The organism is Pseudomonas sp. PS02303, from assembly GCF_029959925.1.
GTDB classification, from domain to species: Bacteria; Pseudomonadota; Gammaproteobacteria; order Pseudomonadales; family Pseudomonadaceae; genus Aquipseudomonas; species Aquipseudomonas mandelii.
Genome location: NZ_JASCOM010000021.1, coordinates 1 through 55,750, shown reverse-complemented (window position 1 = coordinate 55,750; position 55,750 = coordinate 1). Strand labels below are relative to the sequence as shown.

58 protein-coding genes and 2 tRNA genes (1 of these 60 cut by a window edge) are annotated in these 55,750 nt (G+C 58.3%); 38 read left to right on the top strand and 22 right to left on the bottom strand.

The annotated features are described in order from the left end of the window. The 4 genes from QMX98_RS08515 to QMX98_RS08500 all read right to left on the bottom strand — a co-directional run. Positions 1–24 carry the 5' end (the start) of a DUF2164 domain-containing protein gene (locus QMX98_RS08515; protein WP_010464590.1) on the bottom strand. 234 nt of this gene lie to the left of the window's left edge, so only the first 24 of its 258 coding nucleotides appear in the window; the start codon lies at positions 22–24; its stop codon lies off the left edge, out of view. Next, complete coding sequence (gene hisH / locus QMX98_RS08510; protein ID WP_010464592.1) at positions 25–663, bottom strand: imidazole glycerol phosphate synthase subunit HisH; 639 nt, start codon at positions 661–663, stop codon at positions 25–27. Beyond that, positions 663–1,256: an imidazoleglycerol-phosphate dehydratase HisB gene (gene hisB / locus QMX98_RS08505; protein ID WP_003218037.1), complete on the bottom strand. Its 594-nt coding sequence runs from the start codon at positions 1,254–1,256 to the stop codon at positions 663–665. The genes hisH and hisB overlap by 1 nt, the downstream gene beginning before the upstream one ends. A 264-nt stretch (positions 1,257–1,520) precedes the next feature. Continuing rightward, positions 1,521–3,185, bottom strand: a complete 1,665-nt coding sequence (locus tag QMX98_RS08500) for an OFA family MFS transporter (RefSeq protein ID WP_010464600.1) — start codon at positions 3,183–3,185, stop codon at positions 1,521–1,523. 224 nt (positions 3,186–3,409) lie between these two features. On the opposite strand from QMX98_RS08500, the gene QMX98_RS08495 reads away from it, so the two are divergent. The 21 genes from QMX98_RS08495 to QMX98_RS08395 all read left to right on the top strand — a co-directional run bounded on the left by QMX98_RS08495 (position 3,410) and on the right by QMX98_RS08395 (position 24,209). Continuing rightward, entirely contained in the window at positions 3,410–3,814 is a 405-nt protein-coding gene (locus tag QMX98_RS08495) for an acetyl-CoA sensor PanZ family protein (protein WP_010464602.1), read from the top strand. 78 nt (positions 3,815–3,892) lie between these two features. Next, a complete protein-coding gene (locus tag QMX98_RS08490; RefSeq protein ID WP_282410558.1) occupies positions 3,893–6,124 on the top strand; it encodes an AsmA family protein in 2,232 nt (743 codons plus the stop codon). Further along, positions 6,121–7,188, top strand: a complete 1,068-nt coding sequence (mutY, locus tag QMX98_RS08485) for an A/G-specific adenine glycosylase (protein WP_077747586.1) — start codon at positions 6,121–6,123, stop codon at positions 7,186–7,188. Before QMX98_RS08490 ends, mutY begins: the two co-directional genes overlap by 4 nt. Next, positions 7,185–7,457 (top strand): oxidative damage protection protein, encoded by a 273-nt coding sequence (locus QMX98_RS08480; RefSeq protein ID WP_010464608.1) that lies wholly within the window; start codon positions 7,185–7,187, stop codon positions 7,455–7,457. Before mutY ends, QMX98_RS08480 begins: the two co-directional genes overlap by 4 nt. Before the next feature lie 103 nt (positions 7,458–7,560). Continuing rightward, positions 7,561–7,636, top strand: a tRNA-Phe gene (locus QMX98_RS08475). Positions 7,637–7,845: 209 nt separating this feature from the next. Further along, entirely contained in the window at positions 7,846–9,051 is a 1,206-nt protein-coding gene (locus QMX98_RS08470) for an integrase arm-type DNA-binding domain-containing protein (RefSeq protein WP_282410557.1), read from the top strand. Between the two features lie 182 nt (positions 9,052–9,233). Then, positions 9,234–10,106 (top strand): hypothetical protein, encoded by an 873-nt coding sequence (locus tag QMX98_RS08465; RefSeq protein ID WP_282410556.1) that lies wholly within the window; start codon positions 9,234–9,236, stop codon positions 10,104–10,106. 104 nt (positions 10,107–10,210) lie between these two features. Then, complete coding sequence (locus QMX98_RS08460; RefSeq protein WP_282410555.1) at positions 10,211–10,456, top strand: AlpA family phage regulatory protein; 246 nt, start codon at positions 10,211–10,213, stop codon at positions 10,454–10,456. 1 nt (position 10,457) lies between these two features. After that, the gene (locus QMX98_RS08455; RefSeq protein ID WP_282410554.1) at positions 10,458–10,760 is read left to right on the top strand and encodes a helix-turn-helix domain-containing protein; all 303 of its coding nucleotides are present in this window, start codon (positions 10,458–10,460) and stop codon (positions 10,758–10,760) included. Next, complete coding sequence (locus QMX98_RS08450) at positions 10,757–11,230, top strand: Rha family transcriptional regulator (protein WP_282410553.1); 474 nt, start codon at positions 10,757–10,759, stop codon at positions 11,228–11,230. The genes QMX98_RS08455 and QMX98_RS08450 overlap by 4 nt, the downstream gene beginning before the upstream one ends. A gap of 323 nt (positions 11,231–11,553) precedes the next feature. Continuing rightward, the gene (locus QMX98_RS08445) at positions 11,554–11,766 is read left to right on the top strand and encodes a hypothetical protein (protein WP_282410560.1); all 213 of its coding nucleotides are present in this window, start codon (positions 11,554–11,556) and stop codon (positions 11,764–11,766) included. 2 nt (positions 11,767–11,768) lie between these two features. Then, a complete protein-coding gene (locus QMX98_RS08440) occupies positions 11,769–12,059 on the top strand; it encodes a hypothetical protein (protein ID WP_282410552.1) in 291 nt (96 codons plus the stop codon). Further along, positions 12,052–12,279, top strand: a complete 228-nt coding sequence (locus tag QMX98_RS08435) for a hypothetical protein (protein WP_095192320.1) — start codon at positions 12,052–12,054, stop codon at positions 12,277–12,279. Before QMX98_RS08440 ends, QMX98_RS08435 begins: the two co-directional genes overlap by 8 nt. Further along, positions 12,276–13,154, top strand: a complete 879-nt coding sequence (locus tag QMX98_RS08430) for a toprim domain-containing protein (RefSeq protein ID WP_282410551.1) — start codon at positions 12,276–12,278, stop codon at positions 13,152–13,154. Before QMX98_RS08435 ends, QMX98_RS08430 begins: the two co-directional genes overlap by 4 nt. Continuing rightward, entirely contained in the window at positions 13,141–14,940 is a 1,800-nt protein-coding gene (locus QMX98_RS08425) for a DUF927 domain-containing protein (RefSeq protein ID WP_282410550.1), read from the top strand. The genes QMX98_RS08430 and QMX98_RS08425 overlap by 14 nt, the downstream gene beginning before the upstream one ends. Before the next feature lie 330 nt (positions 14,941–15,270). Further along, positions 15,271–15,576 carry a hypothetical protein gene (locus tag QMX98_RS08420; protein WP_282410549.1) on the top strand — a complete coding sequence of 102 codons (306 nt, stop codon included), beginning with the start codon at positions 15,271–15,273 and terminating at the stop codon, positions 15,574–15,576. Between the two features lie 264 nt (positions 15,577–15,840). Further along, entirely contained in the window at positions 15,841–19,899 is a 4,059-nt protein-coding gene (locus tag QMX98_RS08415) for a phage tail tape measure protein (RefSeq protein ID WP_282410548.1), read from the top strand. Continuing rightward, positions 19,896–20,195, top strand: coding sequence for a hypothetical protein (locus QMX98_RS08410; protein ID WP_282410547.1), 300 nt, complete (start codon positions 19,896–19,898; stop codon positions 20,193–20,195). The genes QMX98_RS08415 and QMX98_RS08410 overlap by 4 nt, the downstream gene beginning before the upstream one ends. Positions 20,196–21,341: 1,146 nt before the next feature. Then, positions 21,342–21,782, top strand: coding sequence for a hypothetical protein (locus QMX98_RS08405; protein ID WP_282410546.1), 441 nt, complete (start codon positions 21,342–21,344; stop codon positions 21,780–21,782). A gap of 518 nt (positions 21,783–22,300) precedes the next feature. Then, complete coding sequence (locus QMX98_RS08400; RefSeq protein ID WP_282410545.1) at positions 22,301–22,768, top strand: hypothetical protein; 468 nt, start codon at positions 22,301–22,303, stop codon at positions 22,766–22,768. A gap of 979 nt (positions 22,769–23,747) precedes the next feature. Then, positions 23,748–24,209, top strand: a complete 462-nt coding sequence (locus QMX98_RS08395) for a DUF4234 domain-containing protein (RefSeq protein ID WP_010464610.1) — start codon at positions 23,748–23,750, stop codon at positions 24,207–24,209. 37 nt (positions 24,210–24,246) lie between these two features. Here the strand turns inward: QMX98_RS08395 and QMX98_RS08390 are convergent, their stop codons facing one another. Further along, entirely contained in the window at positions 24,247–24,696 is a 450-nt protein-coding gene (locus QMX98_RS08390) for a hypothetical protein (RefSeq protein WP_010464612.1), read from the bottom strand. Between the two features lie 262 nt (positions 24,697–24,958). Here QMX98_RS08390 and QMX98_RS08385 point away from each other — a divergent pair, with 262 nt between their 5' ends. The 6 genes from QMX98_RS08385 to vapC all read left to right on the top strand — a co-directional run bounded on the left by QMX98_RS08385 (position 24,959) and on the right by vapC (position 28,785). Further along, the gene (locus QMX98_RS08385; protein ID WP_221108042.1) at positions 24,959–26,017 is read left to right on the top strand and encodes a PDDEXK nuclease domain-containing protein; all 1,059 of its coding nucleotides are present in this window, start codon (positions 24,959–24,961) and stop codon (positions 26,015–26,017) included. Positions 26,018–26,084: 67 nt separating this feature from the next. Next, positions 26,085–27,059 (top strand): alpha/beta fold hydrolase, encoded by a 975-nt coding sequence (locus QMX98_RS08380; protein WP_102593458.1) that lies wholly within the window; start codon positions 26,085–26,087, stop codon positions 27,057–27,059. A gap of 37 nt (positions 27,060–27,096) precedes the next feature. Then, complete coding sequence (locus QMX98_RS08375; RefSeq protein WP_010464618.1) at positions 27,097–27,513, top strand: hypothetical protein; 417 nt, start codon at positions 27,097–27,099, stop codon at positions 27,511–27,513. 5 nt (positions 27,514–27,518) lie between these two features. After that, positions 27,519–27,971 carry a hypothetical protein gene (locus QMX98_RS08370; protein WP_154911946.1) on the top strand — a complete coding sequence of 151 codons (453 nt, stop codon included), beginning with the start codon at positions 27,519–27,521 and terminating at the stop codon, positions 27,969–27,971. Positions 27,972–28,147: 176 nt separating this feature from the next. After that, positions 28,148–28,378 (top strand): type II toxin-antitoxin system VapB family antitoxin, encoded by a 231-nt coding sequence (gene vapB, locus QMX98_RS08365; RefSeq protein WP_083375253.1) that lies wholly within the window; start codon positions 28,148–28,150, stop codon positions 28,376–28,378. Continuing rightward, the gene (gene vapC, locus QMX98_RS08360) at positions 28,378–28,785 is read left to right on the top strand and encodes a tRNA(fMet)-specific endonuclease VapC (RefSeq protein WP_010464625.1); all 408 of its coding nucleotides are present in this window, start codon (positions 28,378–28,380) and stop codon (positions 28,783–28,785) included. Before vapB ends, vapC begins: the two co-directional genes overlap by 1 nt. A gap of 78 nt (positions 28,786–28,863) precedes the next feature. Here the strand turns inward: vapC and QMX98_RS08355 are convergent, their stop codons facing one another. Together QMX98_RS08355 and gabP are read right to left on the bottom strand one after the other, a co-directional pair. Beyond that, complete coding sequence (locus QMX98_RS08355; protein ID WP_010464627.1) at positions 28,864–29,190, bottom strand: hypothetical protein; 327 nt, start codon at positions 29,188–29,190, stop codon at positions 28,864–28,866. A gap of 345 nt (positions 29,191–29,535) precedes the next feature. Beyond that, entirely contained in the window at positions 29,536–30,927 is a 1,392-nt protein-coding gene (gene gabP, locus QMX98_RS08350) for a GABA permease (RefSeq protein WP_282410544.1), read from the bottom strand. A gap of 553 nt (positions 30,928–31,480) precedes the next feature. On the opposite strand from gabP, the gene QMX98_RS08345 reads away from it, so the two are divergent. The 8 genes from QMX98_RS08345 to QMX98_RS08310 all read left to right on the top strand — a co-directional run bounded on the left by QMX98_RS08345 (position 31,481) and on the right by QMX98_RS08310 (position 37,512). Continuing rightward, on the top strand, positions 31,481–32,254 hold the full coding sequence (locus QMX98_RS08345; protein ID WP_007897462.1) for an ABC transporter ATP-binding protein: 774 nt from the start codon (positions 31,481–31,483) through the stop codon (positions 32,252–32,254). Between the two features lie 13 nt (positions 32,255–32,267). After that, positions 32,268–33,014, top strand: a complete 747-nt coding sequence (locus QMX98_RS08340) for an ABC transporter substrate-binding protein (RefSeq protein WP_282410543.1) — start codon at positions 32,268–32,270, stop codon at positions 33,012–33,014. 78 nt (positions 33,015–33,092) lie between these two features. Then, positions 33,093–33,788, top strand: a complete 696-nt coding sequence (locus QMX98_RS08335) for an ABC transporter permease (RefSeq protein WP_010464638.1) — start codon at positions 33,093–33,095, stop codon at positions 33,786–33,788. Continuing rightward, positions 33,785–34,474, top strand: coding sequence for an ABC transporter permease (locus tag QMX98_RS08330; RefSeq protein WP_282410542.1), 690 nt, complete (start codon positions 33,785–33,787; stop codon positions 34,472–34,474). The genes QMX98_RS08335 and QMX98_RS08330 overlap by 4 nt, the downstream gene beginning before the upstream one ends. After that, positions 34,455–35,684, top strand: coding sequence for a methyltransferase (locus QMX98_RS08325; RefSeq protein WP_282410541.1), 1,230 nt, complete (start codon positions 34,455–34,457; stop codon positions 35,682–35,684). The genes QMX98_RS08330 and QMX98_RS08325 overlap by 20 nt, the downstream gene beginning before the upstream one ends. Positions 35,685–36,027: 343 nt before the next feature. Beyond that, on the top strand, positions 36,028–36,852 hold the full coding sequence (locus QMX98_RS08320; protein ID WP_169857522.1) for an FkbM family methyltransferase: 825 nt from the start codon (positions 36,028–36,030) through the stop codon (positions 36,850–36,852). 78 nt (positions 36,853–36,930) lie between these two features. Continuing rightward, positions 36,931–37,006 (top strand) — tRNA-Thr (locus QMX98_RS08315). Between the two features lie 299 nt (positions 37,007–37,305). Next, positions 37,306–37,512, top strand: a complete 207-nt coding sequence (locus tag QMX98_RS08310; RefSeq protein ID WP_042932964.1) for a hypothetical protein — start codon at positions 37,306–37,308, stop codon at positions 37,510–37,512. Between the two features lie 152 nt (positions 37,513–37,664). Here QMX98_RS08310 and QMX98_RS08305 read toward each other — a convergent pair whose 3' ends face one another. The 4 genes from QMX98_RS08305 to QMX98_RS08290 all read right to left on the bottom strand — a co-directional run bounded on the left by QMX98_RS08305 (position 37,665) and on the right by QMX98_RS08290 (position 40,202). Further along, on the bottom strand, positions 37,665–38,507 hold the full coding sequence (locus QMX98_RS08305) for an oxidoreductase (RefSeq protein ID WP_145309147.1): 843 nt from the start codon (positions 38,505–38,507) through the stop codon (positions 37,665–37,667). A gap of 66 nt (positions 38,508–38,573) precedes the next feature. Then, positions 38,574–39,284, bottom strand: coding sequence for an SDR family oxidoreductase (locus QMX98_RS08300; protein WP_282410540.1), 711 nt, complete (start codon positions 39,282–39,284; stop codon positions 38,574–38,576). Positions 39,285–39,327: 43 nt separating this feature from the next. Beyond that, complete coding sequence (locus tag QMX98_RS08295; RefSeq protein WP_154502626.1) at positions 39,328–39,984, bottom strand: DsbA family oxidoreductase; 657 nt, start codon at positions 39,982–39,984, stop codon at positions 39,328–39,330. Then, complete coding sequence (locus QMX98_RS08290; protein ID WP_010464654.1) at positions 39,981–40,202, bottom strand: 4-oxalocrotonate tautomerase family protein; 222 nt, start codon at positions 40,200–40,202, stop codon at positions 39,981–39,983. The genes QMX98_RS08295 and QMX98_RS08290 overlap by 4 nt, the downstream gene beginning before the upstream one ends. 739 nt (positions 40,203–40,941) lie before the next feature. Here QMX98_RS08290 and QMX98_RS08285 point away from each other — a divergent pair. After that, a complete protein-coding gene (locus QMX98_RS08285; RefSeq protein ID WP_077747527.1) occupies positions 40,942–41,235 on the top strand; it encodes a DUF3077 domain-containing protein in 294 nt (97 codons plus the stop codon). Between the two features lie 56 nt (positions 41,236–41,291). Here the strand turns inward: QMX98_RS08285 and QMX98_RS08280 are convergent, their stop codons facing one another. From QMX98_RS08280 to QMX98_RS08260, 5 genes are all read right to left on the bottom strand, one after another. Continuing rightward, the gene (locus tag QMX98_RS08280; RefSeq protein ID WP_282410539.1) at positions 41,292–42,905 is read right to left on the bottom strand and encodes a Fic family protein; all 1,614 of its coding nucleotides are present in this window, start codon (positions 42,903–42,905) and stop codon (positions 41,292–41,294) included. Positions 42,906–43,281: 376 nt separating this feature from the next. After that, positions 43,282–44,055, bottom strand: a complete 774-nt coding sequence (locus QMX98_RS08275) for a DeoR/GlpR family DNA-binding transcription regulator (protein WP_282410538.1) — start codon at positions 44,053–44,055, stop codon at positions 43,282–43,284. 55 nt (positions 44,056–44,110) lie between these two features. Continuing rightward, positions 44,111–45,112 carry a 4-hydroxythreonine-4-phosphate dehydrogenase PdxA gene (pdxA, locus tag QMX98_RS08270; protein WP_102593442.1) on the bottom strand — a complete coding sequence of 334 codons (1,002 nt, stop codon included), beginning with the start codon at positions 45,110–45,112 and terminating at the stop codon, positions 44,111–44,113. Between the two features lie 5 nt (positions 45,113–45,117). Continuing rightward, complete coding sequence (locus QMX98_RS08265; protein ID WP_282410537.1) at positions 45,118–46,398, bottom strand: four-carbon acid sugar kinase family protein; 1,281 nt, start codon at positions 46,396–46,398, stop codon at positions 45,118–45,120. Then, positions 46,395–47,408 (bottom strand): 2-keto-3-deoxygluconate permease, encoded by a 1,014-nt coding sequence (locus QMX98_RS08260; protein ID WP_077747522.1) that lies wholly within the window; start codon positions 47,406–47,408, stop codon positions 46,395–46,397. Before QMX98_RS08260 ends, QMX98_RS08265 begins: the two co-directional genes overlap by 4 nt. Before the next feature lie 476 nt (positions 47,409–47,884). Here QMX98_RS08260 and QMX98_RS08255 point away from each other — a divergent pair, with 476 nt between their 5' ends. Next, positions 47,885–48,811: a LysR family transcriptional regulator gene (locus tag QMX98_RS08255; protein ID WP_042932449.1), complete on the top strand. Its 927-nt coding sequence runs from the start codon at positions 47,885–47,887 to the stop codon at positions 48,809–48,811. Here QMX98_RS08255 and QMX98_RS08250 read toward each other — a convergent pair. From QMX98_RS08250 to QMX98_RS08225, 6 genes are all read right to left on the bottom strand, one after another. Next, positions 48,728–49,045, bottom strand: a complete 318-nt coding sequence (locus tag QMX98_RS08250) for an AzlD domain-containing protein (RefSeq protein WP_010464672.1) — start codon at positions 49,043–49,045, stop codon at positions 48,728–48,730. The genes QMX98_RS08255 and QMX98_RS08250 overlap by 84 nt on opposite strands. Then, complete coding sequence (locus QMX98_RS08245; RefSeq protein ID WP_010464674.1) at positions 49,024–49,740, bottom strand: AzlC family ABC transporter permease; 717 nt, start codon at positions 49,738–49,740, stop codon at positions 49,024–49,026. The genes QMX98_RS08250 and QMX98_RS08245 overlap by 22 nt, the downstream gene beginning before the upstream one ends. Further along, on the bottom strand, positions 49,737–50,150 hold the full coding sequence (locus QMX98_RS08240; protein WP_169857613.1) for a GNAT family N-acetyltransferase: 414 nt from the start codon (positions 50,148–50,150) through the stop codon (positions 49,737–49,739). Before QMX98_RS08240 ends, QMX98_RS08245 begins: the two co-directional genes overlap by 4 nt. Before the next feature lie 46 nt (positions 50,151–50,196). Continuing rightward, a complete protein-coding gene (locus tag QMX98_RS08235; protein WP_102593439.1) occupies positions 50,197–50,946 on the bottom strand; it encodes a 2OG-Fe dioxygenase family protein in 750 nt (249 codons plus the stop codon). 231 nt (positions 50,947–51,177) lie between these two features. Then, positions 51,178–52,464 (bottom strand): OprD family porin, encoded by a 1,287-nt coding sequence (locus QMX98_RS08230; RefSeq protein WP_010464680.1) that lies wholly within the window; start codon positions 52,462–52,464, stop codon positions 51,178–51,180. A gap of 233 nt (positions 52,465–52,697) precedes the next feature. Beyond that, positions 52,698–53,312 carry a DsbA family protein gene (locus QMX98_RS08225; RefSeq protein WP_282410536.1) on the bottom strand — a complete coding sequence of 205 codons (615 nt, stop codon included), beginning with the start codon at positions 53,310–53,312 and terminating at the stop codon, positions 52,698–52,700. 254 nt (positions 53,313–53,566) lie between these two features. Here QMX98_RS08225 and QMX98_RS08220 point away from each other — a divergent pair, with 254 nt between their 5' ends. Further along, positions 53,567–55,660 carry a TonB-dependent siderophore receptor gene (locus QMX98_RS08220; RefSeq protein WP_282410535.1) on the top strand — a complete coding sequence of 698 codons (2,094 nt, stop codon included), beginning with the start codon at positions 53,567–53,569 and terminating at the stop codon, positions 55,658–55,660. Positions 55,661–55,750: the final 90 nt, after the last annotated feature.

The following is a 55,750-nucleotide window of genomic DNA, read 5'->3' as shown; positions in this document are numbered from 1 at the left end:
CGGCGGCTTCTTCTTGGCAGCCATTTACCAGCGACCATCCCACGCGGCGAAGTTCTGCAGCAATTGCAGGCCATGGGTATGGCTCTTCTCCGGGTGGAACTGCACGGCGAAACGCGAGCCATCGGCCAGCGCCGCGGCGAAATCGACACCGTAGTGACCGCCACCCACCACCTGCCGCGCATTGCCGGCGGCGATGTAGTAGCTGTGCACGAAGTAGAAACGCGCCAGGTCCGGAATGTTGTGCCACAGCGGGTGACTCACCGTCTGCTTCACTTCGTTCCAGCCCATGTGCGGGACTTTCAGGTGTTCGCCGTCTTCGTGCAGGTCCTTGCCGAAGAACTTCACCTGGCCTGGAAACAGACCGATGCAATCGACGCCGTCGTTCTCTTCACTGCTGTCGAGCAAGGCTTGCATGCCGACACAGATGCCGAGAAACGGACGGTCCTGGCTGACTTCGCGCACCAGCGAGTCGAAGCCCAGGCGACGGATCTCCGCCATGCAATCGCGAATCGCACCGACGCCGGGGAAAACCACCCGGTCGGCTTCGCGAATCACATCGGCATCGCTGGTGATCAGGACCTTGCCGGCACCGACGTGCTCGAGGGCCTTGGCCACCGAGTGCAGGTTGCCCATGCCGTAATCGATAACCGCGACCGTCTGCATTACAGAACGCCTTTGGTCGACGGCATCTGACCGGCCATGCGGTCATCAAGCTCTACGGCCATGCGCAGGGCGCGGCCGAATGCCTTGAACACGGTTTCGATCTGGTGGTGGGTGTTGGTGCCACGCAGGTTGTCGATGTGCAGGCTGACCAGCGCATGGTTGACGAAGCCCTGGAAGAATTCCTGGAACAAGTCAACGTCGAAGCCGCCAACGGTGGCGCGGGTGTAGGGAACATGCATCTGCAGGCCAGGACGGCCGGAGAAGTCGATCACCACACGCGATAGCGCTTCATCGAGCGGGACATAGGCGTGGCCGTAGCGACGGATGCCTTTTTTGTCGCCGATGGCTTTGGCGAAGGCCTGACCCAAAGTGATACCAACGTCTTCCACCGTGTGGTGGTCGTCGATATGCAGGTCGCCTTTGCTGACAATATCCAGGTCGATCAGCCCGTGACGGGCGATCTGGTCCAGCATGTGCTCAAGAAAAGGGACACCGATATCAAATCGGGCCTTTCCGGTGCCATCCAGGTTGATCGAGGCTTTGATCTGGGTTTCCAGAGTGTCGCGCTCGACTGACGCCTTACGTTCGGCCATCACCAGCTCCGCAAAATCATTGGGCGAAAAAGGCAGCCATTATAGGGGCGCGGGCGCGAAACAGAAACACGGGAGGTGATATCACTGACGGAGTGAAGCCGGGAGTATCGGGGATAGACATGTCCATACAAGCGGATTTGATGGCGCCTCAAACAAATGTGGGAGCGAGCCTGCTCGCGAAAGGGCCTTCACATTCAACATCTCTGTCGACTGTCAGACCGCATTCACGAACAGGCTCGCTCCCACAGGGGCAGTGCGTTTTACTTAGTGGAACAGAACCGCCGTCTTCTGCAGGGTCACCCAGACACCCCACGCCAACGGAATCCCCACCACCAGCCACGCAGCAATCGCCAACGGCTTGGTGCCCGGCGCCGCTTTCCACTCCAGCACGGTGCTGGCATCAGCACCCTTGTCGTGGCCCAGCGCCTGTTCGGCAGCCAGTTCGGCGTCGGTCATGAAGTACTTGTCGGCCACCGGGCGAACCATCAGGTTGCACAGGAAACCCAGCACCAGCAAGCCCGCGAGGATGTACAAGGTGATGTCGTAAGCCGCGGCGCGCTCAACGCCGATGCTCAACTGATACTCACGAATGTAGTTCACCAACACCGGACCCAACACGCCCGCCGCCGCCCATGCCGTCAGCAGACGACCGTGGATCGCGCCGACCATTTGCGTACCGAACAGGTCCGCCAGGTAAGCCGGCACGGTCGCAAAACCACCGCCGTACATCGACAGGATGATGCAGAACGCCGCCACGAACAGCGCAACGTTACCCAGGTGACCGAGGTTCGGGATCAGCGCGTACAGGGCAAAGCCCAGGGCGAAGAACACGAAATAGGTGTTTTTACGGCCCAGGTAATCCGAGAACGACGCCCAGAAGAACCGACCACCAATGTTGAACAGGCTCAGCAAACCGGTGAAACCGGCCGCAATCGCCGCGATAGAAGCCAGTTGCCCGGCGTCCAACTGACCGAACGGCAGGTCAACACCGATCAATTTACCGCCGAACACTTCCTGCAACAGCGGCGAAGCCATGCCCAGGATGCCGATACCCGCCGACACGTTCAGGCACAGCACCAGCCACACCAGACGGAATTGCGGGGTTTTCCACGCCACATTCACGTGGACGTGACGGTGAGTGATCATCGCGTTCGAAGCTTTCTTCGCCGGAGCAGTCCAGCCTTCAGGTTTCCAGCCGGTTGGCGGCACGCGGTAGGACAGTGCACCGCCGATCATGAACACGAAGTAGATCGCGGCCATCACCAGAAAGCTCTGCCACACACCGACGCTGTCTGCCGAAGCGAAGTGGCCCATCAGGGCTGCGGCCAGCGGAGCACCGACCATCGCACCACCACCGAAGCCCATGATCGCCATGCCGGTCGCCATGCCGCGCTTGTCCGGGAACCACTTGATCAGGGTCGACACCGGCGAGATGTAACCCAACCCCAGGCCGATACCGCCAATGACCCCGGAGCCGATCCACATCAGCCAGATCTGGTGGGTATAAATCCCCAGCGCCGAAATCAGCAGACCACCACACCAGCACAGTGCCGATACAACGCCAGCCTTGCGAGGCCCGGCGTGTTCCAGCCAGCCGCCCCAGATCGCTGCCGAGCAGCCGAGGAAGATGAAGAACAGGGTGTAGATCCAGCCGAGCATCGAGATCGGCCAGTCACATTGCGACGAGAAAACTTGCGAGATGAAGCTCATGTCCGGCGCGCAGGCTACCGGCTTGGTCACGCCCAGGGCTTTGGACAGTGGCAACCAGAACACCGAGAAGCCGTAAGCCATGCCGATGCACAGGTGGATGGCCAGTGCGGCCGGTGGTACCAGCCAGCGGTTGAAACCGGGCTTGGCGATGATGCGTTCCTTGGACAGGAACCCGGGCTGATTGGCTGTAAAGCCATCCGCCGTGATACTCGTGGTCATTGTGTATCCCCCAATTATTAGTATGGTTCGCCAGCCACTCTTCGCCCCCAGCCTTATGCGCACGCATGACTGTCTTTTTCAGGGTGAAGCTCCATTTTGGTGCGACATCACGTCGCAGAAGGACGGACGAACCGGCAGAGGTTACCATCTGTACGTGACAGAAAAACCAAAGTGATATCACCTTTGTGTAAGTCATCTGTTCTCGTACCACTGAAGGAACCGCCATGCCGATCATTGTCGAGCTGCTGCACGAAGCCACTTATCAGGATCAGCAAGACCTGCAAAAAATTTATCGCGACGCTCCAGACTGGCTGTTCGCCCCGTTTTCAGGGGGTTTGCAGCTGATCGAAAGCTGCCTGGAAGACGGTTCGCTGATCGCCGGACGCTTCAATGATCGGCTGCTCGGCGCGGCTCGCTTGCAACGAAACCACGACGTTTGGCACTTGTCCCAAATCTGCGTGCGAAAAATTACCCGTCGCCGTGGCGTTGCCGAACGAATGGTGAACGAAGCGCGGAAAATGGCTTCGCAATCGGGCGTGACCTTGCGTCTACTGGCACCTGCCGGGCATCTCGAAGCTCAGGCACTGGCCGCCAAGCTGAAAGTGCCGCTGGATGTGCTGCCGACGTGATCGCTGACCGGTCGTCCGCTTCGGAGCGCTATACTCCCCGGCTAAATTTCGAATTCGACTAACTACAAGGACTCGCCCATGAAAGCGTTCGGCAAAATCCTGGGTCTGGTGCTTCTCGGGCTGTTGCTGATCATTGTGGCGCTGGGCTTTGCCCTGACCCACCTCTTCGATCCCAACGACTATAAAGACGAGATTCGCCAGATTGCCCGCGACAAGGCCCACATCGAGCTGACGCTCAATGGCGATATCGGCTGGAGCCTGTTCCCGTGGCTTGGCCTGGAATTGCACGAAGCCAGTGTCGCGACCCTGGCCAAACCCACCGAACCGTTCGCCGACTTGCAGATGCTGGGTCTGTCTGTGCGCGTGCTGCCGCTGCTGCGCCGCGAAGTGCAGATGAGTGACGTGCGCGTCGAAGGCCTTAACCTGCGCCTGAACCGCGACAAGGACGGCCACGGTAACTGGGAAGACATCGGCAAGGCCCCGGCGCCAGTCACCCCGGCCACGCCAACCGCTACTGCTGGCGAACCTGCGCCTGCGCCGACCACCACCGCCCAGGCGGAAAAACCGGCCCAACCGATTCGCCTGGACATCGACAGCCTGACCGTCAACAACGCCCGCGTTGAATACAACGACGAGAAGACAGGCAAGCAGTTCAGCGCCGAAAGCATCCAGCTGAGCACCGGCCCGGTCCACGACTCGACCAACATTCCGGTCAAACTCACGGCGTTCCTCGGCACCAATCAGCCGGTCCTGCGGGTACGCACCGAACTCAATGGCGAGTTGCGTTTCGAACGCGCCTTGCAGCGCTACAAATTCGAGGACATGAAGCTCTCCGGCGAAGTCGCCGGCGATCCGCTGCAAGGCAAGACCATGACCTTCGCTGCCCAAGGCCAGTTGCTGCTGGATAAAGCCGCGAACGTCGCCGAATGGACCGGTATCAAGATCTCTGCCAACCAAATGCGCGCACTGGGCGAGTTGAAGGTCAACGACCTCGACAAGACGCCGCAAATCAGCGGCGGCATTTCGATTGCCCAGTTCGACCTGGCGAAATTCGTCGACAGCATCGGCCAGACACTCCCGGCCATGGCCGAAGGCAGCCTGAGCAAAGTCGAGCTGGTCAGCCGTCTGGCGGGCACGCCTGCGAGCCTGTCGCTCGACAACATCAACCTGAAAGTCGACGACAGCAGCTTCAGTGGCCGCATCGCCGTCGAGGACTTCGCCAAACAATCGCTGCGCGCAACCCTCAAGGCTGACACCTTCAACGTTGACCGCTATCTGCCACCCAAGTCCGCCGAAGCCAGTAGCGCGACGCAAGTGCGTCAGGCCGAAGTCGCCAGCACCGAAGCCGACGCCATGGCGGGCGCCGGCAGCACACCGTTGCCCGCCGCACCGACCAAAACTGCGTGGAGTACTGAACGCCTGTTGCCGGTAGAACGCTTGCGCAAACTCGACGTGCAGGCCGACCTGACCTTCGGCCAGTTGACCCTCGACAAACTGCCGATTCAGAACGCAACGCTCAAGGCCGCTGGCCAAGGCGGCCTGCTGACTCTGGAGGAACTGCGCGGCGACCTGTACGGCGGCAACTTCGAAGCCAAGGGCACCCTGGACGTGCGCCCGGAAGTACCGGCGCTGAACATGCAGACGCGCATCACCAAAGTGCCCGTGGAAAAAATCCTTGAAAGCCAAGGGAAGAATCCACCGGTCAACGGCCTGGTGACGCTCAACAGCGCGCTGACCGGCAGCGGCAACAGCCAGCAAGCGCTGATCGAGACGCTCAACGGCAACGCCAGTTTCGTCATCAACAACGGCGTGCTGCTCAATGCCAACCTTGAACAACAGCTGTGCAAAGGCATCGCCACACTCAACCGCAAAAGCCTCAGCGGCGAGCCACGGGGCAAGGACACACCGTTCCAGGAGCTCAACGGTAACCTGACCTTCCGTAACGGCGTGGCCAGCAACCCAGACCTGAAAGTGCGCATCCCGGGCATGACCGTCAAAGGTGACGGCGACGTCGACCTGCGAGTACTGGGCATGGATTATCGCGTCGGCGTGATCGTCGAAGGCGATAAGAGCGACATGCCGGACCCGGCCTGCCAAGTCGGCGAGAAGTTCGTCGGCATCGAGTGGCCGCTGCGCTGCCGTGGCCCGCTGGAACTGGGCGCCAAGGCGTGCCGTCTCGATAACGAACGCATGGGCGAGGTCGCGAGCAAACTGGCGGGCGAGCGGATCAGTGAAAAAATCGACGAGAAGCTTGGCGACAAGGTCAGCCCTGAACTGAAAAACGCGCTGAAGGGGCTGTTCAAGCGATGAGAGCCGAGCAGTTTTCAACGGCGGTGCTGGACTGGTACGACCGCCACGGCCGCCACGATTTGCCCTGGCAACAAGGCATCACGCCGTATCGGGTGTGGGTCTCGGAGATCATGCTGCAACAGACCCAGGTCAGCACCGTGCTGAATTATTTCGACCGTTTCATGGCTTCGCTGCCGACGGTCGAGGCCCTGGCTGCCGCGCCGGAAGACGAAGTGCTGCACTTATGGACCGGCCTGGGTTACTACACTCGCGCACGCAATTTGCAGAAAACCGCAAAGATCGTCGTGGCCGAGTACGGCGGCGAGTTTCCGCGAGATGTCGAAAAGCTTGTCGAGTTGCCGGGCATCGGCCTGTCCACGGCTGGCGCCATCGCCAGCCTGAGCATGGGCCTGCGGGCGCCGATCCTCGATGGTAACGTCAAACGGGTGCTGGCGCGCTTTACCGCGCAAGAGGGATATCCGGGCGAGCCGAAGGTCGCCAAACAGCTGTGGGCGAACGCTGAGCGCTTCACGCCGCATGATCGGGTCAACGCCTACACCCAGGCGATGATGGATCTGGGCGCCACGCTCTGCACCCGCAGCAAACCGAGTTGCCTGCTCTGCCCGCTGGAAAAGGGCTGCGAAGCGCACATGCTTGGCCTGGAAACCCGCTACCCGATCCCGAAGCCGCGCAAGACCGTGCCACAGAAGCGCACGTTGATGCCGATGCTCGCCAACGGTGAAGGCGCGATTCTGCTTTACCGCCGGCCTTCTACGGGCTTGTGGGGCGGTCTGTGGAGCCTGCCGGAACTCGATGACCTCGACGACCTGCAACATCTGGCCTCGCAGCACTCGCTGGAACTGGGCACGCAACAAGCGCTGCCGAGTCTGGTCCACACCTTCAGCCACTTCCAGTTGTCCATCGAACCCTGGCTGGTTCAGGTCCAGGAGGCCGGCCATCACGTGGCCGAGGCCGACTGGCTCTGGTATAACCTCGCCACCCCGCCGCGCCTGGGCCTTGCCGCCCCGGTCAAAACCTTGCTCGAACGCGCGGCCGCCGTATTGAACGCAGGAGAGTTGTCATGACCCGCACCATCATGTGCCGCAAGTACAAAGAAGAATTGCCCGCCCTGGAGCGCGCTCCATTCCCGGGCGCCAAAGGTCAGGACATTTTTGACCATGTCTCGGCCAAGGCCTGGGCCGACTGGCAGAAACACCAGACCCTGCTGATCAACGAAAAACGCCTGAACATGATGAACGCCGAAGACCGCAAATACCTTCAGGGCGAGATGGACAAGTACTTCTCTGGCGAGGAATACGCCAAGGCTGACGGCTACGTTCCGCCGGCGGAATAATCCCGATTTATCGGGGGTCGGAACGTAAGCGACGGTAATAGTTAAATTTTTTTTGAAAACTTGCTTGACGACCCCCTGAAAAACCCGTTTAATGCGCCCCGTTGCCCAGATAGCTCAGTCGGTAGAGCAGGGGATTGAAAATCCCCGTGTCGGCGGTTCGATTCCGTCTCTGGGCACCACCTTTCGTTTTCAGGTGGTACCAACAACACCTGAAAGCCCACAGAGAACCCGCCTAGTGCGGGTTTTTTGTTGCCTATGGTTCCCCACCATTCCCTTGTAAGCCCAAACATATGTGAGTAGATTCGTGAGTAGATCCAGTTCGGTCTAGAAATCTACTCACACCACGGCGGCAAAATGCCCGCCCGGTGCGGCCTACAAGGAGGCTGCTTTGCCACTCTCAGATACCACCATTCGCACCGCCAAGCCGAAGGACAAGCTTTACCGGCTGACGGACGCCAACGGGTTATGTTTGGAAGTGGCATCGACAGGCACCAAGCTATGGCGGTACCGGTACCGCTTTAACGGCAACGCAAAAATGTTGGCATTGGGTAAATACCCTGCTGTCACTCTGCTGAAGGCGCGCCAGCTACGCGATGAGGCCCGCCAACTGCTTACGGAAGGCACCGACCCCGGCGAACACAAAAAAGCCGCCAAAAAGGCTCAGAAGGTCGACGGGCTGACTTTCGAGACGCTGGCGCGGGAGTGGTACGACTACAGCTCGCCACGGTGGGCGGAGGCGACCGCCTACAAAACCAAGCTGTACCTGGATAACGACATCATCCCCGGCATAGGCGCCCGCCCGATAAAAGCCATCACCCGGCCAGAGTTGGTCGAGCTGGTGCGCACAGTGGAGGCAAGGGGCACGCTTAATGCCGCTGGCAAGATTCGCCAATGGCTACACCAGATATTCCGCTTCGGCCTGGCAAGGGGCGTCGTCGAGGTCAATCCGGCCACCGACTTAAACGTGGTCGCCGCGCCAGCCAAAGCCGCTCGCCATCACCCGCACGTCACCTTTGCCGAATTGCCCGAACTGCTGGGTAAGGTCGAGGCCGCGAACATTCACACTCTGACCCGGCACGCTGTCCGGCTGTTGACGCTGACAGCAGTTCGCCCTGGTGAGTTACGCCAAGCGCCGTGGTCGGAGTTCGATCTACACTCCGCCACCTGGACGATACCCGCCGCCCGCATGAAAGCCCGTCGCCCGCATATCGTGCCCCTACCCCGCCAAGCCGTTGCCATCCTGCGCCAGCTCAACGAAATCACCGGGCGTTACTCGCTGGTCTTTGCTGGCGCCAACCCCGAGCGCCCCATGAGTGAGAACACGATCAACAAGGCTTTGCGGTTGGTCGGGTACGAAGGCCGACAGACCGGCCACGGGTTCCGCCACCTGCTCAGCACCGAGTTGAACGGGCGCGGGTACAACAAGGATTGGATTGAGCGCCAGCTTGCTCATGGTGACAGCGACGAGATCCGCGGCACCTACAACCATGCGGCCTATGTAGAGCAGCGCCGGGAAATGATGCAAGCCTGGGCTGACTCAATCGACGCCGTGTGCGCTGGCGCCAACGTGGTGAGCATCAAGCGAAAAGCATAACGGTTTTGGCTGGCCTAGCCCGACGGGGCGAAAAGCGGACTTCCCATCCGCCTGACCAGCCGATCTATTCCAAATGGGAACGCCTGGGAGGGCGATAGAGTGAAAACACTCAAAGAGTTAGTTGATGATACGAGCAACCCCGTCGGCGATCAGCTCGACGGCTCCGCAATTGGCCGACAAGCATGATCGATACAGACTTTTTGAGCGCGCCCCAGCTAGCCGGTCGCTGGGGGCAAGAGCCATGGCAAATCATCGACCATGGCCTCGCCCTGCGACTGCCGATTCTATTCCGATTCGATGGCATGGCATTCGACTTCAACGACCGCTGGCATAGAGATACAGGTGCTCATACGGAGCAACAGGAGCTAGCGCAAAAGGCAGAGTGGGTCAAAGGCTGCGAGGCGCTTATAAAGCGCAATGCTGCTGGCCTTACAGGTGAGTTTGACCGCCTGGATAGTCGCGAGGTCGTAGAGCTTCGCGGCAGGATCAATGAAGCAAAAGAGCGTATCAGTCAGCTCAATGATTTGCTCGACAAGCGAGAGCAGGAGCGCCGCAAGTCAACATACAACGGTCTTATGCGCGCACTACCCCGGACATTGCAGGATATCCAGCAGGCCGGAGAGACTGCATTCCCCTATCTCGCCATGCATCCGCAGTCCCCTGTTTACTTGACCGAATCTGAGGGCAAGCAGAATCTAGACGGACGAATTATGTCGCTAGAGCCAGGCATCTCTGGCGCCTGGAAGCAAAGGCTGTTCCTCGACGATCTGCTTATCCCGATGCAGATCATTAAAACGCTAGAAGCCAAGCAAAAGGGTGAGATCGAGAACAAGCCACTACCTAAAGCCCGTCGACAGGAACAAGCCGTCATCGCAGCGCTGCGCCAGCTAGGCTATGACCCGTCAGCTTTGCCGCCGCGTAAGCCGGGCACAGAGTGGGTTAAAGCACAAACCTGGCGCGAGCTTGAAAGCCGAAAAGACCTATTCACAAAAGGGACCTTCAACAGCACATGGGATCACCTGCGCGCAAACGGTGACATCGCAGAACAAGCATGACGGGTGTCCTCCCTACAAAAAGGGGATAGGGGGATAGTTGCGGAGGAGTACACCTAGGCCGGGAGCATGGCGTCTGTTCCCAATGCCACCCTAGGAGGCGCAACATGACGCATACAGCTCACCCCATCCGCAAGCAGCCCTCAGCCTCGGCCGAGAACCCACGCCGGTTTATCAAGCTGGGCGAAGTCAAAACACTGACCACCCTTTCCACGTCTGAGATTTACCGCCGCATTGCAGCCGGGCGCTTCCCCAGGCAGGTAATGCTCGGGCCAAAGTCTGCCGTCTGGATCGAGGCAGAGGTTATTGCCTGGTGCGACTCGCTTGTCGCCCTGCGAGCGGAGGCTGCTTAGCATGAGCCCAAAAAAAATGGCCGACCAACAGGCCAGCCACGAAAACACTCACATCAAGAATACCAGTATCAATGCGCAGAACGCACGGCTTGCCGCTCGCATGGAGCAAGGCAACATTGATACGTTCACCATCATGCGCGAGCTCAACATCTGCCGCCCTGGTGCGCGTATCTGCGATCTACGCGCCGCTGGTTACAAGATCCTCACCAACCGGATAACGCTCACAGATGAATGGGGGCGCATACACCGTGGCGTTGCCGTGTACACCCTGATCGCCAAGCCTGGTCAGAAGGTGGCGGCATGAACGCTATCGTCCTGATCCAATCTAAAGGCGAGCCCCGCGTGGATAGCCGTGTGCTGGCCGAGCAGTTGAGTACGCAGCACAAAAGCAGCATTGAACTGATCGACAAGTACGCAGACAAAATCCGTCGTTTTGGCCATCTTCCGTTTCAAACCGAAGTTGGTAAACGCGTACAGGGTGGTGGCAAAGCCGAACGCTTCGCCCTGCTGAACGAGGACCAAGCGTTCTTTCTGCTGACCCTGTCTCGCAACACTGACCGCGTTGTGGAACTGAAAGCGAACCTCATCATGGCTTTCCGCGAAGCCCGCTATGGGCACGCCTGCCAGACGCTAGAAGCTCGCAAGACGGAGGCTAGCCGTAGCGGTAGCCGCCTGGCTCACTGGCGCTATGACAAGCCGGGTATGCAACAGCATGTCGCCCACTTGAGGGAACAACTGAGGCTCCCGCTCGAACCGGAGGGCGTTCGCCTATGACTACCCTTACCTGCCCCGCAATTTCCAACGCCAATCTGAAGTCAGGTGTTGCGTTCCCGAATGTACGGAGATACATTTCGCTCGTCGCTGCAAATTCAGCGACCGGGTTTTGCAGCCCGAACATCGTTAGGCGCATAAGCGCCACCGTTTCGAAAGCTGGCGCTTTTTTCATGCCTGCTATTTCGTTTTATGGTGGCTGTGCGCGGGGCGCTTTCGAGCGCGCCGGGTTCCTAACGTCCCGGTCTGCAAACCTGCGCACAGCCGCCACCCAATTCTGTTTTGCAGCAGGTAGTGGCGGTTCCTCAACGTTAGGAGCCGTACCAATGAAACACGCCCTCATTCCGTCCAAAATTCGCGCCGCAGCGCACCGCGCCATGGCTATGGCCGCCCTTCATGCCGACTCATCGCTGAGCGTTCGCCTCAAGCGCTACAACACACAAATGGCAATCGCCCGAACCTTGGAAACCGCAGTCGCCCCGGACAACTGCGCCAAAGCCCACCGCATCCAGCGCACCTCCGTTAACCAAGGGGCTTAACCATGACTAATTTTCAACACTGCCAAATGGTGGTGACGCCGAAGACTTGCCCGAAGAAAGCCACCAAACTGTTTTACGTCACCCATCCAAAGGCGCCCAAGGCTCTTCTGGGGCCGTTCTTGAGCCACGCCGACGCCGAGTGCGGGCGCGTAGTAATGCACAGTGCGGACGCTGTTGTAACCGCCTGCCTTGTGGGTTCAATCGACGACATTACCCGCGGACACGGGGTTAACAACGGTCGGGTATGCCGTGCCTTTGCTGGCGCTGATCGCTTGGAGGTGAATCATGGGTAACGTCATCCCCATCAAGCGCAAGTGTAACGGTGGCCAGCCTAACGCAGACGCTCACATCGACAACGCTAGCTACGCGCTGCTGGTGAAAACCATGATCGGCTTCCTGGAGCTGGGCATCGCAGAAAGTGATGCAGGTCGGCACTGCGATGAGCTGGTGCGCCTGACCCTGCAACTTGATCGGCTCGCACGGCGCTTCATATCACCGAAGGGGGGTCTATGACAGACGCAACGATCCTTTTCCGTGACGCACTCCAAACGGTCTACGGGCCGCTCGACTGGCTGCCCGTGCCCGATGGCAACATTCACCGTTTCCGCGTCCCTGACGACAAGCCTGGCACGCTCAACGGCTGGTATGTGCTCTACCTGGACGGCATTGCCTCTGGCGCGTTCGGTAGCTGGAAAGCTGGCGGCACCCATACGTGGAGCAGCCGGGAACCACACAATAACCGCGAAGCCGAGCAGGTACGCCAGCGCATCGAGCAAGCCCGACGCCAGCGGGAAGCCGAGCAACACAAGCGCCAGCTCAAGGCCGCGAACCTCGCTCAACGCTGGTGGCGTGACGCCCGCCGTGCCGATCCTGGCCACGCCTATTTAATCGCTAAAGGCGTCCGCCCCCACGGCTTGCGCCAGCGTGGTGACGAATTGCTGGTGCCGCTGTATGCGGAGGGCGTCCTGGTCAACCTGCAAAGGATCGCCCTGGACGGCGGTAAGCGCTTCCTGTTTGGGGGCCGGATCAAGGGCACCTATTCGCCGTTGGGGCGCATCACACCGGGCAAACCGCTGTGTATCTGTGAGGGCTGGGCCACGGGCGCCACGCTTCACGAAAACGGCTACACCGTCGCCTGCGCCATGAATGCCGGGAACCTTAAACCGGTAGCGCTGGCGCTTCGGGCCGAATACCACACCACCGAAATCATTATCGCGGGCGATGACGACCGCTTGACCGAGGGTAACCCCGGACGCACCGCCGCCCATGCCGCCGCCGCAGCCGTGGGTGGGCTGGTGACTTTTCCTGAGTGGCCCGTCGACGCGCCGGACACGCTCAGCGACTACAACGACTTAGCAGCCTGGAGCCGCCACCATGGGCACGCCTGAGAACAACGTAATCAACCTGCGCCCCGAGGCGCCCATGGTCGAACCTGAGCGCCCGAGCTGGGGCGTGTACGAGCACTGGGTGGCGAACGAGAAAGGCCGCAGGTTGCGCCCCGGCGTGTACTGGCACGGCTTCAAACGCACCGCCGCCGATGATGAATCCGAAGACGATAAAACAGACCGCCCGATCACTGACGAATGGATCGCCACCCCCGTGACCGTCGTCGCTCGCACCACCAATAGCGACGATGGCAGCGAGGGCCGTTTTCTGCGCCTGGTAACGGAAAGCGGCACCAAGGAATGGATCATCCCCATGGAGGTGTTCGGCGGCAGTGGTGAAGACGCCAGGCGGACGCTGTTCGGCATGGGCGTGATTATCGCGCTCAAGAAACGCGGCCAGTTCATGGAGTACCTGCTGGAGCAGCGCCCCGCCGAAATGTTCGCCACCACCTGCCGCCCCGGCTGGCATGAGTCGGGCGCCTTTGTGTTGCCAGGACGCACCCTTGGCAGCGACAAGGTGCGTTATCAGGCCAGCGGCAAAGGTCAGAACCTGTTCAGCCTGCGCGGTGATCTGGAAGGCTGGAAAACCGAAGTCGCGGCCAAGTGCGAAGGCAATCCGGTACTGACCTTGGCGATTGGTTGCGCCCTGGCTGGCCCCCTGCTGAGTCTGGTAGGCGTATTGGGTGGCGGTGTTCACCTGGTGGGCGATAGCTCTAGCGGCAAGTCACTGGCGCAACTGATCGGTTCATCGGTCTGGGGCGACCCCGGCATCTTTGCCGCGTCGTGGGACATGACCAAGGGCGGTTTGGAGATTGAAGCCTCGGGCCGCAACGACACCATGCTGCCTCTAGACGAAATCAAGCGGGCCGACCCCAAGCGTGTGCAGGAAATGGCCTATTCACTCGCCAACGGTCAGGGCAAAGGCACCATGACCCGTGAGCGTGAAGGTCGGGCCAAGCTGTCGTGGCGTCTGCTGGCGCTGTCGAGTGGCGAACGCTCTCTGTCTGAACACGCCGCTATCGGCGGCAATGCGGCCCACGCTGGTGCTGAGTTGCGCATGGTGGACGTGAACGCCGGTACTCGCACCCACCGCGCCTTCGATGAATTGCACGGCCTTGCGGGCGCCGACTTCCACCGCGTGCTCACCGTTGCTGTCGGCGCCCATCACGGACACATCGGGCCAGCATTCGTGGAACGGTTGCTCGCCAGCGACGACCGTCCCGGCCTGCTGGAAGACTTTGCCGGTATCCGCGCCCAGTTCATCGAGGACAACGCCCAAGCCGGACGTGTGGCCGATCGCTTCGCCGTCATTGCCTTGGCTGGGGAAATGGCAATCGCCTACGGCCTGCTGCCCTGGACGCCAGGCAGCGCGTTGGCCGACTGCCAGTTGCTTTATGGCGAATGGCTGAGTCGGGTAGGCAGTGGCAATGCCGAAGACCGCCAGATCCTGGCAGGCATCCTGGACTTTATCGACAAGCACGGCAGTAGCCGCTTCTCAGACGTGAATGCGCCAGAGGTGGACGCCAAGGTATTCAATCGCGCTGGTTACTGGGAAGTGGTGGCCGGTAAGCGCCTCTACCTGTTCAACAAGTCGGCCCTGACCGAAGCGGCACATGGGCACGGGCTGACGCGAGTAGTGAAGGCGCTAGAAGGCGCTGGCGCGATTGCCAAGCACGATACCGACCGAGACAGCCGCAAAACCAAGAAATACCGCCTGCCCGCTGGTGGGTCTGCCCGCCTGTATGCCGTCGATCCAGAAGCCATGGATGGCGAAGGGGTCAGCCCATGAACACCACCAAACGCCAATGCCCGAATTCACAGGAACCTATAAACGTGGGGAACAGGGGGAACGGGGGAACGGCCAGTAAAACCGTGGCCTGTAGCTGTTCCCCCTTATTGAAATGTTGGGGAACAGGGGGAACACAAACATGTTTTTGAATATAAGACTCCGCGCAATTCCTGACATTTGGCTATCACTGTTCCCCACAATTTTCGATGGGGTACGGGTTCCCCCTCTGGAAGCCCCGGAAACGCTGGGTGTTCCCCCCGTTCCCCCGTTCCCCCGATTTTTTTTCACAGACACATTTGGGAGTAAGTGCAATCAGGGTGAGGTGGCGCAATGAGCCTCCTTTCCGACCTGCTCGATCACATCCCGCCGACCATCGCTGGCGCTGACAAACCGACCATGTCAAATCGCGCCCCAAATCGTCCGCGCCTGGTGCTGGTCGAGCGGCCCGCTCCAACGCTGGCGAAAACCTACACCAATGCCGCCAATGCAACGCCTGAGTGGCGCCACGCCCGCGACCAATACATCAGCCACCTTATGGCGTGTCGCGCCTGCTGCGCACCGACAGACCGTTACTGCCTGGCTGGCGCCGATCTGCGCGCTACCTACGACCGCATACCCATGGAGTCAAGCCCATGAAGCCGAACCTAATCATTGCCCTGTAGCAAGTAACCAAATCCGCGACACGTTTCGCGAATCACCAAATTGTGTCGCGAGTTTTTCTGTTCAATTTGCAGCGCACTTCACAGCAATGGCTGTTCGTCGGCCAGGCTCGGTACCGCTGCGTTCTTAGAGGAGATGTGCTTTGCGCGAGATTGAGCTTGTACCCGTCATTGTCAGTAACTCGTCTTGGCCGAGGCAGCCCCTGCCTCCCGGCGTGTGTTTAATTTCAGGAGAAGCACTATGACTCAGCAATCCAGTCGCCTGGATATCATCATCGATTCGCGGCAGGCCCAGCGTAATGGCGAGCAGCTTCGGATCACCCTAAACAACCTTGTTGTGGTCGGGGACCAGGCATCCCAGTCTATGAGCGGTGCAGGCACAGCAGCGCGAGCGGCGGGCGCGGCGTTCGCAGCCCTGGGCGCTAGTCGAGTGGTTGGTGAAATCATCCGCCTGACCGATGCCTTCAAGTCCATGCAGGGCTCTCTGGCGCTCGTTAGTTCGTCGAATTCGGTAGCGAGCGATTCGTTCCAGAAACTGCTGACGATGGCGAACAACACGGGCAGCTCGCTGGAGTCTACCGTTTCGCTGTATGCCCGCCTGGCAAACGCCACCCGAGGCGCTGGCTATACCACCGAGCAATTGCTTGGCGTGACCGATGCCATTAACAAGGCATTCGTAATCTCCGGCGCAACCATGCAGGAGGCATCCAACGCTGCGATTCAGCTGTCCCAGGGCTTAGCATCTGGCACGCTTCGCGGCGAGGAACTGAACTCTGTCATGGAGCAAGGCCCGCGCATCACTCGAGCTCTGGCCGAATACCTGGGCGTCACCAACGGCCAGATTCGCCAGATGGCCGCCGACGGCAAGATCACTGCCGAGGTCGTGACCAACGCCCTGCTTAAATCGCTGACCTCGCTCAACTCAGAACTTGATCGCATGCCGCGCCGGTTCGAGCAGGCATCGACGGCGCTGAAAAACAACTTCCTGGCCGCTGTCGGTCAGATCGACATCAACCCGCTGATCAGTTCCGTCGATGCGCTGGCCGATTCTCTGGCAAAACCAGAAGTCATCAGCGGCATCCAAGCCATCGCGACCGGCCTGGGCAATGTCGTTGCTGTCGGTGGTAGCGGCCTGAAAACGGTGGTTGCCAATACCGATGCGCTGATGGCGATCACGGGAGCCTATGCCGTAAAGGTCGGAGTCGGCCTGTCAAGCTCCCTGGCGCTGGCGGTCAAGGCTCGACTGGCTGACACCGCGGCGGCTCATCAGCAAATAATCGCCTCAAGGCAGGGTGAGGTTGCCGCAGTAGCCGAGGCTGTTGCGCTTCAAAGCATAGTGGTCGCCTCGACCGAGGCTGGGCTTGCTCGCGCGATTTATGCTCGCAGCGAGGCAGTGGCGGCTACGCAGTCTGAGCTTGCAAATGTTCGGCAACTGAAGTCTGGTCTCGCCCTGGCTACGCAGGCAGAAGCTCTTTCGGTTGTACAACTTCAGGCTGCAGCCTCCCAGCTGGCTTCGGATCGTCAGCTTGAAGTGTCAAGGATGCAGGCGCAGATCAATACAACAGGCCTCGCCGCATCTCACTCGAGGCTTGCCGAAATCAGGATTGCTGAGGCGGCTATCACTACTCAGCTTGCGGCTGCTGAAGTGCGACTGTCCACCGCCCAGCTCGCCGCAACAGAAAGCTTGACTGCCGCTCAGGCAAGGCTGGCAGTCGCAAGACAGGCCGAGCTGGCGACGGGCGCCGTGGTTGGTCAGCAGACGGTTGCGCTGAACGCGGCGCGCACCGAGGGTGCTGCAATTTTGGCCGCGCAGACGGCGGCTCAGAACGCGCTGAACATTGCGGAGTCGCGCGGCGCAGTGGCTCGTTCGGCTGGCGCGGCAGCAATGGCTGCACTTGGCGGTCCGATGGGGCTGGTCACGCTCGGCCTTGCAGCATTGGCGGGCGGGGCGATCTACCTCGCCTCCAGCAACGATACCGCGACGAAATCGTTAATCGATCAAGGTCTGGCACTGGATGATCAGATCGAGAAGTTCAGGAGCCTGAATGCCGAGCAGAAGCAATTCCAGGCGTCGGGCTGGATGCGCGACCAGAAAAAGGAGGCCGAGGAAGCCGCCAAGGCTCTGGATCTGTATCAGGCCACGGCGAAAACCGGTCTGTCCATCACAGGCGCGTCGGCTGGCGCATCAATGCGGCAATTCCAAAGCATGTTCGACGAGGTTAGAAATGGACAGAAGCCGCTAGCCGATCTGACCACTTGGCTTGGCGATAACACCAAGCTGTCCGCCGAATACAAAACCCAACTGATCGGTCTGGCGAATACTTACTCCACTAGCAATGAGGCATCTCAACGCTATGGCGAACTGCTGGATCGTAGCAAGAGCGCTGCAAATTCAGCCTCTGTTGCAGCATCCGGCCTGGCGAAATCCCAGGGCGCAGCTGGTGCTTCGGTGGAGAGCAATGCGCAGGCCTGGACAAAGTACATTGACCAGCTGACGAAAACTCGCGATCTGGTTGGTGCAAACGCAGCAGCTGAGGCCGCATATACCGCAATCAAGATGGGTGCCAATGCGGCGCAGCAAGAGCAGGCCAAGGCCATCGCAGCCCAGACCGACCTGCTCAACAAGTACCAGGATGCGGTCAAGGAGAACAACAAGGCCGAGCAGGAGCGCCTGAAGGTTCTTCTGGTTGCGAGTTATGCCGCCATGCAGGCCGCCGAGGATACTGCTGCCGCGCAGAAGAAAGCCCTTAGCGATACCGCGAAGGCGGCTGAAGAGAGCTCGGCCCGGCAAGTCAGTGCAATGCAGCGGATCATCGATAAGTCGGTCAACCTGGCCGCGGGTCGCAATCTGCTGTTGGTTGATCAGCCAAAACAAAGCCTTAGCGGTTATGGGCTGCTGACCAATGGCGATACTGCACCAGCCGCGCCTGTCACTCCGCGAAAAACTCCCCAGCAATTGGCTGAGGAGCAGATGGCGCAAATTGTTGCCGGCACCACGCCGAACAAGCCGACTAAAACCCCGAAAGGCCCAAGCGAAAAAGGCGAGCTGAGCGCTGCGCTGAGCGCATTCGATGCTCTCTACAAAAAGGCAGATCCGGCGGCAGAGGCTGTTCGAGATTTGACTGAGGCCCAGGAAAAGCTTCAGTTTGCGCTTTCGAAAGGGAAGATCACCCAGGAGCAATACGGTGTTGCGCTGGGCCAGGCATCAAAGGATTACGCCGCGGTCATCGCCAAAACTGGAGAATTGAGCCAGGCCGAGCAGTACCGGCTACAGATCCAGAAGCAGCTTCAGACCCAGCAGGAAGCAGCTAACCAGGCGGCCGCTGCTATTGGTCAGGGTTCCGAGGAGGCACAAAGAGCCTCGGAGCGACTGAAGCTGGAGAGCGATCACAACGACCGCGTCTTAGATCTGCGCACCAAGCTTGCCAGAGCATCAACCGACCAGCAGCGCAAGGATCTGCAGGACCAGATCAATATCACCGAGGAGTTATTCCCGCAGCAGGTCGCAATCATGGTGGATGGCTGGGCCAAAGTGGATAAGGCCCAGGCTGACTGGTCGAACGGCGCAAGGTCGGCATTTCAGAACTACGCCGAGCAGTCTGCTGATGTGGCCGGACAAAGCAAATCGCTATTCACCAATGCCTTCGGCAACATGGAAGACAGCCTCGTCCAGTTCGCAAAAACCGGAAAGTTGTCGTTCAAGGATCTGGCGGACGGCATCATTGCTGATCTGATCCGCATCCAGGTGCGTCAGGCGGCGGTTGGCATCTTCAGTACACTGTTCAGCGGGTTTGCCGGTGCAGGGGCTTCTGCTGCGGGTAACGGACTGGCTGCCGGCTCTGCTGGCGCGACGTCTTCAAGTCTCGGCGCGTCGTCGGCTGGGTACACCTCGACGTATGGGTTCTCAGACGGCGGCTACACAGGTGACGGCGGCAAGCATGAGCCAAAAGGCGTGGTTCACGGCGGTGAGTTCGTGGTCCGCAAGGACGTGGTATCGCAACCGGGCACCCGGGAATTTCTGGAGCACATGAATGCAAGCGAGAAGGGTTATGCGAATGGGGGTTACGTCGGCTCGACTGCGGTGGGATCATCCGTCACACAGAACGGCCGCGCCCAGGCCAGCCAAGCATCGCTGCCTCCGATCATAATTAACCTAACGGTTAACGGAAACCCCGATCAAGAACAGCTTGCACGAATGGAAGACTCGATGACGCGCGCGTCGAACAGGGCCTACGAAATAATGCTAGGAGATCTGAAGCGCAACGGGCCGGCAATGCAGCTCATAAGGAGAAATCGATGAAAGTATCTGATTTGGATGTTGGCGAGCTAGTGAGCGTCATCAGCACCGCTATCGCGCCATTGCTATTCAAGGACGTCGACCAGAATGTTGCGCCTCACTTGTGGCGCGAACGGGCAAAGCTGAATGCCGAGGTCATGGGGCGGATTATGGCAGTCCTGCAGTGTGGAGACGACGTCGGGCCTGATATTCACGAACTCGTTGAGCTCTGCACTCGACATATGCAGACCGGATACGAGCAATCCTTTTCTGAGGTGCTCGGGCCAGGCGGCTCACTGAGTAAAGCTCACAAGCTCTAGGCGGCAACTATCCGCGCCACGATCTGCGAATCACGAAAACGTGGCGCGGGTGAGGCAAACCATATGATCCCACTGAGACCATATGGTCTGTCTCGCCGGTTACTGTCCGATCGTGGTAACCACCGCGGTAACCACCAAAAGTAACCACCCTACCTGGTTACTCCCCATCAATGAGTGGTGACCAAAGTTACCCGCCCCCGCCGCCTTCCAAATGTCAGGTTTTGGCAGGTTTTCGCGCTGAAAAAAGGTTAAGTTTTGTTAAGTCGCGGGCGCTGACCGGATCGCGAGGTATCCACTCTGGTATCCACGGTTTGAGGTCTCTAATGACTGGATACCGTGTCGGTGACCAAGCACGGTGACCACCATCAGTGACCACTTTCCGCTGGTCACAAAACCATCAAAACCCATTTGGGGAAACCGAACCCCATGAATGAGCCGAGTCAAGTGCCTATCGGAGTGTTTTCGCTCAGTGTTTCGCGCACGTCCGTCGCGCAGTTGAAGTGCGCGAAACCGTCCCCAACAAAGCTTCACTCAGTCATTTACGCAGCGTATTCACGTACTGGGGCCGTGTAACAGCTGATGTAACAGCAAAACGTGCTGTTTCACGCACCGCGTCGCGCAGGATTTTCACGCAAAAGGAGTGAGCAAAACTGTCTCTGAGACAGTGTTGTCCGGCATTGGTACGGAGACTGGTACGCACCATCGGTACGCACTCGCTGAGGCGCACCCAGCAAGTGCGCTTCGATGTTCGCACCTCTGGTTCGCACCTCTTACGCGAGGCTGGTGCGACCCAGGTCAGTGGATATCATGCTGGTTAACACGGAAAGCTAACCTTGACCCAGCCTTGACGGTTTTTTTCACCGTGTTTGAAGGATTCCGAGCCGACCATGGGCCAGAGCCAAGCTGAAAGCCATGATCTGTAGGGGCTGGCGCAGCTTTCCGTACAAGTAAGTGGTCAGGGCTCGTCAAATATCCGTCAAGGAAAATTCAGGTCCGGACTACGCAGAATAAATACGAATTGCACCCAGCACCATGCCGCGCCGTGCGATCGACTACACCCCTCGCTGCGCCATGTCTGACTGGTAAAGAAGACTGATGCGGCGCCCGCATGATGCTAAATTGACTGCATCTACGGGAGTGCGCGAATTGAGACGATTATTGTTATTAGGAATGGCCTGCGTTGCGTTGGCCGGCTGCGAGACGACTAGGGTTTCGCCCGACCAAGCGCGCCAGGTGTCAGCTGAAGATGTTTATGCGTTCGGTCGCCCAAGTGGCCCTGAATACGCCAGGATCGTGTTCACGCAGGATGCAGGCGCCATGAGCTGCTTCGGTGCTGGTATGCAGGTTTTCTTAAATGATCGGCTTGCAGCAGAAACAAGCAGCGGAAAGTCGGTGAAGCTCTACCATAAACCCGGCCTCGTACAGCTGAGCATCAAAAACAATGCTTTGTGCGCTGGTGGTGATTTGCGCGGGCTTCTCCTGGATTTGAAGCCGGGGTATTCGTACTCAGTCCGTGGATACAGGGGCACGTGGGACAAGGCCGAACCTCTGCTGGCCTCGCCAGAACCATTCAAGTACACAAAATAGTCAGTGAGATAGATCATACAAACCGTCAGCTTGGCGGCTTTTTATATCTGGAAAAAAGCAATGACTTAGGCCTGCCGCCTGGTGATGGATCAATAGTCGGGTGCCGCGCCAACGACGACAGATAATACGAGTCTTAAGGGTTTCCAAAGTAAGTTTCCACTTTGGTTTCCACCAAAAGTTACCATTTGCCTGGTAACACCGGCCCTCTCTAAAACGCCATATGAATGAGCGTATCTGTTCATTTGCACGCCCCTAAAAAGGCGAATTCCATGCTTGGGAAAACAAACCCCATTGATGAGGCCCAAAGCGGCCCTAATGACCCAGTTGTGGAAACACCCCATGAATGACCTACGATTACACTGCGGCGCACCTCACGAATGGCCCGAACACAAGATGCCCCACTTCACTAAGTGGTGGGTTGAGCTTGACCTTTACAGGGATGAGGCTCGGGCGCTGGACACTTCAATGGCCCGGTATATCCACAAGATTTGGGCCTTCTAGAAAGAGAGCCACAACGCATGAGCAAACCCGACGACGAAAGCAAGCCACCAAAGCGCTTGAGCTTTGTGATCCCCCACCGTGCCTACTGGGATTACAAGCTTGAGGCGGTGCGCCTTGATATGTCCATGACGGATTACTTTCTTTCGCTGTGGACGGCGGGCGGCATAGGCGAGAGGTGCCTATGTGACTGGACGTACTCGGTGACGAACAAGAACGGGAAAAAGCTCGTCCTGTTGGTGGATCTGATGACCGGACGGCTTAGCCTGACAGCCGATATCAGGTATGTTTTCCGTGACCTGTGCGACAAGATTAGCGTGGAGGGCGAGACCTATATTGTCTTCCGACAAACTGACGGGAGTTATGCCCAAATAGATTTCGGCGAGAACGGTTTTGTCCGTACTCTGGACATTGGCGAAGTTTTTTCGTTTGAGGAAATCACCCGCCTATTTTCGCAAAAGGCCGATGACACTTTGACCGCACTTTGACGGAATGTGAGACAGGCATGAGACAAAATCAGCGCAGGGTGGGCGTCCAAGCCTTATCTAGTGCGAGGGCCGTCAAACTAGCCGGCCTGGCCGTCTCATCTCCCTGGCAGACCTAAGGCGGATTATGGACAGGCTCTAGACGGAACCTGACCATCGCCAGCAGACAGAATGCCGGAAAAGCAGTGGCACACCTGGTGCGCAGGCGGCTGAGCCGTGTCAGAGCAGCGCACCCCCATCCAAAATGGCTGGAGCCTTGACCGCCTTGACGGAATATTTGACAGGGCTTGACGGATTGTCAGGCGACCATGCGCCAGCGTCTGACTGAACGCCCTGATCTGTATGGGCTGGCGCGGTTCTATCGGGCAGCATTGGGCGCAGCTCGTCAAATGCCCGTCAAGGACAATTCGCCAGCGGTGGAAGGCATGGCAATCGATCCAATCCCGGCTGAATCTCCATAGGGTGAACGAGCCGTTCATCCGACCGCTCAAATCTGAACGGCCACCTGGCAATCGCCACCCAAAAAGCTTGAAAAAGGGGGCACCACTGAAAAAAGTGAGTAGATTTGTGAGTAGAAAAACAATCAGAAAACTTGGACGCCTTTAAACACTTAGCCTGTAGCCATTGGTTCGATTCCGTCTCTGGCACCAAATACCGAAAACCCTGAATCGCAAGATTCAGGGTTTTTTTATGCCTGGGATTTGATAACGACAATCCACCGCAGCACAGCTGCCGGAAAACAATCACGCTTTAGTACGCCGTCTCGATGATGGCACCATGCTATTATTTCCCCCGTGCATGGAATAAAGCCGACATTGATCCCGATGCCCCGCATCCGAATCAGCCGATACAGGATAGAGACAGCGCAAGGAGTGCGTGCATTTCACCCCTCCCCGCAAAACACTGCCCTCCCCTGTTCGACGACACGAAGCCAGCCTTCCAGGCACGCTCCCTTCTCGAAAGTCCTGAACATGGAACAGTTATGTCTGACATCAATGAACTGAAAGACAAGGTCAACACCAAAACCTTGAACATGGTCCTGCTGTCGATTGCGACCGCCGGGATCTACTTGCTGTTGTGGTTGTACAAGAGCAACCAGAAGATCAACGAAACCACGAAAATCAAAGTGGTCGACGACACCTACGTCATCTGGGTCGCCGTCTGCCTTGGCTGGAGCGGCGCGTTGTCGAACCTGGGCGACGTGTTGTTCGACTCGCTTTCCGGCATTTTGCTGATCGCATTGAACGCGCTGTACATCGTATGGGCCTTCAAGGCAAAAAACGCACTGTCGGAATACGCCCTCAACGAGCACAAAATCGACCTGCGCATGAACGGGTTCTATACCTTCTTCCTGAACATTTTTTACGTGAACTACTGCATCAACGACTTGCCTGAAGAGCAGCGTAAACAACTGATCCTGCGTGGCCAGACGACGCAAGCCTGATCAACTGGCGAGGGGCAGTCTCGAAGGACTGCCACCGTCACTCATCACCCTTCCAGTTGAACACCAGATTACGCACGCCAGCGCTGCCGACATCTGTCGTGTCGCGCTTTTCCTCACCATTACGGGTGGCGACCACGGTGTACTTGCCGGCCGGTAACTGGACGTAAACCAGAGGCCCTGCCTGACTGAGTGTCAGCACTGATTGACCTTGAGCACTCTGGATAACCAATTCAACATCCGGTACATATTTGCCCTCCGGCCCAATGGAAAAGGTCATGTGCAGGTTGTAGCCGGTCGCTTGCTGAATGGCCTTCGCTTCATCCTCGCCAATACCGCCGGACAGATAGGTAATCCCGTTCTGTTCCTGGCGCTGAATCTGCACGCCTGTGCTGTCGATGGGCTCGAGGCTCGCGGCCCCTGACATGGCGGGAAACATCAGCACACCGATGGTGGCGATGGAAAACATGAGGGAATGGATGGACTTCATGATGGTGGCTCCCGGGTTCCACGGAACCCAATCGTTACTCCTTTTGGATTTCTCGCTGGATGCTCAAGTTTTAGATTGATTGGTACTTGGGCTCACTGCGAAATGGACTACGCGTTGTATTCCTCAAGCACGCATTTCAGTCGGATTGCTCCTGCAAAACGAATCCGGCATTTCCTGCGGATATCCCGGCCGCGCCCTGCATCGCCGCCCTGCCTTCTCTTGGCATGCTCTTTCGCCGTTTCTCCAAGCCGCGGAAGACTTCATGAGCATCGTCAAAACCGAAATCACTGAAGATCCCCAACTCGCCTCTCTGGTGGGAAACCTTGGGGAACTGATACGTCAGGCACGCCAGAAGGTGTTGCGAGCGGTCGATACCGTTCAGGTGCAAACCTGCTGGCAGATTGGTAGGCATATTGTCGAGTTCGAGCAGGAGGGGGCTCGGCGGGCGGGTTATGGCAAACAGCTTCTGTCGACGCTGGCGAAGGCACTGACAGCGGAGTTCGGGAAAGGCTTTGACGAAACCAACTTGCGAAAAATGCGGCTGTTTTATCAGGCGTTTCCAATTCGAGACGCACTGCGTCTCGAATTGAGCTGGACCCACTACCGCAGGCTGCTGCGAGTCGACAGTGATAAGGCGCGCAAGTGGTACATGGACGAATCTGCCAACCAAAACTGGTCAAGCCGCGCCCTGGAACGCCAAATCAGCACCCTCTACTACGAACGCCTGCTTATGAGTCGGGACAAGTCTGCCGTCATGACAGAAGCCATTACGAATATCCACGCGATGAACGACAATCCCAGGGAGTTCGTTAGAGATCCCGTGATGCTGGAGTTTCTTGGTTTGCCCGATACCGGGGTGATACTGGAGACCGAACTTGAACAAGCACTCATCAAGCAACTTCAGGGCTTCCTGCTTGAGCTGGGAAAAGGTTTTGCATTTATCGCTCGACAACAACGAATAAGCACCGAAGGCAGAGACTTCTATATCGATCTGGTGTTCTACAACTACTTGCTCAATTGCTTCGTCATCTTCGACCTGAAGCGCGGCGAATTAACCCATCAGGATGTCGGACAGATGGACATGTATGTACGCATGTACGACGACCTTAAGCGCAAGGAAGCAGATGGTCCAACCGTCGGCATCATTCTTTGCGCTCAAAAAAACGAGTCAGTGGTGCGTTACTCAGTATTACAGGGGAACGAACAACTGTTCGCCAGCAAATACAAACTAGTGCTGCCAAGCGAAGACGAACTTCGCGCTGAGCTGGACCGGGAACGGGCGGCAATAGAAGAGCGCCTGCTCGATCAAATCCGCCTCTAAACACATGGATTGTCCACTAGCTGCACGAGGACTATCGTTGGCAACTACCCGCAAAGGTCCAAAGCCGATGAATTTGCAGGACATGCCTTCACTGGCACCAACTCAGATCGAATTGTCGCTGACCACCGATACTGCTGGCGAACCGTTCAAGGAGCCCGCCGCAGACGCCTTCATCCTCGGCGGCTTCACTTGGCGGCACGCCTCTCAGGACCGCGCGCGCCCGGTCGTCATCATCAACGCGGCCACCTCGGTTCGTTGCCGGCATTATTCGCGCTTCGCCGACTACTTGTTCGCCAACGATTTCGATGTCATCACCTATGACTACCGCGGCATCGGCGAGTCGCGCCCAACGTCGCTGAAAGGGTTGCAGGCGTCATGGTCCGATTGGGGCGCGCTGGATTTCGAGGCGATGCTCAAGCGCGCGCAGCGCGAATTCCCAGGCCAGCCCATTGATGTCGTCGGTCACAGCTTTGGAGGCTGTGCAGCGGGTCTGGGAGCGTCCGGGCATTTGATTCGGCACTTGGTGACAGTCGGCGCGCAATTCGCTTACTGGCGCGACTATGCGCCCGCCCATCGCTGGCGGATGTTCGGCAAGTGGCATGTGGTGATGCCGTTGATGACCCTGCTTTACGGCTACTTCCCCGGCAAACGCCTCGGCTGGCTGGAGGACACGCCCGCTGCGGTGGTTCGCGACTGGAGCACCCCCACGGCTCGCTACGAAACGCGGCCCAGTGGTCGCCTCATGCACGCAAAAACCGGCCGGCTTCCCTTTGCATCAGTCACCGCAAAAACCCTGGCCATCAGCATCAGCGATGACCCATACGGTACGATTGCCGCCATCGAGCGCCTGCTCGGCTACTTCACCCACAGCACAAATACCCACCTGCGAATCGCCCCCGAAGACATCGGCGAAGAAGAAGTCGGACATTTCGCCTTTTTTCGCAGCGCATACCAAGCCACACTATGGCCCATTGCATTGTCCTGGTTGCAGACCGGCGAACTGGCCCCCGACACACCCGGGCGGCGCGTGCCACGCAGCTGATGGACTTGCCCACTCAACGAAATACGGAACGACGCCCATGGCCTCCGCCAACAAGCAGCAAAAACGCGCCACACGCGCCAAAGCCAAGGCCAAGCAGAACCGCACCCAACGGGCCGCTGCGCCGGTCGAGCTGGACCCGAATGACGATCGCATCGACTTCGAATCGGTGGACCTGACCGAACTGTTCAAAAAAATGATCGACGCCGAAAAAATCAGCCAGCAAGCAATGTGCATGGCCTTCCTCGAAGACCCGCTGCTGGAACTGGTGTACGAGCAGGAAGGCGAAGAAGGCGCGATGGATTTCATCCTCGCAGCGCTGATCGAATATCGCCAATGGTCCACCGAAGTCGATGAAGCCGGCGCCCTGGCGTGGATCGAATCGCCAGCCTTCCAGGCTGACTATGTCGCGGCGTCCGACGTCATTGCGGCCCAAACCCAACAGAAAGCGAACTGAATTTAATGGCATCCCTGAACAAACAGCAAAAACGCGCCAAGCGGGCCAAGATCAAAGCCAAACAAATCAACATCCACGGCCGCAAACCCGCCGCACTGGACGATGACCTGGGCGAAATCGGCGAGCCGATCCCGGAATACACCCTGGCGATGTTCAGCAAAATGCGCGACGCCGAAGCCATCAGCCGCAATGACATGCTGCTGGCCCTGCTGTCGGACCTCGCCGGGATCATCAGCGACCACCCCGAACTGCTGGACATGGAAAACGCCGACAACGAAGCCATGGCCGCCACTCACCTGGCCGCCGACATGCTGATCGACTACCGCATGTGGACCGATGGCATGGACCGCGATGCCGCACAGGCGTGGCTGACCGATCCGCAGTTCATCACTGATTTTGGCGATGCGCTGGACAGCTATCGTCAGTCGCTGGATGCGCAGGAAGAAAAGAGCGAATAAATACTCGCCCTTGAAAGCAAAAACGGCCGCTTGTCATCACTGACAGCGGCCGTTTTTTTATGTCCATTTCCAAAGCTCATCGACCTCTCGTCATCGGATAGGTATATCCCATTGACATATCCCAATAGAGATCTATTCTCTGGACTCAGACACCAGTAAAAACGCAGGAGGCCACAATGGAACAGACTACCCTTTTCATGAGCAATCGAAGCCAGGCTGTCCGTCTGCCGAAAGCTGTGGCGATGCCAAGTGACGTCAAACGGGTCAACGTATTTGCCATCGGTCGGGCTCGCATCATTACGCCTGCAGACGAGACATGGGATAGCTGGTTCGATGGAGATAACGTCAGCACAGATTTTATGACTGATCGCCAACAACCCGCCGATCAGGAGCGTGAGTCGTTCTGATGATCAAGTTCATGCTCGATACCAATATCTGTATCTTCACCATCAAGAACAAACCGCAAATAGTCAGAGAAGCTTTCAACTTGCATGACGGACAGTTATGCATCAGCGCGATTACGCTGATGGAGTTGATCTACGGTGCCGAAAAATCAGCGACCCCCGAAAAGAACCTCGCGGTAATTGAAGGCTTCACAGCCCGCCTTGAAGTTTTCCCTTTCGACAATGAAGCAGCCGCGCATACCGGAATGATACGGTCCGAGCTAGCGAAGGCCGGAACGCCCATTGGTCCCTATGACCAAATGATTGCCGGACATGCGCGCTCACGAGGGTTAATTGTCGTCACCAACAATCTGCGTGAGTTCGAACGGGTGCCAGGATTACGTGTAGAGGATTGGGTTCATCCCGATTGAATCGAATAAAGCTAACGAAAAAAAACGGCCGCTCGTCATCACTGACAGCGGCCGTTTTTTTAAACCTTCAAACAACAATCAGGCAGCAACACCTTCCAGACGCGGAATATCAAAACCCAGCTTGGCGCTGGCATAACCCAGTTCGCCTTTGGCGATGGACTGAGCCTTGTAGCCGGCATCGATCAGGTCCTTAACGTACAGCTTGTTGTAGATGAACATGAACACCAGGTTGCTGAGGCTGAACGTGAAGCAGGCCACGACGAACATGATCGCCGCCCACTTGAAATCACCACGGAACAAAGCCGGGAAAAAGCCAAAGAAAAACACGGTCCACGAGAAGCCGATTGGCGCTTCTTTCATGGCACCGGTGTTAGGGTTTTTGAACACAACCGATGTAAACGCCATGCCTGTCTCCTTGATGCCCCAATGGGTTGGCTGGATGGCCGGGCTCTCCATGCAGCGCTTTAAACGGCAAGCACACGCAAATGCATCTGTGACTCGCGTCAGATGAGGGAGCAGGCAAGAAAGGGTCGGGGCTTTAGCCAGGAAGGCTGGGGGCGTCGAACAATCCGTGTCCTGAAACTCCATCGCACCCCGCAACAGCGAGATACACATTCGGCGAGAAGGCTACTATCTAGCCATCACTGTGTCCATCAGGTAAACGCCCGATCACTCGTCTGAATGAAAACGAAAACGACCGCGATCATTTCTGATGGCGGTCGTTTCTGTGTTTCTACAGTGTCAGAACACTCAGCGCGCAACCGCTGCGATCAACTGCTCGTTGCGACGACGGCGCGCTACGAACAAGCCCGCAGCCACGACCAACAAGCTCAGCAGACCTGTCGCGAGGATCTCGACGCGGTGGGCTTCCTGGAACAGCATGATGGTCAGGGCCGCGACGATGAAGATGATCACCGCATAGGTCAGGACCGGGAACAGCCACATGCTGAAGGCGATTTTTTCGCCGCGAGCCATACGTTGTTTGCGCATACGCACCTGCGAAATCGCGATCACCAGGTACACCAGCAGCGCGATGGCGCCGGAACTGGCCAGCAGGAATTCGAACACCGCAGCCGGGGCTACGTAGTTGGCGAACACGGCAAGGAACGCTGCGCCAGTCGACAACATGACGGCCCAGTACGGCGTGCCGCTCTTGTTGGTGCGTTGGGAAACGGCCGGCGCATCACCGCGCTTGCCCAGGGAGAACATCATGCGCGAAGCGGTATAGAGCGCCGAGTTCAGGCAGCTGGTCACAGCGACCAGCACCACGATGTCGACGATCAGCTTGGCATTCGGGATGCCCATACGCTCAAGCACAGTCTGGTAGGAACCGACAGCGGCCAGTACCGGATCATTCCATGGCACCAGGGCCACGACGATGAAGATCGACACGAGGTAGAACAAACCAATCCGCCAGATCACCGAGTTGGTGGCCTTTGAGATTTGCTGGCCCGGGTTCTTCGATTCCGCGGCCGCGATGGTCACGATCTCGGTACCCATGAAGGAAAACATGGTGGTCAGAATAGCGCCCAACACCGCGCCCATGCCGTTTGGCAGGAAGCCCTGGGTGTCGAACAAATGCGAAACGCCGCTGACCTGGCTGTTCGGCAGGTAGCCGAAGATCGCCATGATGCCAAGTGCGATGAAACCGATGATCGCGATGACTTTGACCAGGGCGAACCAGAATTCGAATTCACCGTAGTTCTTCACGCTGAACAGGTTGGTCACTGTCAGCAGCAAAGTGATGACCAAAGTGAAGGCCCAGATCGCCACGTTGGGAAACCAGGCATGCAGGATGGTCGCGGCGGCATTGGCCTCCAACGGGATCACCAATACCCAGAACCACCAGTACAACCAGCCGATGGTGAAACCGGCCCAGTGACCGATCGCGCGATCGGCGTAGGTCGAAAAGGAGCCCGTGTCTGGCGAGGCGACAGCCATCTCGCCGAGCATGCGCATGACCAGCACCACCAGAGCACCGGCGGCGGCGTACGCCAACAGCACGGCCGGGCCTGCGGCAGCAATGGCGTGGCCGGAGCCGACGAACAGGCCGGCGCCGATAACCCCGGCGATCGACAGCATGGTCACATGACGCGGTTTGAGCCCCTGTTCGAGGCCATTGGAGCTTGGGGTACTGCTCATTGAAACTACCTTTGTAAGGGAAAGCGATTTGCATCCATCCCGTCCGGCGTTCCTTCTCGTAAAAAGAAACCAACAGGGCGTTCCATATTCTGCACGCAATAATTGCGCCAAAATGTTTCAAACTCCCGAAGCACGGGGCCTGTGGCGTGACCGGACAGTCATCGCAAGTCCTTGAGATTAATGGCAATTCGCCAGAGCGTTACCCTGCGACCCACTTTGAGAACGAAACAACGCACCAGAAACACACCTGAAAATGTGTCGACGCACAATAAAAGTGCAGATCAGGAACGTTTGGCCGGTTAGCGCTTCCAACACCCCGTCAAAGCTGGCAACATCGCGCCCTTTTTTACGCGACACCCGCGGGGCAGCTGGTTCAAACGGCTGTTCGGTTGATAGCAGCGCGACAGTCTGCTGTACCGATGCGACAACCTGCCACATGCCACCCGTTTACCGCCCGTAGCGCTGTTGGCTGCCATTCGAACGCTATGCTAGCTTGGCCGCCTCGCCAGGAAGGCCAACCAACAGCAGGAGCGAAACACTATGAGGAACGCACATGGCTGAGGCCACGCCCGCGCTTGAAATTCGCAACTTGCACAAACGCTACGGACAGCTCGAGGTGCTCAAAGGCATCTCGCTGACCGCCCGCGACGGCGACGTGATCTCGATCCTGGGTTCTTCCGGTTCCGGCAAGTCCACATTCCTGCGTTGCATCAACCTGCTGGAAAACCCGCACCAGGGCCAGATCCTGGTGGCCGGTGAAGAACTCAAGCTCAAAGCCGCCAAGAACGGCGAACTGGTGGCTGCCGACGGCAAGCAGATCAACCGTCTGCGCAGCGAGATTGGTTTTGTGTTTCAAAACTTTAATCTGTGGCCGCACATGAGCGTGCTCGACAACATCATCGAAGCCCCGCGCCGGGTGCTCGGCCAGAGCAAGGCCGAAGCCATCGAAGTCGCCGAAGCCCTGCTGGCCAAGGTCGGCATCGCTGACAAGCGTCACGCCTATCCGGCGCAACTGTCCGGCGGCCAGCAACAACGCGCGGCCATCGCCCGCACGCTGGCCATGCAGCCCAAGGTGATCCTGTTCGACGAACCCACCTCCGCCCTTGACCCGGAAATGGTCCAGGAAGTACTTAATGTCATCCGCGCACTGGCCGAAGAAGGCCGCACCATGCTGCTGGTCACCCACGAAATGGGCTTTGCCCGTCAGGTGTCCAGCGAGGTGGTGTTCCTCCACCAGGGCTTGGTAGAAGAGCAAGGATCGCCACAGCAGGTGTTCGAAAACCCGCTTTCGGCACGCTGCAAACAATTCATGTCCAGCAACCGCTAACGGAGCTACCCGCATGCAGAACTTCAAAAAAGTCTTCCTGGCTGCCGCCGTCACCCTGGCGTTCAGCGCCGGTGCCATGGCTGAAACCCTGAAGATGGGCATCGAAGCGGCCTACCCGCCGTTCAACAATAAAGATGCCAGTGGCAATGTCGTCGGCTTCGACAAGGAAATCGGCGACGCCCTGTGCGCCAAGATGAAAGTCGATTGCACCGTGGTCACGTCCGACTGGGACGGCATCATCCCGGCCCTGAACGCCAAGAAGTTCGACTTCCTGATCTCCTCGATGTCGATCACCGACGAGCGCAAGCAAGCGGTCGACTTCACCGAGCCGTACTACTCGAACAAACTGCAGTTCATCGCGCCGAAAGACAAAGAGTTCAAAACCGACAAGGATTCCCTGAAAGGCAAAGTGATCGGCGCACAACGTGCGACCCTCGCCGGCACCTGGATGGAAGACAACATGAAAGACGTCGAAGTCAAACTCTACGACACCCAGGAAAACGCTTATCTGGACCTGACCTCCGGGCGCCTGGACGGCATCCTGGCCGACAAATACGTCAACTACGAATGGCTGAAAAGCGCCGCCGGTCGTTCGTATGAATTCAAGGGCGACCCGGTGGAAGAAAGCGACAAGATTGGTATCGCTGTACGTAAAGGCGACACCCTGCGCGCGAAGCTGAACCTTGCCCTGAAAGAAATCGTCGAAGACGGCACTTACAAGAAGATCAACGACAAGTACTTCCCGTTCAGCATCTATTGATTCTGACTTGCCTGGCCGGCGCCGTTCTTTGACGGCGCCAGCCCTTGGCATTGCCTGCTGCACATTGAAAAGAAATCCATGACTATCGATCTCTACGGATTCGGCCCGGCACTCGCCGCTGGCGCGCTGATGACTGTGAAACTGGCACTCTCGGCCCTGTGCCTGGGGCTGGTGCTCGGTCTGCTCGGCGCCTTGGCCAAGACTTCCCCGTACAAGCCGTTGCAATGGCTTGGCGGCACTTATTCGACACTGGTTCGCGGCATCCCGGAATTACTGTGGGTGCTGCTGATCTACTTCGGCACGGTCAACCTGATGCGTGCCCTGGGCGAGTTTTTCGGCAATCCCGACCTCGAACTGAACGCCTTCGCCGCTGGCGTGATTGCGCTGGGGCTGTGCTTCGGCGCCTATGCCACGGAAGTGTTCCGGGGTGCGATCCTGGCGATTCCCAAAGGTCACCGTGAGGCCGGCGTGGCGTTGGGCCTGTCGAAGTTTCGCATCTTCACCCGGTTGATCATGCCGCAGATGTGGCGCATCGCCCTGCCCGGCCTGGGCAACCTGTTCATGATCCTGATGAAGGACACGGCACTGGTGTCGGTGATCGGCCTGGAAGAAATCATGCGTCACGCGCAAATCGGCGTGACCGTGTCCAAACAGCCGTTCACCTTCTATATGGTGGCCGCGTTCATGTACCTGGGCCTGACCATTCTGGCCATGACGGGCATGTACTTCATGGAAAAACGCGCCGCTCGCGGCTTCGCGAGGAGCACCCAATGAACTGGGAAGTCATCATCAAGTGGCTGCCGAAGCTGGCCCAGGGCGCCACACTGACCCTGGAACTGGTGGCCATCGCCGTCATTGCGGGTTTGCTGCTGGCCATTCCGCTGGGCATCGCGCGCTCATCGCGGCTCTGGTACGTGCGGGCATTTCCCTATGCCTACATCTTCTTTTTCCGGGGCACGCCGTTGCTGGTTCAGCTGTTCCTGGTCTATTACGGCCTGGCGCAGTTCGATGCGATCCGTAACAGCCCGATGTGGCCGTACCTGCGCGATCCGTTCTGGTGCGCCACGGCGACCATGACCCTGCACACGGCGGCCTACATCGCCGAAATCCTGCGTGGTGCAATTCAGGCGATCCCGCCGGGCGAGATCGAGGCCGCGCGGGCGCTGGGCATGTCCCGACCGAAAGCGCTGTTCTACATCATCCTGCCCCGTGCCGCGCGCATCGGCCTGCCGGCCTACAGCAACGAAGTGATCCTGATGCTCAAGGCCAGCGCGCTGGCCAGCACCGTGACCCTGCTGGAACTGACCGGCATGGCCCGCACCATCATTGCCCGGACTTACCTGCCGGTGGAGATCTTCTTCGCCGCGGGCATGTTCTACCTGCTGATGGCTTACGTGCTGGTGCGTGGCTTCAAGCTGCTGGAGCGCTGGCTGCGCGTCGATGCCTGCCAAGGGCGCTGATTCTCCTGTGCTGACGGGCGAGGCTCTGCTCGCCCGTTTCACGGCGCTGGATGCTTTTCTGATAAAGCATCAGGCGTTGTGGAAGCCTCGTCCGTTTACTCATCTGCAACTTCCTTGGGAAGCGTCCTACCCGGAACTGGCACTTTGGCTACGGGGACGGTCGCTGGAGGATGCGGAAAGCAGCCATAACCAACCCGGTTTGCTGGATGCGCCGCAGCCATTTGCTGCGTTGGCGGCGCTTTCCCTTGAGCTGGATTCGGTGGGCGAGTTGCCGGCGCATGCATTGGAAGCGGCCGGGCATCGATTGAATGTCGATGTGCCGGGCCGTAAGTGGCAGCAGATTGAAGCGTTCGCCAGTCGTTTGTCGTTTACCTCGCCGCCCAGGTATTGGCTGGATTGGTGTTCAGGCAAGGGCCATTTGGGTCGACGGTTGCTGCAACACGGCCAACAACTGACCTGCCTGGAATACGACCCTGCGCTGGTTTCCAGCGGCCAGGCGCTCAGTCAACGCCATCACCTGCATGCGCTGCATGTCGAACAGGATGTGCTCGCGGCGGATACCATTGCGATGTTGAATGCCGATCACACGCCCGTTGCGCTGCATGCTTGTGGTGATCTGCACGTGCGGCTCATTCAATTGGCCAGCGCCGCAGGCTGCAAACAATTGGCCATCGCGCCCTGCTGCTATAACCGAATCAGCCTTACTGCGTACCAACCGCTTTCCCCGGCCGGTTTGCGATCCGACCTACAACTCTCCCTCGACGATCTCTCGTTGCCGATGAGCGAAACCGTCACCGCCGGGGCTCGCGTCAGACGTCAGCGCGACACTTCCATGGCTCGGCGCCTCGGCTTCGACCTGCTGCAAAGACAACTGCGTGGCGTTGACGAGTACCTGCCAACTCCCTCCCTACCGAGTGCCTGGCTGGATAAACCCTTCGCCGACTACTGCCATCATTTGGCCGCGTTGAAAGAGTTATCCACAACCGGCCCGCAGGATTGGTCAGCACTCGAAGCCGCTGGCTGGCGGCGACTTGCCGAAGTGCGCAATCTGGAATTACTGCGAGGCCTATTTCGACGCCCGTTGGAGCTTTGGCTGGTGCTCGATCGGGCACTTTTCCTGGCCGATCAGGGCTACACCGTTCGCCTCGGCACCTTCTGCAAAACCCCGCTCACGCCGCGCAATTTCCTGCTCCTGGCAGAACGTCCGTAAAAAGCCACAGCCTGTGGATAACTCTGTTGATGGAATTATCATGGATCCAATATAACCGCCTGTTTCAGCGGTGAAACGCCACTGTTCAATTTTCGTACACATGATAAAAAACCGAGAAAAACAGGCATTTGCGCACAAATGAGAATGGGTCCACAAAAAAGTCATGAGCGCCACTCCTGAGTGCGGCCGTTGTGCATAAGCGTCCGACGAAAAGGACATAACCGCCGAAACCCGGTCGCGCTCGGCGGAAAATTGCGTGCCGCGATCACCCTTGTTATACAGGCAGACAAGAGCGCCAAAGTGCGCCCACGAACAAGAAATCTCTGACAGACAGGAAGCCACAGTGACGTTCATTTCTTACGCACAGAATTTCGAAGACATACGCCTGTGGCGCGCCCTCAAAACCGTCGAAAACGGCTTCTATATCGACGTCGGTGCCAACCACCCCACTCACGACTCCGTGACAAAAGCTTTCTATGACCGTGGCTGGACCGGCATCAACGTTGAACCGATGCCCAATTATTACGAAGCGCTGTGCCAGGAACGCGCCAAAGACACCAACCTGCAATGCGTGGCAGGTGAAAGCGCCAACGACCTGACCTTCTACGGCATCGCCGGTACCGGCCTCTCCACCCTCGACCCGGCCATGGCGCAAATGCACAAAGACGCAGGCATGGACGTGCGCAGCCAAACCGTCCAATCCCGCACCCTGACCTCCATCTGCGAAGAACACGCCCAGGGCCGCGAGATCCACTTTCTGAAAATCGACGTCGAAGGCCACGAAGAAACCGTCCTGCGCGGCATGGACTTCAGCCAATGGCGACCGTGGGTCATCCTCATCGAAACCCCATGGGACCGCGACCAAGCCTGGGAAACCCTCGTCACCGACGCCGGCTATCAATCCATCCTGTTCGACGGCATCAACACCTACTACCTGGCCAACGAACACCTGAACCTCAAACCCGCCTTCGACATCCCGCCGTGCAACCTGGACGAGTTCCAGTTCTGCAAAGGCCACAACTTCAGCCACCCCGTCAGCGACGCCGAACACCAACTCGCCGCCGCCCTGCAACGCGCCGAACAGGCCGAAGCACAGCTGCGCGCGATGCAAAACAGCCGCACCTGGAAAGCCCTTCAGAAACTCAAGAAAACCCTGCTTCGCGCCTGACCTGACGCCTGCGCAAAAATAGTCTGAATTCAGGGGTTTACAGAACCAACCCAATCGCTATAATCGTCGCCCTAACACGCCGGTATAGCTCAGTTGGTAGAGCAACTGACTTGTAATCAGTAGGTCCCGGGTTCGACTCCTGGTGCCGGCACCATACGCAGTATCGAAAAAGGCTCACCGAATGGTGGGCCTTTTTCGTTTATGGGTCTTACGCTCCTGGGTTTCCTCTGCTCGCTCCCCGTTTCGTGTTCGCCCCTTTTTGCGCCCAGCTCGCTGAAGGGCGGTTATATTCATCAAAGGTGCGGAATCGACGCAGCCAATTCTGGTACCGCGCATCTACATATCTCACCGAAACGATGAGCGGTTACGGTCGAAAATCAGTGAGGCGGCATAATGACAGCAGTGCTTATGCACAACCTGCCACTTCACTCCGCCGTTGCGAGCCTCTTTGTAATGAACACCGAACGACGTTACTCGATCATCTTGGAGCACAGCGCCGAGGTGCTGCTTGAACATGCACCCATGGCGCAGATAGAGGCATTTTGGGACGCCAACGATACCCGCTACTTCGGGTTGCGCATGGAGGACGAGCACAGCGCACACGCACGAGTGATTGTTACGGACGAAGTCCCCGACGACGAAGATGTGGCGCTTTTCTGACTGTAGCGAATGGAATCACTCGCCTCCTACGAGAGGAGGGGGGCGCCCAAATGATTTTCAGATCTATTGCCGATACCACAAAACAAAGCCCTCGTAGAAATACGAGGGCTTTGTTGTTTCTGGGTTCTGGATTTTTATACACCGGCCATCAATCACTCAAACTCCGTAGAAACCGAAAGATGCTCCCAAGCATCAATCTCCCCCTGCAACCGCGCAATCTTTTCACGCACCAACCTCACCGCATCCTTACCCAGCAACAGATGAACCGGCGGCTTTTCAGCAGCGACCAAGGTCATCAACGCCTGCGCAGCTTTGTGCGGATCACCAGCCTGCTTGCCACTCTTCTCTTCCCGCGCCTTGCGCACTGGATCGAACACCGCGTCGTAGTCACTCACGGTGCGACCGGATCGGATCATCGAGCGCCCCGCCCATTCGGTGCGAAATGAGCCAGGTGCGACGGCGGTTACGTGAATGCCCAGGCTTTCGACTTCTTTGGCCAGCGCTTCGCTGATGCCTTCAAGGGCGAATTTGCTGCCGCTGTAGTAAGCGATGCCCGGTAAGGTGATGAAGCCGGCCATGGAGGTGATGTTGACGATATGCCCGCTGCGCCGTTCACGCATGCCGGGCAGGACTGCTTTGATCATTGCCACCGCGCCAAACACGTTGACGTCGAACTGGCGCTGCATTTCAGTCAGTGGCGATTCCTCGAGAATGCCTTCGTGCCCATAGCCGGCGTTGTTCACCAGCACGTCGATCTGCCCCACCTCGCGCAGGATGTCAGCCACCAGTGGTTCGATGGCTGGGAAATCGGTGACGTCGAGCACGAACGCTTTAGCGCGATGGGCGTCCAGCGCTTCGAACGCGGCGCACTCGGATTCGCGCCGCACCGTGCCAACCACCGTGTGCCCCGCCGCCAGCGCTGCTTGCGAAAAGGCAAGGCCGAAACCTGAACTGACGCCGGTGATCAGGAAAACCTTGTGAGCGTGGGTGTTCATCCTGCGTTCTCCAATAAAAACGCCGTCGATAGTGATCGACGGCGCTGTGGACAAGTCAAAGAGGTCTTAGTGACCGGCGCTCTGACCGCCATCGACGTGCAGGATTTCGCCAGTGACGAAGTTGGCGTTGTCCAGATACACAACCGCCTGAGCGATGTCGTTGATTTCGCCCATGTGGCCGACCGGGTGCAGACTGCCCAGCGCTGCATGGGTTTCCTCACCATGCATCGGGGTCTTGATGATGCCAGGGGAAACCGCGTTCACCCGAATCCCGCGCTTGGCGTACTCAATCGCCAAGGACTTGGTCGCAGAGTTCAAACCACCCTTAGTCAGCGAGGCCAATACCGACGGCACACCGTCAATTGCGTGGTCTGTCAGGCTGGTGGTGATGTTGACGACGTGGCCTTTGCCTTGCTTTTCCATCTCGTTGATCGCGAGTTGGGTGATGTAGAAGAAGCCGTTCAGGTTCACCGACAGCACGTTGGCGTAGTCTTCGGCGGTGTACGCGGTGAACGGTTTGGCGATGAAGATGCCGGCGTTGTTGACCAGGGTATCGATGCGGCCAAAACGTGCGATGGCTTCACGGATGACTTGTTGTGCGACTTCCGGGTTGCCGATGTCGCCCGCCACGGTGAGGATGTCCGGATCGCTGGACGGTTTGATCGAACGCGAAGTGGCGACAACTTTGTAATCCAGATCGCGGAAGGCTTTGACCATGCCGGCGCCCAGGCCTTGGGATGCACCAGTGATAACGATGACTTTTTTCGAATTGCTCATGATGAACCTCTACTAATAAATAATGGTTTGAATAAGTAAGTAATCAGGCTTCGGCGGGGGCCTTGGCCATTTGTCTCAACATTTGTTCGTAGTACTCGACCGACTGCGAACCGGACACCAGGTGGCGACCGTTCAGCACCATGGCCGGGACCGAGTTGATGCCGTGCTGGCGGTAAAACGCTTCAAGCTCACGCACTTCTTTGGCAAATGCGCCGGACGCCAACACCTCTTGAGCCGCCGCCGCATCCAGTCCCGCTTCAGCAGCCAGACTCACCAACGTCTCGCGATCGCTCGGGTTCTGGCCGTCGGTGAAGTAAGCGCGCAACAGGATTTTCTTGAGTACGACCTGCCGCCCTTCCTGCAACGCCCACAACAGCAGCCGATGCGCATCAAACGTGTTGTAGAAGTGAGTGCGCTTGTCCAGATCGAACTTGAACCCCAGGGCAGCGCCACGTTCGATCTGCATCGCTTTGCCAGCGGCGACGTCTGCGGCGGTGCGTCCATATTTGCGCATCAAATGCTCGACCGCTTTTTCGCCGACTGCCGGCATGTCCGGGTTCAGTTCGAAAGGCTTGTAGGTCAGCTCCACCGCAATCTCACCGGCCACGTTCTCGATTGCTTGCTCCAGCGCCGTCGCACCCAATGCACACCACGGGCACACCACGTCGGAGATGAAATCGATGGAGACGGACGCGGTCATGACTTGCCCTCCGCCTCAGCCAGTTGCTTGCGGTACTTAGTGGTACTGATGCCGGCGTAGCCCCAGTTATCGGTGTCGACCTCTTCGATCACGATGTGGGTCAGGTGCGGATCCTTCTTCAGGACGCGTTCCAGGGTTTCAGTGATTTCGGCGATCACCTGAGCTTTCTGCTCAGAGGTAACGCCATCGCGGGTGATGCGTACGCTTACGAAAGGCATGAGGAATCTCCAAGTGACCTTCCCTTCGGAATGAATGGGTCGGCGTTGGAGTTCAATGTATGGAGTTCGCTGGAGGGGATAAAGGTGGGGGCGGGAACATCATTAGTTACTTGGTGTAATGATTGTCTCGATGGAAGACGCTAAAACTGTTTGCGTCGAAAATGATTAATCGGCCAACTTCCATTTACAGCAACATTTAGATATCGCCAAAAAATGGCTGGGGAAGTGGAGCTGTCGATAGTCACTGATGGCTCCCAAAAGCCGAGCATCGAAGAGAATGAGGCGCGCATCAGTCGGGGCGCGGCTCACTCACGGATTCCCAAACCTCAGGGCCGGTGAAGCACTGAAACTCTCACCCCACGCCACCACCTAGCCACGATTGCGCATCCGCCCCCCTCAAGCTACCTTCAACCCGTCGCTGCCAATTCAGCGACCGGGCCTGATAACCCGAGTAAGATACAGGCGCACAAGCGCCCATAATCACGATTGTTGGCGTTTTTTTGTGCCTGCATTTCCGTGTAATGGCGGCTGTGCGTGGGAGACCTTCGGGTCTGCCGGGTTCCTGTATCTCCGGTTTATCAGCCCGCGCACAGCTGCCACCCATTCGCCTGATAACGAACGTGGTAGCTCAAACTTTGATTCAGGAGTTTTTGCTAATGCCCGCTATCGATCCGTCCAAAATTTGCGTTCCCGCTTCACTGGTCACCACCCACCACCGCCCAAAAACCGGAGGTGCCCAATGACCAACCCTAAAGACCTTAAAACCATCGGCCTCACCCCTTTCTCCTACCACGCCAACGAACCGCTCTTCCGCATCAACGCCGGCGTCCCGGTCATTGCAGCCCTCTCCCACGCCTCCGATCTGCTCCACGTCGCCAAACTGCTCGCGTCAGACGCGGCCATGGTTCGCGACACCGACCGGCACGCCTGGGCATCGCATTATTTGCAGGATATGAGCAAGGCGATCATTGATGATGTGGTGAAGGTGTTGGACGCGCCATGTAACAACCGAGCCAGTAACGTCGCGCCATAAACAAATCGCACGCATGAAAAAGCCCCGAATCAATCGGGGCTTTTTGCGTAAGTCGGTCATCGACCCACTGGCTGATTCGGGTGGTATCGATCACTCACGCTACTGTCTATCGGCTCCTCCCCCCGAACCGACTGAGCCACCGCTTCGATAATCGCGGCCCAAATATCCGGCCTTGCCAGCACAGGCATTTCCTTTGCCAACACGTTGCTCAGCTTCCCTTCGTTTTGCTCTATGGATCGCAAGAGCCGATCAGCCTGGTGATCAGGCATTTCAACGACTTCCTTGATTGCCTGTCTGGCCCTTATGTGGCTGCGCAAATACCGCGACTCTTCACGCATCTGTTCGGTGATGGTGCGGCGAATGACGTTAGACATGAAAACAACGTGTGGCCCCAGGTTCGGATAGCGCCACACCGGGCGGGCCTGATCCTGGCCTGTGAATTCAATATTCGAGACCACGCCATCAGGGTATTGCGTACGCGTATTGGCGAATGCTACCTGGTCTCGTATGCCCTGCATGAGCGGTTTTGAAACCTGATCCAGCACGCTGTCATATAGACGCCGCTCAGCAGAGTCGTCGGTGATAACAGCTGAAATCGGAAGAATCACCGGGTCTGGAATGGCTCCATCACGACGCAAAATGTCGTTGATCAGGAAGCGATGGACCCGGCCGTTGCCATCAGCCAGCGGATGGATATAGACGAAAGCGAACGCTGCTACCGCGCTGCGCATGACCGGGGATTGCCCTTGAGTACGATTCAGAAAGACGCGGATGCCTTCCAACATCCGCTCCAGATCGCCTTCCGGGGGAGCGACGTAATGGACAATCTCCTGATAACGGACAGTTTCGCCAACAAACACCGGAGATTGCCGAATCCCCATACGTGTCAGTGTGGTCACTGCGCCAAGGATTTCTTCTTGCATCTCAGCCAGTGCAGCATCGGTGAGCGGCAGTTCGCCCTGACCGGTTCGTCGCGCCAATACATCTGCGAAACGCTGGATACGCGTAGAACGATCCGCCTCCCCTTCAATGGCGAAGCTGGCTTTGCTTTCCCTGAGCGTCATCCATGCGGCGGCGCGCAGCAGAAGCGCTTCGCCAAATTCGGCGGTCAGTTGACCAAAGAGGTGAGGCACATCGAGGTCCGCTGCTGACTGGACTGCTGCTGTCTTGACGACGACTGGGCAGAAATAGCGCGTGCCTGGCAGGTTGTCACTCACTCGCCAACGCGGCACCTTCACCGCCTCTTCGGGTGAAGCCGCCACCAACAGATCGGCGTTGATGGCGTCGACATACTTACCGCCGATGGGTTCTGGCGCCTGCAACTGCTCGCCAGTGAGCCACTCAAACAAGAACGCTGACCTGCGGGCATATTGGCCGGTGGGCTCGTCATTCAACCAGCCTTGTAACGGTGCAGGACCCACCTTGGTAAACAGTCTGGTCAAGAACTCAAGGTTCGGGACTTCATGCCGCAGGTGAAATTGCAGATGGGATGAAAAGTCCGGATCGGGGCGCATGTTTTCCGTATAGGTCTCAAGACGAAAACCGTCTTCGACCTGAGTTGACCGTCGGCTACCGACCTGACTTAACACGGGTAGCCGTGCCATCGGCCGCACGTCGAATGTCGTCGCTAGCCAAGCCGCCCCGATGGGGTCTACGGGAAACTCGCTCACGTCACACTCCTTTTAAATCCTCGGCCAAATCAAACCGCCATAAATGGAGATTAACGATCAAAATCAGGTTTTGCTGCATAAAAATGATTATTTTTTGGGACTAATGCATAAAAACGAACATTTAGAGCACTTAAAATTGAGCTCTACCAATGGAATTGGTGCTCCGTCGAACTGACCTCAAACGCATAAAAACGATTTTACTTGCTCAAAAACGATCATAAGTCTGGCTTTTTGCACAAAACCGTTTCGAAACCGGACAATTTCACTGAACCCCTCACACGCTGAAACCCGAAACGTCGCTGCCTTTTCATCCAAAAAAAAGCCCCGAATCGGTCGAGGCATTTTTTTGGTTTTGGTCATTTCAGTAGGGATGCAATCAAGCGACGATCACGGTTTGCACAGTGATCTGCTTCAGCGCATAAAACGGCGCAAGTGCTGCTTCATCCGCGGTGGAGCCGGTAATCAACCGCCACTCCCGCTCAATCGGCGTCCAATGCTGCTGTCGGGCGCGCCCCAACTTGTCAGTGTCCGCGAGGACAACAATCTGCGCCGCCCGTTTGATGATGCACTCCTTCAAATAAGCCTGCTGCGCACTCGCCTCACACAACCCAAACTCCGCAACCACACCATCAGCCCCCAGAAACGCCTTGTCGACACTCAACCGACTCAACGTCAGCTCCGCCAGCGGCCCCAACGTGCTCATGCTCGAACCGCGCAGATCGCCGCCGATCAACGTCAACCGAATACCCGGCGCATTGGCCAAGGTCATTACGGCGAGCAAATTGTTGGTCACCACATGCACGTCTTGTCGCGAACACAGATGATGGGCCAGTGCGGCGCACGTGGTGCCGCCGTCGAGCAGGACGGTATCGCCATCCTGAACGTGGGCCGCCGCTGCCTGGGCGATGGCATCTTTCTGCTCCCACTGCGATGTCTTGCGCTCTTCAAGCGAAGCTTCCGGTTCGTGAACGCCTACAACTGAAGTGGCGCCGCCATAGGTCCGCACCAGATGCCGCTGTTTGGCGAGCATGGTCAGGTCGCGTCGCACCGTGGCTTCCGAGACTCCGAGTGCCGCGCTCAATTGCTCGACATTGGCATCGCCAATGCGTACGAGATCGAGGATGGCGCGGTGGCGTTCGGAGGCTTTCATGGCGGGTCTCGTTGTGGGGACGGTGGTCGATCTTACACGACCGAGCCCCTGCGCCTCATCCCCGTCGCGTGGCAAGCTCGGCGCCCTGGCGCAGTGCTTCGAGCAGGCTGCGTTCATCGGCGATGCCTTTACCGGCGATGTCGAACGCGGTGCCGTGGTCGACCGAGGTACGGATCACGTCCAGGCCGACGGTGACGTTCACGCCGGCTTCCAGGCCGAGCACTTTGACCGGGCCGTGGCCTTGGTCGTGATACATCGCCACCACCAGGTCGAAGTCACCGCGACCGGCGCGGAAGAACAGGGTGTCAGCGGGCAGCGGGCCGGTGACGTCGAGGCCGCGTTCTTGCAGCAGCTTCACCGCAGGGATGATTTTTTCCTCTTCTTCGCCATAACCGAACAGTCCGTTTTCACCGGCATGGGGGTTGATCCCGCAAACACCAATTCGCGGGCGAGCAATGCCGGCCTTGATCAGTGTCGCGTTGCCGCGCTCGATGGTGCGCTGGACCAGGCCCGGTTCGATCTTGCGGATCGCGTCGATGATGCCGATGTGGGTCGTGACGTGAATCACCCGCAACTGCGGCGCCACGAGCATCATCGAGACTTCGTCGACGTTGGTCAGGTGCGCGAGCATTTCGGTGTGGCCGGGGTATTTGTGGCCGCCGGCGTGCAGCGCTTCCTTGTTCAGCGGTGCGGTGCAGATCGCGTCGATCTGGCTGGCCTCGGCGAGTTGCACGGCGCGGGCGATGTATTGATAAGCAGCGTCACCGGCGATGGGCGACAACTCGCCGAACGGCAGGTCGTCGGGGATCAGGTTAAGGTCGATGCAGTCAATGGTGCCGGCTTCGTACAAGGCTTGGGAGGCGTCCTCGATGCGGCGCACTTTGGCACTTCCGCCGACTATGACGTTGGCCTGTTCGAGGCGACGGGCATCGCCGATCACCAGCGGCCGGCATTGTTGGTAGACGATGTCGTGAGTCAGGCTCTTGACGATGATTTCCGGGCCGACACCCGTGGCGTCGCCCATGGTGATGCCGATGATGGGGAGGTAATTGCTCATAGTGTTCATTCGAGTCCTTGGATTCGTGTGCGTTGGGGCGGGGAGCGATCGGCGCTGTCGCTCAGGTGTTGCCATGCCGCATATAAGGCGTTGTCGGTACCGAACGCGCCGGCCTTGGTAACGATGCCGGGACGATGGCCCTGGCGGGAAACGGTCGGGCGGGCGAAGGCGACGCCGGCTTCGATTTCGGTCAGCAGTTGCAGGCTGTCGATGCCGACGGTGGTCAATATGGCCCGCGCCGTCTCGCCGCCCGTGGCGATCAGGCCGCCGACCTTGGCGAAGTGCGGTTCGACCAGCACGGCGAGCATGGTCGAGAGTTGCGCGCCCTCTTGGGGATCGAACGCTTGATCGCGGCCGATGCGCAGCAGCAGGTCACTCCAGCCGTCCAGTTGCTCGCCAATGCGCGTTTGCCAGAGCGACCAATCGCCGTGGGTTGTACCCTGACGAAGGACTTCAGGCGGTATAACCAGTTCGCTGACGCCGCCACGCTCTTTGAGCCGCTCGCATTGCCGCTCGCAGACGCCGGAGAGGCTGCCGACAAGGATCAGAATCGGCGCCTGGCTTTTTTCGAGGGCCGCAGGTTCGACAGCCGTGAACTGTGCTTCGGATAAATCAGGAAGACTGGCGATTTCCCGTGCCAGACCACCCGAACCGATCCAGAACAGCGGCTGATCCATCGACGCGGTCAAGCGAGCGAGGGTCAGCAGGTCGTCTTCGGTCTGCGCATCGACGATCAGCGCCTGCGTGCCATTGCCGGCAATTTCAGCAATGTGCCGCTCGAGCGCTTTTTCGTTGCCGCGCAAGGTGTCGAGGTCGAGCTTCGCGGTGCTCAGGCCTGCGGCAATCAGCATCGCTTCGACATCAGCCGGACGGTCGGCGTTTTCCAGTTTCCAGGTGTCGGTGGTTTCCAGCGGCTGGCCGTTGACGAACACGCGACCGCCGCGCAACGTGCGCCCGGTGGCCGGGAACGCCGGGGCGACGATGGCCAGGCCGGCCAACGGTTGCAGGGCGGCAACCTCAGCCGCCCAGTTGCCGCGCAGCGTCGAATCGATTTTTTTGTACAGCCGTTGCCCGGGTTTGTGCAGCGCTTTGAATGCCGCGACCGTGCGCTCGGCAGCCCGTGCGGGTGGGAGGCGCCGAGTGTCCGTATCCGCGGCAATCACTTGAGCGTCAGCCTCGTCATTCAGGGGGTCGAGGGTAACGACCGTTTGCATCCCCACGCCGGCAAAGCCGATGGCGCAATCTGCCGCGCCGGACAGATCGTCAGCGATGATCAGAATCCTCATCGCAAAGCCTCCTGCTTTTGAGGTTCGATCCCCGGTTCAGGTATGACGACAGGATTGCGCTGCTGCACGCGTTTGGCGACGGCAGCGGTGAGTAACGGCGCGAGGATCGCGGTGACCACGACGCAGGCGGCTACCAGTATGGTCGCGCTCTTGGCCGCTTCGGCGTACACCGGGTTGGCTGCCGCAATCAGCGCAGGGACGGCGGCGGCATTCCCGGCGGTGGTGGCTGCGGCAACACCCGCGACGCCCGTGCCACCGGTCAAACGATCGGCGAAGAACAGCGGAATGCCGGTCAGCACAACCACCGCAACGCCCATGCCGAGACCCAGCAAACCGGCCTGCCAGACGTTATGCAAGTCCAGGCTGGCGCCGAGTGCAAGGGCAAAAAACGGGATCATCACCGGGACGGCCTTGGCCAGAAAGTCGCGCATGTCACGGTCGAGGTTTCCCAGCAACATACCGAGGGCCAGTGGCAGGATGCTGCCCACCAGCGTCGGCCAAGGGAAAGCCGACAGGCCGGCGATGCCCAAGGTGACCATGGTCAGAAAAGGCCCGGACTCCAGGGACATGACCGAATAGGCGCCGACGTCTTCGGATCGACCGTATTGCCCCATCAGCGCCATGTACAAGCCGCCATTGGTGTCGTTCATCGCGGCGACGACCGCCAGCGTTGAAATGCCGGCGAAGAGGCCAGACGAGATCGGCTGCTCGCCGAGAAAATGCCCGAGCACAATGCCGATAAGCACGGCGATGCCGACTTTGGTGATAAGCAGCGTGCCGCCTTTCTTCAGCAGATAAGGCGTGGCCTTGATATTGATGCTCGCGCCCATGCAGACGTAGAACACCGCGAGGATGGGTAACGCCCCGGTGAACAGCGCATTGGTGAAAGAGCCGAAAAACTTCGGTGTGTCAGGAAGGAATGTAGCCACCAGTGAGCCAATCAGCAGCGGGACAATCATCATGCCGCCAGGGATGCGTTCAATGGTGCGCTTGATAGGAATTTGGGCCACGAGGGTCTCCTTTTATAATTGTTTGGTAAGACGTACTTCACCTCGAAACTGACTGATTCGATCATTTGGTGATTGAGTCAGTCAAAATAATCTTAGGCTTTCGATCTTAATTGCGCAAATCAATCATTCAAATGATCGTTTTGATCATTTATGGAGGAAACCTGTTTTTTCAAAAATACCTTTGCCAGCCACCTCAGTAGCCGCCCCCCATATACAGAAAAGCGGCAAGGTCGCGCATTCACACACCCCAAAAAAAATGCCCAAACCTCCCGGCCTGAGCATTTTTTTGACCCTGATCACCCAACATTCCCAAAAAACCTCGACTCTATGTAAGCCTCCAACCATCGGACGCAGCATCAATTCGCTACTAAACTCGGGACAAGCGTGTTCAGGTGCAGGATTATAGCCAGCACGTATCGCCCAACCGGCGGCCAGGTACTCAACAATAGCCAGCCCACTTTAGAGGGCATTACCCAATGGATAGCAGAACCCTACGCAACCTCATGCGCATTGTTCAGACCGGCTCATTGTCGGCGGCGGCAGAGCATTCCTGTTTAACCGTGCAGGCGTTGGCCGCGCAGTTGAACAAGGTCGAAGAACAGTTCGGTTTTCGGTTGTTTCGTCGCTCCAACAAGGGGTTGACCCTGACCACGCAGGGCACGGAACTCACGCCTTACATGGACAAGGTGTTGGTTGCCACGCGGCAACTGGAAGAAAAAGTCGCCGCGTTGAAGGTGCCTGGGCAGCGCACGCTCAAGGTAGCGCTGAACACGACGCTGTCGGCTGACTTCAATCGGCGAATGATCGGACGCCTGATTGAGGTGTTTCCCGACTATCAGCTGGAATTCAGCTACGCCGAGTCGATGGAAAACCTCAGCAAGCTGAAGAACGAAGACTTTGACCTGGCGGTGCTGATTGGTCCGCAGAAGCCGGGATTGCCCAGCATCATCCTGCCCGAGGTCCAGGTGCAGGTGGTTGGTGCGCATTGCGGTCAGGAACATGATCCGCTGGTGCTGCTCGGCAACAAGTTTCAGGTGCGTCCGGCAGACGATTGTCCGTATTCCCACAGCTTCTTGCGCTTTCTCGACGCGGGTCTGGGCAATTACGAGTCGGGCAAGCGGATGGTCTATTCGTGCAGCGAAACCCTGACGCTGTCTTTGATCACCCAGATGGACGGCCTTGGCATGGTTTCGCGGGATGCAGCCCAGCGCAATGGCCTGACGATTTTCCCCGGCTTCGAGGATGCCCTTGAAGTGCGGCTGGCGATCAATAATCCTGAGTTGTCGGGCCAGGCTTTGCACGATGTGGTCGACCTCCCGCTACATGAACGAGCCGAGCGCAATGTACGCAGCCGTTCCCACCGCAACGGAGAGAAAGAGGTTTTTGCTGAAATACGCACATAACAACGTCGGAATCGCGGCATAAAATTCCGGGCGATCGAGCTGCACGTGCTGATCCTTGATCAACAACGGCGTGAGGCTGATTGCAGCGACGATCGCCACCGGCAGGTATTCCAGCGCCCGGGCGACGAAGGGCGGCCAATGGTCAGTGTTCACTTGCAGCGGCAATGCGCGCGGCAGGAAGGTCACGGCCATCATCAGCACAACGACCAGAATCAGGAACGTTTGGTCAGGCATACGCCCACCCCGCAGCCCACAAATGTGGCGATGAATACGTTGAAGGGCGAGCTGCCGACCAGGCTCAGCACGCCCATGCAGGCGACGGCGGCCAGTGCGGCGATGAGTTTGTTACGCGTGTTGCACAGCGACACCAGCACGTAGAGCATCATCGCGGTCAACGCGTAGTCGAGCTGATACTGGATCAAGTGCGCCGCATACTGCGCGCAAATCGCCCCCAGCAAACCGCCGAGCACCCATGAGGTGTGGCAATACAGATTGAAACCGATCAGGTAACGCACGTTGACGGGCGAGCCTTTGCCCAGTTTGACGCTGTGAAAAGCGAATGACTCATCGGTCAGCCCACCCGCGTAACACCAGCGCTCCATTCGGCTGAGGCCCATCGCCTGCAACGCCTTGGCCATGTAGACCGACATCAGCATGTGCCGCGCGTTGATCAGAAACGTGGTGAGGATGATGGTGGTCAGCGACGCACCGCTGGAAATCAGCGCGAGGGCGGCGAACTGCGAAGCGCCGGCATACACGAACAGGCACATGGCGACCGGCAACCACACAGGCAACCCGGCATTCACCGCCATCAAACCGAACACAAACGACACCGTGAAGTAACCCGCAACCACCGGGCTGGCTTCAGCGAAGGTGCGCGAAGCGTGCGGCTCGACCATCAGCGGCTGGCTGCTGGACGTCTCATTCATAGGTCCCTCTCAAATGTTCTTTCGCCCCGCGGCTCGCAAAAACCCTGGGCACTCCAGAAGCGCTGGCCGGCAAGGTTAGCATCGTCGACAAACAGGAACATCCGCAGCACGCCCACGCGCTTCATGTCTGACGACGCTGCTTCAACCAGGCGTTGACCGACGCCTTGGCTGCGGTAATCCGGGCTCACGGCGAGGTGGTTGATCGTGCCGCGACTGCCGAGCATTCCGCCCAACACCGCGCCGACGATTTCGCCGCTGACGTCCAGTGCGATAAACGCGGTGGTGGTCTTCTGCACCAGCACACTGCGCAGGCATTTGGCGTCCTGCCATTCACAGAAAGACACTTCTTCGAATTGCCGAAAGAAGCGTTCCAGGCGCTGTGCATCCTTGGCCGTGGTGCGCCGCAGCATCACCGGTGCGGGGCACTCGGCGAGGCTGGTCACGGTGTTGTACTGTTCAGCGAACAATGTCGAAAGCGGTCCCGGGCCGCGAGAAAGAGATCGCCAGAATCTGCCGGTACGCCATGTCGTGAGAATGGGTATTGCGTGCCGGTGTCACGTAGTGACGCATGTCGCGATCGAGAAAGTAGGTGGTGTCGAGGATTTCCTGATACGTCGTCGAGGCCAGGTGCTCCTGGTTTTCCGTGTCGTACAAACGGCTCTCTGCCCCTTCAACGTTATTGCGTCCCCAGAAGTGCACGCCGCTGAACGGATAACCGTCGCAGTGAATACCTTCCGGGGTGATTTCCAGTTGTTTGCCGGGCTTGATCTCGATGCGGATCTGATGAATCTGGCATTGCCAGATTTCGTCGTGCAACTCAGGTGGCAAAACGTTTTTGTACACTTCGAAGTCGGTGTCGATCAGGCTGCGCATCACCGGCGAACTGATGATTTCATCAGAGAAGTCCTGGAAGTGCCGAACCATCCCGCCAACGTAACTGTTGTTCGCCTTGGACTGAACATAGGCGCGGTGTTCCAGCTGCTTCAGATCGCGCGTGACCGGGTTGTACTCGAAATCGCTGTAGCGACGGTAGCGCATGCCCGCCTCGGACTGTCCGTAGTAACTGTCCGGCTCCATGTTTTCCCAGCTATTGGTCAATCTGACGAAATCGTTGAAATGACCGAAAAGATTGAAGTCAGCACCCCGGACGTTCGCATATTTGTCACGCCGTAGAAATTCGCCCACTTCTTTGTTCAAAACGATCATTTTAAAAATCTCCGTGCATTTAGCTGCCTAATCTAGAGAGCACAGGATTTACGTCCATGAGAAAGAATTTGAGGCATATCAAGCGCTGCTTGAAACGGAGCATGACGTTGCTTTAGTTTGACTTTTTACGATCGAAAATGGCCTTTTTATGCGTTTTTCAACGGTTCTCAGGCGAAAAAAACCCCGAGCCAGTCGGGGTTCTTTAGTGAGTGTTGAACACTCAGTCGATCATCAGAAGATGTTGATCGGGTAATCCACGAACACACGCACTTCGTTACCGCTGACGTTGTACTCGCTGGATTTCTGCGAGACACGCAGGATCGAGCTGCGCAGTTTCACGCTCAGGTCTTTGGCCGGGCCGCTTTGCACGACGTACTTGAACTGGTTGAAGATTTCACGCTCGGTGCCGCCTTCGCTGGTGGACGTGGTGATGTTGTCACCGCGCACGTAGGCGAAGTTGTAGCTCAGGCCAGGAACGCCGAATGCGGTGAAGTCCAGGCCGTAGCCCAACTGCCAGCTGCGCTCGTCTTCGGCGTTGAAGTCAGACCAGTAGGAGTTCGCCAGGTAGATGGTGTTGCCGCCGTCGCCGACACGACCTTGGTCCTTCTGGTAACCGCCGTAGGCGTAGCCCAGATTGCTGTCGCCGGTGCTGCGCTGGTGCGCGAGGGTGAACGAGTGCGGGCCGGTGGCGAAGGTCGCCGCCAGGCTCCAGATTTTGTTGTCGTCGCCGGTGGCGCCGCTTTCGCGGACGTAGGAATCATCCAGCTTGGTGCGATAGCCGTTGAAGTCCAGGGTCAGGGACTGATCCTTGTCGATCGGGAACACGTAGTTGGCGTTCACGTATTGCTTCTTCAACACGTCTTCAACGTCGGATGCGTACAGCGCCGCCTTGAATTGTTCGGTGAACTGGTAGCTACCGCCCAACACGTTGATCGACTTCAGGCCACCACTGTCACGGCCTTCAGCGCTTTTGCGCGATTCGGCGGTGAAGCGACCGGCGTTCAGCTCCAGGCCTTTGATCTCCTTGGAGGTGATCAAGGTGCCGGTGTAGCTTTCCGGCAGCAGGCGCGAGTTGTCGTAGCTCAGCACCGGCAGGGCCGGCATCTGGTCGCCGTAGGTCAGCGTGGTGCTGGAGACACGGAATTTGACTGCTGCACCGCCTTTGGACAAGTCGTCAGCCGCGTTGCCGCTGTCGCCCTTTTTAAAGAAGTCGATGCCTTGTGCGCCGGTGCGACCCTTGCCGCCATCCAGACGCAGTGCGTACAGACCGAAAGCATCCACACCGACACCGACGGTGCCTTGGGTGAAGCCGGACGAGAACGTGCCGATGGCCGCTTGGCCCCATTCGGCTTTGTCCGCACGACCGTCTTTGTAATCACGATTGATGTAGGCGTTGCGCAGCAGCACTTTGAGGCTGCTGTCTTCAACAAACCCCTTGGATTCGGCCTGGTCGTTAGCCATGGCCTGTGTAGCGCTCAACATCCCCAGAGCGATCAAGCTGATTCGCTTATTCAACATTTTGTTTTTTTCCTTATTACCGGTTGATACGCGCTGTGTCGAACGGCTGAAACGGCGCTATCGCACTCTTTTTTCACCCCAAAACAAAAAGGCCCGCCCACGAAGAAATCGTGGCGGGCCTTTTTATTATTTTATGAGTCATGGCGGTTAGCCACAGGCGTTGGGCGCGATCGTAGCCGCGCCCAGAAGGCTGTGTCAATTTGATGAATCGTCTATCCATAGGCGAAAAACATCTAAGCGGACGGAGCAAGCCAGGACGCGAACGCTTGCGGCTTACCAAGCCAAGGGCTGATATCGACCACCGTGAAATGACCATTTTGCTCCAACGCCAAGGTCGGAAAACCTTGACCACCGACACGGGCCAGCAATGCGCGGCTGTCCTTGATGTGGCGATCCGAGTCGGTGCTTATGAAGGCTGACGCAAAGGCATCAGGCTCAAGACCAATCTCTTTTGCCAGCTCAAATAACACCGCCTCATCGGCAATCCGCCTCCCTTCCACGTAATGGGCGGTTTGCAAACGCCCCAGCAACTCAAGCCCACGGCCGGCGATGTGTTCGGCGGCCAGCACCGCAGCGATTGGCGGGGTGGAATCGAACACCGCCGTGTCGTCGCGTAGCAAACCTTCGAAATACGCTTCGCCAAATGGCTGGCCGGTGTACTCGGCGATTCGGCGGTCGTGGGGCATCACATAGTTGCGCAATTGTGGCGAAACGGCTTTGCGGTTGGCACCGCTCATCATGCCGCCACCGTGGGCGATCACCGGCAACACGCCTTGAGCGGCGTGCACCAGCGGTTTGGCGCCGTAGCACCAGCCGCACAAAGGGTCGTAGATGTAGTGAAGGATCATGGAAAGACTCCGGCAATCAATCAGGGAAACTCAGTGCCGGCAGACTAATCCTCGGACCGTTGCGGAAAAACGCTGGAATGGCGTTCAGTCTGTTTCATGAATCGGTCGAATAGCCTCGCCAAGCCTCTGTAGCAATCTCGACACAACTTGAAACAATCGAACAACGAAGCTTTTCAAGAATAATTAACGGAAGTAAATAACAAGCATTACCATTCGCACCCTCGAATTCTTCTACCCTTTCGGATGCGCTTCAGATGCCTGCCCCCTTCCGCCTTATGCCCGTCACCCTTGGGTTTTCTGCTTTTCTGTCTGCCGGATTCACTTGCGCCGCGACCACCGTTTTACCCGAAACCTCGATCAGTGCCGAAGCGGAGGCCGACGATCCGCGAGTAAAGGAAACCAGCACCGCCACCCGGACTGCGACTCCGGTGCGCTACGTGCCACAAGCCATCGACTCGATTAAAACCTCGAACGTCTCGGATTACGGCACCAATGATCTGGGCACTGCATTGAGCGGCATCCCCAACGTCAGCAGCGGTGCAGACACCCGTTTCGACAGCCTGCGCATCCGCGGTTTCGATGCGAGCAACGACTTCTACCTCGATGGCATTCGTGACGACAGCCAATACGTGCGCGACTTGCACAACATCGAGCGTATCGAAGTCCTCAAAGGGCCGGCCGCAGTGTTATATGGGCGTGGCAGCCAGGGCGGGATCGTCAACCGGGTCAGCAAACTGCCCGAGTTCGGCCGCCGTTCGACCATCGAAGCCCAGGGCGGCAGCGATGATTTACGCAGCCTTTATGCCGACCTCAGCACCGATCCGTCCGAGAACATCAGCCTGCGCCTGAACATGGGCAACATGGATCAGAACAGCTTTCGCGAGGGTGTCAGCGGCAACCGCCAACTGTTCGCGCCGTCCATGAGCTGGCAATTGACGCCGGACCTGAACTGGTTGGTGCAATACGAATACAGCCGTTACAACCGCACGCCGGATCGCGGTATTCCTGGCGTAAACGGGCGCCCGGCAGACGTAGGACGCGATACGACCTACGGCAGCGAGCACGATTTCATCGACGACAAGTCGCAATCCCTGCGTTCCAAACTCAGCTATGAACTGAGCGACAACTGGCAGCTGCGCCACACCCTGGGCGTGTTCAAGCTCGACAGCGATTTCGACAACACGTACCTGACCGGTTACACCCCGGCCACCAACAAGGTCACGCGTCAGCATTGGCAGCAAGACCTGACCACCCGCAATGTCTACAACAACGTCGAACTGGAGGGAGGTTTCGACACCTTCGGCCTGGAGCATCGCCTGCTGACCGGCATCGAGATCGGCAGCCAGCGCCGCGATCCGACCCTTTACAACGCGGCCACTTCCGGGCCGGGCAGCTCGCCGGTGCCGGCGCTGGACCTGTACAACCCGAATCGCGATCTGCGGCATACCGGCCGCATGCAGGTGTCCAGCGACAACCACACCGAAGTCGAAAGCCGTGCGGTGTACGTGCAGGATCAATTGCGTCTGAACGATCAATGGCAACTGCTGGCCGGTTTGCGCTACGACACGTTCGACATCGAATCGACCAACAAGCTGCGCGACATTTCCGAAGACCGAGACAGCCACAGCACAAGCCCGCGTGTAGGCCTGGTCTGGACGCCGCTGCAGAATCATTCCTTCTATGCCTCCTGGACCAAGACGTTCTCGCCAGTGGGCGGCGGCTTGATCGGCATCACGCCCGGCGCGGCCGGTAACAGCAACGACTTGAGCCCGGAGCTGACCAAGCAGAAGGAAATCGGCGTGAAGAGCGACTGGCTCGACGACCGCCTGAGCACCACCCTGGCAATCTACGAACTGGAACTCTACAACCGCCGCACCAGCGATCCCCTCAACCCGACCGTCACCTTGCTCTCGGGCTTGCAACGTTCCCGCGGGATCGAGCTGACCGGCACCGGTAAAATTGCCGGCAACTGGTACGTGCGCGGTGGCGTGAGCGTACAGGACGCGACGGTCGAGAAGGACAACAACGGCTTTGAAGGCAAACGCATCAGCAACGTGGCCAAGCACAACGGCAGTCTGTTCCTGACCTGGAAACCGGAAATGGGCTGGTATGCGGAAACCGGGTTGACCCTGGTCGGCCAGCGTTACGCCGATAACCTCAACACCGTCGTGCTGCCGGGTTATGGCCGTTGGGATGCACTGGCCGGATTCCGGCAGAAGGATTGGGACTTGCGTGCGGCACTGAACAACATCAGCGACAAGACCTATTACTCGTCGGCCACCAGCGCCGCGCAGATTCAACCCGGCGAACCGCGCAGCCTGGTGGTGACGGGGACCTACAGCTTCTAAACACTGCTGATGTGTTCCCACCAATCACCTGTAGGAGCGAGCCTGCTCGCGATGGCGGCGGGTCAGTCAACGTTAATGTGACTGCCAGGC

What these genes read in the sequence shown, in the direction of transcription:
- QMX98_RS08430 (WP_282410551.1), top strand. Translation starts at nt 12,276, where the DNA reads ATGACAGACGCAACGATCCTTTTCCGTGACGCACTCCAAACGGTCTAC.
- QMX98_RS08345 (WP_007897462.1), top strand. Translation starts at nt 31,481, where the DNA reads ATGGCTGAGGCCACGCCCGCGCTTGAAATTCGCAACTTGCACAAACGC.
- QMX98_RS08395 (WP_010464610.1), top strand. Translation starts at nt 23,748, where the DNA reads ATGTCTGACATCAATGAACTGAAAGACAAGGTCAACACCAAAACCTTG.
- pdxA (WP_102593442.1), bottom strand. Translation starts at nt 45,112, where the DNA reads ATGAGCAATTACCTCCCCATCATCGGCATCACCATGGGCGACGCCACG.
- QMX98_RS08255 (WP_042932449.1), top strand. Translation starts at nt 47,885, where the DNA reads ATGGATAGCAGAACCCTACGCAACCTCATGCGCATTGTTCAGACCGGC.
- hisB (WP_003218037.1), bottom strand. Translation starts at nt 1,256, where the DNA reads ATGGCCGAACGTAAGGCGTCAGTCGAGCGCGACACTCTGGAAACCCAG.
- QMX98_RS08285 (WP_077747527.1), top strand. Translation starts at nt 40,942, where the DNA reads ATGACCAACCCTAAAGACCTTAAAACCATCGGCCTCACCCCTTTCTCC.
- QMX98_RS08500 (WP_010464600.1), bottom strand. Translation starts at nt 3,185, where the DNA reads ATGACCACGAGTATCACGGCGGATGGCTTTACAGCCAATCAGCCCGGG.
- QMX98_RS08420 (WP_282410549.1), top strand. Translation starts at nt 15,271, where the DNA reads ATGAGCCTCCTTTCCGACCTGCTCGATCACATCCCGCCGACCATCGCT.
- QMX98_RS08310 (WP_042932964.1), top strand. Translation starts at nt 37,306, where the DNA reads ATGAACACCGAACGACGTTACTCGATCATCTTGGAGCACAGCGCCGAG.
- QMX98_RS08445 (WP_282410560.1), top strand. Translation starts at nt 11,554, where the DNA reads ATGAAACACGCCCTCATTCCGTCCAAAATTCGCGCCGCAGCGCACCGC.
- QMX98_RS08230 (WP_010464680.1), bottom strand. Translation starts at nt 52,464, where the DNA reads ATGTTGAATAAGCGAATCAGCTTGATCGCTCTGGGGATGTTGAGCGCT.
- QMX98_RS08490 (WP_282410558.1), top strand. Translation starts at nt 3,893, where the DNA reads ATGAAAGCGTTCGGCAAAATCCTGGGTCTGGTGCTTCTCGGGCTGTTG.
- mutY (WP_077747586.1), top strand. Translation starts at nt 6,121, where the DNA reads ATGAGAGCCGAGCAGTTTTCAACGGCGGTGCTGGACTGGTACGACCGC.
- QMX98_RS08235 (WP_102593439.1), bottom strand. Translation starts at nt 50,946, where the DNA reads ATGATCGTTTTGAACAAAGAAGTGGGCGAATTTCTACGGCGTGACAAA.
- QMX98_RS08435 (WP_095192320.1), top strand. Translation starts at nt 12,052, where the DNA reads ATGGGTAACGTCATCCCCATCAAGCGCAAGTGTAACGGTGGCCAGCCT.
- QMX98_RS08275 (WP_282410538.1), bottom strand. Translation starts at nt 44,055, where the DNA reads ATGAAAGCCTCCGAACGCCACCGCGCCATCCTCGATCTCGTACGCATT.
- QMX98_RS08385 (WP_221108042.1), top strand. Translation starts at nt 24,959, where the DNA reads ATGAGCATCGTCAAAACCGAAATCACTGAAGATCCCCAACTCGCCTCT.
- QMX98_RS08355 (WP_010464627.1), bottom strand. Translation starts at nt 29,190, where the DNA reads ATGGCGTTTACATCGGTTGTGTTCAAAAACCCTAACACCGGTGCCATG.
- QMX98_RS08330 (WP_282410542.1), top strand. Translation starts at nt 33,785, where the DNA reads ATGAACTGGGAAGTCATCATCAAGTGGCTGCCGAAGCTGGCCCAGGGC.
- QMX98_RS08380 (WP_102593458.1), top strand. Translation starts at nt 26,085, where the DNA reads ATGAATTTGCAGGACATGCCTTCACTGGCACCAACTCAGATCGAATTG.
- QMX98_RS08415 (WP_282410548.1), top strand. Translation starts at nt 15,841, where the DNA reads ATGACTCAGCAATCCAGTCGCCTGGATATCATCATCGATTCGCGGCAG.
- hisH (WP_010464592.1), bottom strand. Translation starts at nt 663, where the DNA reads ATGCAGACGGTCGCGGTTATCGATTACGGCATGGGCAACCTGCACTCG.
- QMX98_RS08400 (WP_282410545.1), top strand. Translation starts at nt 22,301, where the DNA reads ATGAGCAAACCCGACGACGAAAGCAAGCCACCAAAGCGCTTGAGCTTT.
- QMX98_RS08245 (WP_010464674.1), bottom strand. Translation starts at nt 49,740, where the DNA reads ATGAATGAGACGTCCAGCAGCCAGCCGCTGATGGTCGAGCCGCACGCT.
- QMX98_RS08290 (WP_010464654.1), bottom strand. Translation starts at nt 40,202, where the DNA reads ATGCCTTTCGTAAGCGTACGCATCACCCGCGATGGCGTTACCTCTGAG.
- QMX98_RS08295 (WP_154502626.1), bottom strand. Translation starts at nt 39,984, where the DNA reads ATGACCGCGTCCGTCTCCATCGATTTCATCTCCGACGTGGTGTGCCCG.
- QMX98_RS08240 (WP_169857613.1), bottom strand. Translation starts at nt 50,150, where the DNA reads ATGCTGCGGCGCACCACGGCCAAGGATGCACAGCGCCTGGAACGCTTC.
- QMX98_RS08460 (WP_282410555.1), top strand. Translation starts at nt 10,211, where the DNA reads ATGACGCATACAGCTCACCCCATCCGCAAGCAGCCCTCAGCCTCGGCC.
- QMX98_RS08325 (WP_282410541.1), top strand. Translation starts at nt 34,455, where the DNA reads ATGCCTGCCAAGGGCGCTGATTCTCCTGTGCTGACGGGCGAGGCTCTG.
- QMX98_RS08305 (WP_145309147.1), bottom strand. Translation starts at nt 38,507, where the DNA reads ATGAACACCCACGCTCACAAGGTTTTCCTGATCACCGGCGTCAGTTCA.
- vapB (WP_083375253.1), top strand. Translation starts at nt 28,148, where the DNA reads ATGGAACAGACTACCCTTTTCATGAGCAATCGAAGCCAGGCTGTCCGT.
- QMX98_RS08390 (WP_010464612.1), bottom strand. Translation starts at nt 24,696, where the DNA reads ATGAAGTCCATCCATTCCCTCATGTTTTCCATCGCCACCATCGGTGTG.
- QMX98_RS08410 (WP_282410547.1), top strand. Translation starts at nt 19,896, where the DNA reads ATGAAAGTATCTGATTTGGATGTTGGCGAGCTAGTGAGCGTCATCAGC.
- QMX98_RS08370 (WP_154911946.1), top strand. Translation starts at nt 27,519, where the DNA reads ATGGCATCCCTGAACAAACAGCAAAAACGCGCCAAGCGGGCCAAGATC.
- QMX98_RS08425 (WP_282410550.1), top strand. Translation starts at nt 13,141, where the DNA reads ATGGGCACGCCTGAGAACAACGTAATCAACCTGCGCCCCGAGGCGCCC.
- vapC (WP_010464625.1), top strand. Translation starts at nt 28,378, where the DNA reads ATGATCAAGTTCATGCTCGATACCAATATCTGTATCTTCACCATCAAG.
- QMX98_RS08335 (WP_010464638.1), top strand. Translation starts at nt 33,093, where the DNA reads ATGACTATCGATCTCTACGGATTCGGCCCGGCACTCGCCGCTGGCGCG.
- QMX98_RS08455 (WP_282410554.1), top strand. Translation starts at nt 10,458, where the DNA reads ATGAGCCCAAAAAAAATGGCCGACCAACAGGCCAGCCACGAAAACACT.
- QMX98_RS08480 (WP_010464608.1), top strand. Translation starts at nt 7,185, where the DNA reads ATGACCCGCACCATCATGTGCCGCAAGTACAAAGAAGAATTGCCCGCC.
- QMX98_RS08495 (WP_010464602.1), top strand. Translation starts at nt 3,410, where the DNA reads ATGCCGATCATTGTCGAGCTGCTGCACGAAGCCACTTATCAGGATCAG.
- QMX98_RS08340 (WP_282410543.1), top strand. Translation starts at nt 32,268, where the DNA reads ATGCAGAACTTCAAAAAAGTCTTCCTGGCTGCCGCCGTCACCCTGGCG.
- QMX98_RS08225 (WP_282410536.1), bottom strand. Translation starts at nt 53,312, where the DNA reads ATGATCCTTCACTACATCTACGACCCTTTGTGCGGCTGGTGCTACGGC.
- QMX98_RS08465 (WP_282410556.1), top strand. Translation starts at nt 9,234, where the DNA reads ATGATCGATACAGACTTTTTGAGCGCGCCCCAGCTAGCCGGTCGCTGG.
- QMX98_RS08250 (WP_010464672.1), bottom strand. Translation starts at nt 49,045, where the DNA reads ATGCCTGACCAAACGTTCCTGATTCTGGTCGTTGTGCTGATGATGGCC.
- QMX98_RS08265 (WP_282410537.1), bottom strand. Translation starts at nt 46,398, where the DNA reads ATGAGGATTCTGATCATCGCTGACGATCTGTCCGGCGCGGCAGATTGC.
- QMX98_RS08450 (WP_282410553.1), top strand. Translation starts at nt 10,757, where the DNA reads ATGAACGCTATCGTCCTGATCCAATCTAAAGGCGAGCCCCGCGTGGAT.
- QMX98_RS08440 (WP_282410552.1), top strand. Translation starts at nt 11,769, where the DNA reads ATGACTAATTTTCAACACTGCCAAATGGTGGTGACGCCGAAGACTTGC.
- QMX98_RS08220 (WP_282410535.1), top strand. Translation starts at nt 53,567, where the DNA reads ATGCCTGCCCCCTTCCGCCTTATGCCCGTCACCCTTGGGTTTTCTGCT.
- gabP (WP_282410544.1), bottom strand. Translation starts at nt 30,927, where the DNA reads ATGAGCAGTACCCCAAGCTCCAATGGCCTCGAACAGGGGCTCAAACCG.
- QMX98_RS08375 (WP_010464618.1), top strand. Translation starts at nt 27,097, where the DNA reads ATGGCCTCCGCCAACAAGCAGCAAAAACGCGCCACACGCGCCAAAGCC.
- QMX98_RS08300 (WP_282410540.1), bottom strand. Translation starts at nt 39,284, where the DNA reads ATGAGCAATTCGAAAAAAGTCATCGTTATCACTGGTGCATCCCAAGGC.